This window comes from Kitasatospora azatica KCTC 9699 (assembly GCF_000744785.1).
In the GTDB taxonomy this organism is placed as follows: domain Bacteria; phylum Actinomycetota; class Actinomycetes; order Streptomycetales; family Streptomycetaceae; genus Kitasatospora; species Kitasatospora azatica.
Genome location: NZ_JQMO01000002.1, coordinates 1,140,778 through 1,197,174, shown reverse-complemented (window position 1 = coordinate 1,197,174; position 56,397 = coordinate 1,140,778). Strand labels below are relative to the sequence as shown.

Annotated in this window: 54 protein-coding genes, 1 pseudogene and 1 riboswitch (2 of these 56 cut by a window edge); of the genes and pseudogenes, 35 read left to right on the top strand and 20 right to left on the bottom strand. The window is 71.1% G+C overall.

The genetic code is table 11. The features are described from left to right. Together BR98_RS05610 and BR98_RS05605 are read right to left on the bottom strand one after the other, a co-directional pair. A protein-coding gene (locus BR98_RS05610) for a nucleotide triphosphate diphosphatase NUDT15 (protein ID WP_051969342.1) crosses the window boundary here: on the bottom strand, positions 1 to 178 show its 5' end (the start). It extends 311 nt beyond the left edge of the window; only the first 178 of its 489 coding nucleotides appear in the window; its start codon is at positions 176 to 178; its stop codon lies beyond the left edge, outside the window. Next, positions 172 to 1,647 carry an SDR family oxidoreductase gene (locus tag BR98_RS05605; RefSeq protein ID WP_035840721.1) on the bottom strand — a complete coding sequence of 492 codons (1,476 nt, stop codon included), beginning with the start codon at positions 1,645 to 1,647 and terminating at the stop codon, positions 172 to 174. Before BR98_RS05605 ends, BR98_RS05610 begins: the two co-directional genes overlap by 7 nt. A 103-nt stretch (positions 1,648 to 1,750) precedes the next feature. Between BR98_RS05605 and BR98_RS05600 the strand changes: the two genes are divergently transcribed. Further along, entirely contained in the window at positions 1,751 to 2,707 is a 957-nt protein-coding gene (locus BR98_RS05600; protein WP_035840719.1) for a 2-hydroxyacid dehydrogenase, read from the top strand. Here the strand turns inward: BR98_RS05600 and BR98_RS37505 are convergent. The 3 genes from BR98_RS37505 to BR98_RS36040 all read right to left on the bottom strand — a co-directional run bounded on the left by BR98_RS37505 (position 2,691) and on the right by BR98_RS36040 (position 5,220). Continuing rightward, the gene (locus tag BR98_RS37505; RefSeq protein ID WP_083976014.1) at positions 2,691 to 3,008 is read right to left on the bottom strand and encodes an arylamine N-acetyltransferase; all 318 of its coding nucleotides are present in this window, start codon (positions 3,006 to 3,008) and stop codon (positions 2,691 to 2,693) included. The genes BR98_RS05600 and BR98_RS37505 overlap by 17 nt on opposite strands. 96 nt (positions 3,009 to 3,104) lie before the next feature. After that, entirely contained in the window at positions 3,105 to 3,845 is a 741-nt protein-coding gene (locus BR98_RS05595) for a hypothetical protein (protein ID WP_157537421.1), read from the bottom strand. Positions 3,846 to 3,867: 22 nt separating this feature from the next. Next, positions 3,868 to 5,220, bottom strand: coding sequence for a hypothetical protein (locus BR98_RS36040; protein WP_051969340.1), 1,353 nt, complete (start codon positions 5,218 to 5,220; stop codon positions 3,868 to 3,870). 157 nt (positions 5,221 to 5,377) lie between these two features. Between BR98_RS36040 and BR98_RS05585 the strand changes: the two genes are divergently transcribed. From BR98_RS05585 to BR98_RS05575, 3 genes are all read left to right on the top strand, one after another. Beyond that, entirely contained in the window at positions 5,378 to 7,087 is a 1,710-nt protein-coding gene (locus BR98_RS05585; protein ID WP_035840706.1) for an ABC transporter substrate-binding protein, read from the top strand. Between the two features lie 278 nt (positions 7,088 to 7,365). Continuing rightward, on the top strand, positions 7,366 to 7,860 hold the full coding sequence (locus BR98_RS05580; RefSeq protein ID WP_232247250.1) for a hypothetical protein: 495 nt from the start codon (positions 7,366 to 7,368) through the stop codon (positions 7,858 to 7,860). A gap of 223 nt (positions 7,861 to 8,083) precedes the next feature. Beyond that, positions 8,084 to 8,569 (top strand): class I SAM-dependent methyltransferase, encoded by a 486-nt coding sequence (locus tag BR98_RS05575; protein WP_083976010.1) that lies wholly within the window; start codon positions 8,084 to 8,086, stop codon positions 8,567 to 8,569. On the opposite strand, the gene BR98_RS05570 is transcribed toward BR98_RS05575, so the two are convergent. Then, positions 8,546 to 9,778 carry an IS256 family transposase gene (locus BR98_RS05570; RefSeq protein ID WP_035838848.1) on the bottom strand — a complete coding sequence of 411 codons (1,233 nt, stop codon included), beginning with the start codon at positions 9,776 to 9,778 and terminating at the stop codon, positions 8,546 to 8,548. The two genes, BR98_RS05575 and BR98_RS05570, sit on opposite strands and share 24 nt — an antisense overlap. 204 nt (positions 9,779 to 9,982) lie before the next feature. On the opposite strand from BR98_RS05570, the gene BR98_RS39005 reads away from it, so the two are divergent. Continuing rightward, entirely contained in the window at positions 9,983 to 10,123 is a 141-nt protein-coding gene (locus tag BR98_RS39005; RefSeq protein ID WP_198042131.1) for a hypothetical protein, read from the top strand. A gap of 7 nt (positions 10,124 to 10,130) precedes the next feature. Here the strand turns inward: BR98_RS39005 and BR98_RS39000 are convergent, their stop codons facing one another. After that, complete coding sequence (locus BR98_RS39000) at positions 10,131 to 10,283, bottom strand: hypothetical protein (RefSeq protein WP_157537419.1); 153 nt, start codon at positions 10,281 to 10,283, stop codon at positions 10,131 to 10,133. A 173-nt stretch (positions 10,284 to 10,456) separates the two neighbouring features. Between BR98_RS39000 and BR98_RS36035 the strand changes: the two genes are divergently transcribed. After that, a complete protein-coding gene (locus BR98_RS36035) occupies positions 10,457 to 13,510 on the top strand; it encodes an XRE family transcriptional regulator (protein ID WP_157537417.1) in 3,054 nt (1,017 codons plus the stop codon). Positions 13,511 to 13,532: 22 nt separating this feature from the next. On the opposite strand, the gene BR98_RS05560 is transcribed toward BR98_RS36035, so the two are convergent. Further along, positions 13,533 to 14,843, bottom strand: a complete 1,311-nt coding sequence (locus BR98_RS05560; RefSeq protein ID WP_157537415.1) for a serpin family protein — start codon at positions 14,841 to 14,843, stop codon at positions 13,533 to 13,535. Positions 14,844 to 14,979: 136 nt separating this feature from the next. Between BR98_RS05560 and BR98_RS05550 the strand changes: the two genes are divergently transcribed. Then, positions 14,980 to 15,666, top strand: a complete 687-nt coding sequence (locus tag BR98_RS05550) for a helix-turn-helix domain-containing protein (RefSeq protein ID WP_051969337.1) — start codon at positions 14,980 to 14,982, stop codon at positions 15,664 to 15,666. A 56-nt stretch (positions 15,667 to 15,722) separates the two neighbouring features. On the opposite strand, the gene BR98_RS05545 is transcribed toward BR98_RS05550, so the two are convergent. Next, entirely contained in the window at positions 15,723 to 17,786 is a 2,064-nt protein-coding gene (locus BR98_RS05545) for a SpoIIE family protein phosphatase (RefSeq protein WP_051969336.1), read from the bottom strand. A 284-nt stretch (positions 17,787 to 18,070) separates the two neighbouring features. On the opposite strand from BR98_RS05545, the gene BR98_RS05540 reads away from it, so the two are divergent. Beyond that, positions 18,071 to 19,534 carry a GuaB1 family IMP dehydrogenase-related protein gene (locus BR98_RS05540; RefSeq protein ID WP_035840701.1) on the top strand — a complete coding sequence of 488 codons (1,464 nt, stop codon included), beginning with the start codon at positions 18,071 to 18,073 and terminating at the stop codon, positions 19,532 to 19,534. 64 nt (positions 19,535 to 19,598) lie between these two features. Here the strand turns inward: BR98_RS05540 and BR98_RS05535 are convergent, their stop codons facing one another. Together BR98_RS05535 and BR98_RS05530 are read right to left on the bottom strand one after the other, a co-directional pair. Next, positions 19,599 to 21,239: a cellulose binding domain-containing protein gene (locus BR98_RS05535; protein ID WP_035840699.1), complete on the bottom strand. Its 1,641-nt coding sequence runs from the start codon at positions 21,237 to 21,239 to the stop codon at positions 19,599 to 19,601. 175 nt (positions 21,240 to 21,414) lie between these two features. After that, positions 21,415 to 22,089 (bottom strand): DUF5995 family protein, encoded by a 675-nt coding sequence (locus BR98_RS05530; RefSeq protein ID WP_035840697.1) that lies wholly within the window; start codon positions 22,087 to 22,089, stop codon positions 21,415 to 21,417. 426 nt (positions 22,090 to 22,515) lie between these two features. Here BR98_RS05530 and BR98_RS05525 point away from each other — a divergent pair, with 426 nt between their 5' ends. The 10 genes from BR98_RS05525 to BR98_RS05480 all read left to right on the top strand — a co-directional run bounded on the left by BR98_RS05525 (position 22,516) and on the right by BR98_RS05480 (position 35,004). Then, positions 22,516 to 23,376, top strand: coding sequence for an ABC transporter substrate-binding protein (locus BR98_RS05525; RefSeq protein ID WP_035840695.1), 861 nt, complete (start codon positions 22,516 to 22,518; stop codon positions 23,374 to 23,376). A 43-nt stretch (positions 23,377 to 23,419) separates the two neighbouring features. Continuing rightward, complete coding sequence (locus tag BR98_RS05520) at positions 23,420 to 24,199, top strand: amino acid ABC transporter permease (protein ID WP_063774706.1); 780 nt, start codon at positions 23,420 to 23,422, stop codon at positions 24,197 to 24,199. Beyond that, positions 24,192 to 24,962: an amino acid ABC transporter ATP-binding protein gene (locus BR98_RS05515; RefSeq protein ID WP_051969335.1), complete on the top strand. Its 771-nt coding sequence runs from the start codon at positions 24,192 to 24,194 to the stop codon at positions 24,960 to 24,962. The genes BR98_RS05520 and BR98_RS05515 overlap by 8 nt, the downstream gene beginning before the upstream one ends. 185 nt (positions 24,963 to 25,147) lie before the next feature. Continuing rightward, positions 25,148 to 26,857: an ABC transporter substrate-binding protein gene (locus BR98_RS05510; RefSeq protein ID WP_035840692.1), complete on the top strand. Its 1,710-nt coding sequence runs from the start codon at positions 25,148 to 25,150 to the stop codon at positions 26,855 to 26,857. A gap of 11 nt (positions 26,858 to 26,868) precedes the next feature. Then, positions 26,869 to 27,849: an ABC transporter permease gene (locus BR98_RS05505; RefSeq protein ID WP_035840689.1), complete on the top strand. Its 981-nt coding sequence runs from the start codon at positions 26,869 to 26,871 to the stop codon at positions 27,847 to 27,849. Next, on the top strand, positions 27,846 to 28,835 hold the full coding sequence (locus BR98_RS05500) for an ABC transporter permease (RefSeq protein ID WP_035840688.1): 990 nt from the start codon (positions 27,846 to 27,848) through the stop codon (positions 28,833 to 28,835). Before BR98_RS05505 ends, BR98_RS05500 begins: the two co-directional genes overlap by 4 nt. Beyond that, positions 28,832 to 30,544 carry an ABC transporter ATP-binding protein gene (locus tag BR98_RS05495; RefSeq protein ID WP_035840686.1) on the top strand — a complete coding sequence of 571 codons (1,713 nt, stop codon included), beginning with the start codon at positions 28,832 to 28,834 and terminating at the stop codon, positions 30,542 to 30,544. Before BR98_RS05500 ends, BR98_RS05495 begins: the two co-directional genes overlap by 4 nt. 514 nt (positions 30,545 to 31,058) lie before the next feature. After that, positions 31,059 to 33,515 carry an FHA domain-containing protein gene (locus tag BR98_RS05490; RefSeq protein ID WP_035840684.1) on the top strand — a complete coding sequence of 819 codons (2,457 nt, stop codon included), beginning with the start codon at positions 31,059 to 31,061 and terminating at the stop codon, positions 33,513 to 33,515. Next, entirely contained in the window at positions 33,512 to 34,054 is a 543-nt protein-coding gene (locus tag BR98_RS05485; protein ID WP_035840681.1) for a hypothetical protein, read from the top strand. Before BR98_RS05490 ends, BR98_RS05485 begins: the two co-directional genes overlap by 4 nt. Beyond that, a complete protein-coding gene (locus BR98_RS05480) occupies positions 34,054 to 35,004 on the top strand; it encodes a serine/threonine-protein kinase (RefSeq protein ID WP_035840678.1) in 951 nt (316 codons plus the stop codon). Before BR98_RS05485 ends, BR98_RS05480 begins: the two co-directional genes overlap by 1 nt. A 196-nt stretch (positions 35,005 to 35,200) precedes the next feature. Here the strand turns inward: BR98_RS05480 and BR98_RS05475 are convergent, their stop codons facing one another. After that, positions 35,201 to 36,106 (bottom strand): MBL fold metallo-hydrolase, encoded by a 906-nt coding sequence (locus BR98_RS05475; RefSeq protein WP_035840676.1) that lies wholly within the window; start codon positions 36,104 to 36,106, stop codon positions 35,201 to 35,203. 100 nt (positions 36,107 to 36,206) lie between these two features. Here BR98_RS05475 and BR98_RS05470 point away from each other — a divergent pair, with 100 nt between their 5' ends. Next, positions 36,207 to 37,124 (top strand): AraC family transcriptional regulator, encoded by a 918-nt coding sequence (locus BR98_RS05470; protein ID WP_035840673.1) that lies wholly within the window; start codon positions 36,207 to 36,209, stop codon positions 37,122 to 37,124. 20 nt (positions 37,125 to 37,144) lie between these two features. On the opposite strand, the gene BR98_RS05465 is transcribed toward BR98_RS05470, so the two are convergent. Beyond that, on the bottom strand, positions 37,145 to 37,822 hold the full coding sequence (locus tag BR98_RS05465) for a response regulator (protein WP_035840670.1): 678 nt from the start codon (positions 37,820 to 37,822) through the stop codon (positions 37,145 to 37,147). Further along, positions 37,819 to 39,093, bottom strand: a complete 1,275-nt coding sequence (locus BR98_RS05460; RefSeq protein ID WP_083976006.1) for a sensor histidine kinase — start codon at positions 39,091 to 39,093, stop codon at positions 37,819 to 37,821. The genes BR98_RS05465 and BR98_RS05460 overlap by 4 nt, the downstream gene beginning before the upstream one ends. Positions 39,094 to 39,226: 133 nt before the next feature. On the opposite strand from BR98_RS05460, the gene BR98_RS05455 reads away from it, so the two are divergent. After that, positions 39,227 to 39,994, top strand: a complete 768-nt coding sequence (locus BR98_RS05455) for an ABC transporter ATP-binding protein (RefSeq protein WP_035840656.1) — start codon at positions 39,227 to 39,229, stop codon at positions 39,992 to 39,994. Further along, positions 39,991 to 40,833: an ABC transporter permease gene (locus BR98_RS05450; RefSeq protein ID WP_035840655.1), complete on the top strand. Its 843-nt coding sequence runs from the start codon at positions 39,991 to 39,993 to the stop codon at positions 40,831 to 40,833. The genes BR98_RS05455 and BR98_RS05450 overlap by 4 nt, the downstream gene beginning before the upstream one ends. Positions 40,834 to 40,842: 9 nt before the next feature. Here BR98_RS05450 and BR98_RS05445 read toward each other — a convergent pair whose 3' ends face one another. The 3 genes from BR98_RS05445 to BR98_RS05435 all read right to left on the bottom strand — a co-directional run bounded on the left by BR98_RS05445 (position 40,843) and on the right by BR98_RS05435 (position 42,257). Beyond that, positions 40,843 to 41,307 carry a hypothetical protein gene (locus BR98_RS05445; RefSeq protein ID WP_035840653.1) on the bottom strand — a complete coding sequence of 155 codons (465 nt, stop codon included), beginning with the start codon at positions 41,305 to 41,307 and terminating at the stop codon, positions 40,843 to 40,845. Positions 41,308 to 41,409: 102 nt separating this feature from the next. Continuing rightward, a complete protein-coding gene (locus tag BR98_RS05440; protein ID WP_035840650.1) occupies positions 41,410 to 41,706 on the bottom strand; it encodes a hypothetical protein in 297 nt (98 codons plus the stop codon). 155 nt (positions 41,707 to 41,861) lie between these two features. After that, complete coding sequence (locus BR98_RS05435) at positions 41,862 to 42,257, bottom strand: GNAT family N-acetyltransferase (RefSeq protein WP_035840647.1); 396 nt, start codon at positions 42,255 to 42,257, stop codon at positions 41,862 to 41,864. A 67-nt stretch (positions 42,258 to 42,324) separates the two neighbouring features. Between BR98_RS05435 and BR98_RS05430 the strand changes: the two genes are divergently transcribed. The 5 genes and pseudogenes from BR98_RS05430 to BR98_RS05415 all read left to right on the top strand — a co-directional run bounded on the left by BR98_RS05430 (position 42,325) and on the right by BR98_RS05415 (position 46,110). After that, on the top strand, positions 42,325 to 42,825 hold the full coding sequence (locus tag BR98_RS05430; protein WP_035840644.1) for a GNAT family N-acetyltransferase: 501 nt from the start codon (positions 42,325 to 42,327) through the stop codon (positions 42,823 to 42,825). Between the two features lie 589 nt (positions 42,826 to 43,414). Then, positions 43,415 to 43,834, top strand: a complete 420-nt coding sequence (locus BR98_RS05425) for a ribonuclease domain-containing protein (RefSeq protein WP_198042130.1) — start codon at positions 43,415 to 43,417, stop codon at positions 43,832 to 43,834. Positions 43,835 to 43,995: 161 nt separating this feature from the next. After that, a pseudogene (locus BR98_RS40895) lies at positions 43,996 to 44,100 on the top strand (GNAT family N-acetyltransferase); the annotation flags it as partial. Positions 44,101 to 44,126: 26 nt separating this feature from the next. Beyond that, complete coding sequence (locus BR98_RS05420; RefSeq protein WP_198042129.1) at positions 44,127 to 45,356, top strand: hypothetical protein; 1,230 nt, start codon at positions 44,127 to 44,129, stop codon at positions 45,354 to 45,356. Then, positions 45,340 to 46,110 carry an alpha-ketoglutarate-dependent dioxygenase AlkB family protein gene (locus BR98_RS05415; RefSeq protein WP_035840641.1) on the top strand — a complete coding sequence of 257 codons (771 nt, stop codon included), beginning with the start codon at positions 45,340 to 45,342 and terminating at the stop codon, positions 46,108 to 46,110. The genes BR98_RS05420 and BR98_RS05415 overlap by 17 nt, the downstream gene beginning before the upstream one ends. 238 nt (positions 46,111 to 46,348) lie before the next feature. Here BR98_RS05415 and BR98_RS05410 read toward each other — a convergent pair whose 3' ends face one another. Continuing rightward, a complete protein-coding gene (locus BR98_RS05410) occupies positions 46,349 to 47,830 on the bottom strand; it encodes a hypothetical protein (RefSeq protein ID WP_157537411.1) in 1,482 nt (493 codons plus the stop codon). Positions 47,831 to 48,044: 214 nt separating this feature from the next. On the opposite strand from BR98_RS05410, the gene BR98_RS05405 reads away from it, so the two are divergent. Continuing rightward, complete coding sequence (locus BR98_RS05405) at positions 48,045 to 48,617, top strand: hypothetical protein (RefSeq protein WP_035840637.1); 573 nt, start codon at positions 48,045 to 48,047, stop codon at positions 48,615 to 48,617. A 300-nt stretch (positions 48,618 to 48,917) separates the two neighbouring features. On the opposite strand, the gene BR98_RS05400 is transcribed toward BR98_RS05405, so the two are convergent. Both BR98_RS05400 and BR98_RS05395 read right to left on the bottom strand, forming a co-directional pair. Further along, positions 48,918 to 49,157, bottom strand: a complete 240-nt coding sequence (locus BR98_RS05400; protein ID WP_035840634.1) for a DUF397 domain-containing protein — start codon at positions 49,155 to 49,157, stop codon at positions 48,918 to 48,920. Then, positions 49,154 to 50,023 carry a helix-turn-helix domain-containing protein gene (locus BR98_RS05395; protein ID WP_035840631.1) on the bottom strand — a complete coding sequence of 290 codons (870 nt, stop codon included), beginning with the start codon at positions 50,021 to 50,023 and terminating at the stop codon, positions 49,154 to 49,156. The genes BR98_RS05400 and BR98_RS05395 overlap by 4 nt, the downstream gene beginning before the upstream one ends. Positions 50,024 to 50,151: 128 nt before the next feature. Between BR98_RS05395 and BR98_RS05390 the strand changes: the two genes are divergently transcribed. The 8 genes from BR98_RS05390 to BR98_RS05355 form a co-directional block, all read left to right on the top strand. Further along, on the top strand, positions 50,152 to 50,676 hold the full coding sequence (locus BR98_RS05390) for an ATP-binding protein (protein WP_051969605.1): 525 nt from the start codon (positions 50,152 to 50,154) through the stop codon (positions 50,674 to 50,676). Between the two features lie 326 nt (positions 50,677 to 51,002). Further along, positions 51,003 to 52,106 (top strand): DUF6777 domain-containing protein, encoded by a 1,104-nt coding sequence (locus BR98_RS05380; protein WP_157537409.1) that lies wholly within the window; start codon positions 51,003 to 51,005, stop codon positions 52,104 to 52,106. A gap of 123 nt (positions 52,107 to 52,229) precedes the next feature. Next, the gene (locus BR98_RS05375) at positions 52,230 to 52,637 is read left to right on the top strand and encodes an FAD-dependent oxidoreductase (protein ID WP_051969333.1); all 408 of its coding nucleotides are present in this window, start codon (positions 52,230 to 52,232) and stop codon (positions 52,635 to 52,637) included. A gap of 96 nt (positions 52,638 to 52,733) precedes the next feature. Continuing rightward, positions 52,734 to 53,243 (top strand): hypothetical protein, encoded by a 510-nt coding sequence (locus BR98_RS36030; protein WP_051969332.1) that lies wholly within the window; start codon positions 52,734 to 52,736, stop codon positions 53,241 to 53,243. 252 nt (positions 53,244 to 53,495) lie between these two features. Further along, complete coding sequence (locus BR98_RS05370) at positions 53,496 to 54,233, top strand: cytochrome P450 (RefSeq protein WP_051969331.1); 738 nt, start codon at positions 53,496 to 53,498, stop codon at positions 54,231 to 54,233. 80 nt (positions 54,234 to 54,313) lie between these two features. Continuing rightward, positions 54,314 to 54,441, top strand: a riboswitch (FMN riboswitch). Positions 54,442 to 54,622: 181 nt separating this feature from the next. Next, positions 54,623 to 55,303, top strand: a complete 681-nt coding sequence (locus tag BR98_RS05365; RefSeq protein WP_035840630.1) for a riboflavin synthase — start codon at positions 54,623 to 54,625, stop codon at positions 55,301 to 55,303. Then, positions 55,300 to 55,938 (top strand): nicotinamide mononucleotide transporter family protein, encoded by a 639-nt coding sequence (locus BR98_RS05360; protein WP_035840627.1) that lies wholly within the window; start codon positions 55,300 to 55,302, stop codon positions 55,936 to 55,938. The genes BR98_RS05365 and BR98_RS05360 overlap by 4 nt, the downstream gene beginning before the upstream one ends. Beyond that, positions 55,935 to 56,397 carry the 5' portion of a bifunctional 3,4-dihydroxy-2-butanone-4-phosphate synthase/GTP cyclohydrolase II gene (locus BR98_RS05355; protein WP_035840624.1) on the top strand. 818 nt of this gene lie beyond the right edge of the window, so only the first 463 of its 1,281 coding nucleotides appear in the window; its start codon is at positions 55,935 to 55,937; its stop codon lies beyond the right edge, outside the window. Before BR98_RS05360 ends, BR98_RS05355 begins: the two co-directional genes overlap by 4 nt.

Sequence of the window (56,397 nt, the reverse complement as noted above, 5' to 3'; positions counted from 1 at the left end):
CACGCGCCGCCGCCTGCTCGAAGGACTCGCCGGGATGGTCCACCTTGCCGCCGGGCAGGCTCCAGCTCGGCGGCTCGCCGACGGTGGTCCGGCGGCCGACCAGCACCCCGCTGCCGTCGACGGTCGGGACGATCACGCCCGCCCCGATCAGCGGGGCGGGGCCGGGCGCGGTCACCACGCGGAGGGCTCGAAGTCCTTGAGGAAGCACCCGTACAGGTCCTCCCCGTGCTCGCCGCGCACGATCGGGTCGTACACCCGGGCGGCGCCGTCCACCAGGTCCAGCGGTGCGTGGAAGCCGGCGTCGGCGAGCCGCATCTTGTCCGGGTGCGGCCGCTCGTCGGTGATCCAGCCGGTGTCCACGGCGGTCATCAGGATGCCGTCGGTCTCCAGCATCTCCTGCGCGCTGGTGCGGGTCAGCATGTTCAGCGCGGCCTTGGCCATGTTGGTGTGCGGGTGGCCGGCGCCCTTGTAGGCGCGGCTGAACTGGCCCTCCATCGCGGAGACGTTCACCACGTACTTGCGGCGGGCCGGGGAGGCGGCCATCGCCTTGCGCAGGCGGCTGATCAGGATGAACGGCGCCGTCGAGTTGCACAGCTGCACTTCGAGCAGCTCGATCGGGTCGACCTCGCTGACCGTCTGCACCCAGCTGTTGGTGTCCGCCAGGTCCGGCACCAGGCCGCCCGCGTCGATCGCGGTGCCGGCCTCGATCCGGGCCGGCGAGGCCGAGCCGGTGACCAGGGCCAGCGCGGTGACCTCCTGGGCGCTCAGCGGCTGCCGCGAGCCGGGCAGCGCCGGACGGTCCACGCTGCCGCTGCCGAAGCTGCCGATCACCTCGGAGGCGGGCAGCTCGCCGGCCGGCAGCGGCGCCGACTCGGCCGCGAGCAGCTCGGCGTAGGCGGCGGGGGAGCGGCGCACGGTCTGCGCGGCGTTGTTGATCAGGATGTCCAGCGGGCCCTCGGCGGCCACCGAGTCGGCCAGCGCCACCACCTGGGCGGGGTCGCGCAGGTCGATGCCGACGATCTTCAGCCGGTGCAGCCAGTCCGCGCTGTCCGGCATCTCGGTGAAGCGGCGGATCGCGTCGTTCGGGAACCGGGTGGTCACCGTGGTGTGCGCGCCGTCGCGCAGCAGCCGCAGCGCGATGTACATGCCGATCTTGGCCCGGCCGCCGGTGAGCAGCGCCCGACGGCCCGTCAGGTCCACCTTGGCGTCGCGGCGGGCCCGGCTGTCCTTGGCGCAACTCTGGCAGAGCTGGTGGTAGAAGGCGTCCACCTCGACGAAGCGGTCCTTGCAGATGTAGCAGGAGCGCGGCCGCTGCAGGACGCCGGCGATCTCGGTGGTGGTCGGCGTGGACAGGCCGAAGACACCGGCCGTCTCGTCGTCGATCCGGCCCGGCGCGCCGGTCGCGGTGCGAGCCGTCACGGCCCGGTCGTTCGCGGTCTTGGCGGCCCGGGTCTCCTGCCGGCGGCGCTGCTTCACGGTGCGGAAGATGCCCGCCACCGCCCGGCGCACGGTGATCGCGTCGGGGTGGTCCACCGGCAGCTCGTCGAGTTCGGCGAGTACGTCGAGGCAGAACTGGAGGCGCTCCGGGTCGATGCCCGGCCCGTACTCCTCCTCCGTGGTGTCCTGCTGCTCCGCTGCCGTCGTCATGCTGCCGCTGCTTCCCTGATGATCGCTGTTCCCCACCGAATGACTTGTTGAATCGTACGGAGTGCCCTGCGAGCGGCAAAACGGCGGTGGGTAGATTGCGGGCATGATCACAGTGACCGAGCCCGTGGTGCTGCTGCCGTACCCGTCCGAGCAGATCCCCGGGATGCCCGACGGGCTGGCGCCGTCCGTCTTCGACGGAGCCGAGTACGACGGGCGCCCGGGACCGCCGCCGACCGAGCTGCTGGCCCGGGTCGAGCTGCTGGTCGTCCCGTACATGCAGACCGGCACGGTGCTGCCGCTGCTCGGCGCGATGGAGCGGCTGCGGGTGGTGCAGACCCAGACCGCCGGGGTGGACGACATCCTGCCGCACCTGCCCGCCGGCGTGACGCTCTGCAATGCGCGCGGGGTGCACGACGCCAGCACCGCCGAACTCGCGGTGGCCCTGACGCTGGCCGCGCTGCGCGACATCCCGGGCTTCGTCCGGGGACAGGACGCCGAGCAGTGGCGGGCCGGCTTCTACCCGGCGCTGGCCGACAAGCGGGTGCTGATCGTCGGCTACGGCTCGGTCGGCGCGGCGATCGAGGCGCGGCTGCGGCCCTTCGAGGTCGAGGTGGAGCGGGTGGCCCGCACGGCGCGCGCCACCGAGTACGGCCCGGTGCGCCCGCTGGCCGAGCTGCCCGCGCTGCTGCCGCGCGCGGACGTGGTGATCCTCGCGGTACCGCTCTCCGAGCAGACCCGGGGCCTGGTGGACGCCGCCTTCCTGGCCGCGCTGCCGGACGGCGCGCTGCTGGTCAACGTGGCGCGCGGCCCGGTGGTCCGGACCGAGGCGCTGCTCGCCGAGCTGACGGCGGGCCGGCTGCGGGCGGCGCTGGACGTCACCGACCCCGAGCCGCTGCCGGCCGGCCACCCGCTCTGGCACGCGCCGAACCTGCTCATCTCCCCGCACGTCGGCGGCAGCTCCTCGGCCTTCCTGCCCCGGGCGCGGCGACTGATCGGCGAGCAGCTGAGCCGCTTCGCCAAGGGGGAGCCGCTCGCCAACGTGGTCAGTCCAGCCGGCTGAGCTGCTCGGCGGTGAGCGTGACGCCGAACTGCTCGCGGTAGGCGTCGAGGCGGTGCTGCGCGGTGGGCAGTTCCTGTTCCTGCCGCTCGCCTTCCTGCCGCTCGCCGTGGACGGTACGGATCAACTGGTGGCCGGCCAGCGTGATCCGGCCGTTCCCGACCAGCATCGAGCAGACGTTGCGCCCGGTGAAGGCGGAGTCGGGCGAGGTGGCCTGGAACCAGCAGGTCGGGATGAAGTCGCTGATCTGGTAGGAGCGTTGGTCGAGCCGGTACTGCGGCTCGCCGTCGCAGTGGACGTCCAGGTCCGGGCCGTGCTCGAGGACGGTGAAGCCACCGCACGGGTGCGGGGCCCCCTGTTCAGGTCGGGCCGGGCCGGGTCGGGTCGAGTCGGGTCGAGGTCAGGCCGGGTCGTCCAGGCCCAGCGCTCGGCGGACGGCGAGGCGCGGGCTGGTCAGGACCGGGACCGGCAGGTCGGTGAGCAGTGCGAGAGCCGGGACCATCGAGGCCTGGGCGAGGACCACCACGTCCACCGCACCGGCCGCCGCCCGCACCTGCTCGGCGATGCTCGCGTGGTAGCCGGGCAGGTCACCGGCCTCGAAGCGGGCCCAGGCGGCCGGGCACGGGATCTCGACCAGCTCGCCGGCGTGGCCGTCGACGTCGTCCGCGCCGGCCTTGCCGTCGACCCCGTCCGCGCCGTCCGCGCCGTCCGCGCCGTCCGCGCTGGCCTTGTCGTCGACCCCGTCCGCGCCGTCCGCGCCGTCCGCGCTTCCTGCGCCGGCCTCGGCGAGCAGCTCGCGGGTGGGCGCGAGGGTGGAGTCGACGGTGTAGGCGAGGCCGATCCGCCGGTACCGGGCCGCCGCCTCGGCCATCGGGCGGTCCGCCCGGATCACCGTGGGCAGCAGCTGCTCCGCCGTGCCGCCGATGCTCGAACAGGTGACGACCACCACGTCGTTGCCGGCCAGCTCGGCGAACCGGGCGCGCAGCCCGTCCTGGTAGGGCCGGCCGGCACGGGCGTCGGCGAGCAGGCCGGCGTCCACCAGGTGCTGCTGCTCGACCTCGCCGGTGGCGAGTTCCTCCACCAGCGACCGGAAGGTGGGCACGTGCAGATCGGCGGTGTGCAGGAAGCCAATGCGGATCACGGCGCCCATCATGCCAGCCGGTTCACCCCACCCGGCCGGGCCCGCTGAGCTGCCGAAGGATCGTCAGATAGTCCGGCCCGGGTGGCGGGTCCCCACCGCCGGACACCGTCGGCTCGGTCCACAGGGCCGGGAACCCGTCCGAGCACTCCAGGTGCCCGCTCGCGTTGTGGCAGGAGGTGGAGGTGTTGGGCTGGTACTCCGGGCCCCAGAGCAGAGCCACGGCCGCGCCGGAGCTCGCCATCGCGCTCAGCACGCCCCGGAAGGCCGGCCCGGTGCTGCCGTTGCCGCCGTCCACGGGGGCGTAGAACTCCGACCACCAGATGGGCAGTCGACTGCGGCCGGTGCGGCTGAGGCGGGTGTGCAGCCAGTGGTCCAGGGTGCGGAACTTGGCCGCGCCCTGCGCCGGGGTCGGGAATCGGCGGTACTTCTGGTCGTCCGGGCAGTCGGACACGCCGGGTGGGCAGGCGGGCTCGGTGTCGGTCCCGGCGTCCACGGCCAGGAAGTCGGCGCCGGCGCTGTGCGCCAGCCAGTAGTCCAGCGAGTCCACGGCCCGCTGGTCCACCGTGCCCCAGGGCTGGCCGGCCAGTTCCGGATCGGTCGCGGGGTGGCCGGCGGCGCCGGGATCGTCCCAGCTGGGGAACGGCAGGTAGGGGCCGCCGATCCGCAGGTCCTGGCGCGCGGCGCGACGGTAGCCGTCCAGGGCGCGGTAGACCGTGTTGTAGAAGTCGGTGTAGGCCCGGTGGTTCCACTGGCTGTAGTCCGTGGTGCCGTCCGGGCGCGGCACGCCGTAGAAGCCCTTGAACTCGTTCCACACCTGGTAGTAGCGGACGAACGGGAAGTGCCGGGCGATGGCGACCGCCAGGTCGGCGTAGTCCTGGTAGTGCGTGGGCAGCGGGGCCTCGTACAGGTGGGTGTCGTCGTTGGGCGCGGCCGGGTCGTAGTGGTCGGTGGCCCAGGACGGTGAGCAGCACAGGGTGATCACCGGCGTGCCGCCGGTGGCGCAGATCAGCCGCATCCGCGCGTCCAGGGCGGACCAGTTGAAGGCGCCCTGCGCCGGTGCGCGCGGGGCGGTCCACTCGCCGAAGCCGAAGATGTGCATGTTCTGCAGCGGCCCGACCGAGCTGAGCACCCGTTTGGCCCGGGCCACGGCCGCCGGGGCGGGGGGCGGCGCGGTCGGGTCGACCCCGGTGCCGATGCTGTGCTCCGTGTGGGTGACACCGACCTGGAAGCCGCCCAGCACCTGCGCACTGCCGCACCCGGCGCCGTCGAAGACCGGCAGGGCGCCGGCGGCCCGGTGCGCACCGGCGGTGCAGCCGATCAGGGCGAAGACGACCGCCGCCAGTACGAGCAGGCGGCCGCGGTGAAGGGCGGGCACGGGCGGACTCCAGGATCGGCGGGCGGCCCGACCCATTCTCACTGACTGATCGTCAGTTCCGCCGACTGACGCCGTATGTGTCGTCGTGTTGCGGGCCTGTGGCAGTTCGCCGATCTTGCTTGACCACCCGTTCGGCCCGCCAGCAGAGTTCTTGGACATGTCACGCATGAGTAGGGGCAGGGCCGTCCGCGCGGCCGCCGGATTCGCGCTGCTCGCCGGCCTGAGCACCGGCTGCGGCGGCGCGAGCAGCACCGCGGCGTCCGCCGGCTTCGACCCCGGCGGCTGCCAGGGCGGCACGCTCACCGTGCTGTCGCACGCGGGGCAGGGCGCCCTCGACCCCGCCGAGCTGGACACCACCGACGGCGCCGGGCTGCCCGCGCTGGTCTTCCGGACCCTCACCACCCACGACCACACCGCCGAGGGTCCGCAGAGCACCAAGGTGGTCCCGGACCTGGCCACCAACACCGGTGAGCCCAATGCCGACGCCACCGTCTGGACCTACCACCTCAAGTCGGGGCTGAAGTTCGAGGACGGCACGGCGATCCGCTCGGCCGACATCAAGTACGGCATCGAGCGCTCCTTCGCCGCCGAGCTGCCGGGCGGGCCGCCCTACCTGCGGGAGTGGCTGATCGGCGGCGAGCAGTACCAGGGTCCGTTCAAGGGGGCCGAGTTGGCCTCGATCGAGACGCCGGACGACAGCACCCTGGTGTTCCGGCTCAGCAAGCCGGAGGGCGACTTCCCGTACCTGGCCACCGCCACCCAGTTCGCGCCGGTGCCCAGGGACAAGGACACCGGTACCGAGTACCAGAAGCACCCGATCTCCTCGGGCCCGTACAAGGTGGTCAGCAACGCCGGCGGCAAGTCGCTGCTGCTGGACCGCAATCCGTACTGGTCGCGGGAGCTCGACGAGCAGCGGCTGGCCTGCCCGGACAAGGTCGTCCTCACCTCGGGCCTGGACACCGCCGTGATCAACCAGCGGCTGCTGGCCGGCAGCGGCGACGACGCGCGGGCGGTCAGTGGGGACACCGACGTCGACGCCACCGTGCTGGCCCGGCTCGGAGGCGAGCCCGGACTGCAGAACCGCGTGGCCACCGGCTACTTCGGCGCGACCCGGTACCTGGCCTTCAACCCGAAGGTGAAGCCGTTCGACAACCCGGCCGTGCGGCAGGCGATTTCCTACGCGGTGGACCGCGAGTCGGTGATCGACGCGGTCGGCGGGAGCACTGTCGCCAAGCCGGCCACCACGTTCCTGCCCGACCAGCCGGCCTTCGGCTACCAGCCCTACGACTACTTCCCGGGCGGTCTGGCCGGTGATCCGGTCAAGGCCAAGGAGGTGCTGGCGCAGGCCGGTTACCCGAACGGTCTGACCGTCACGCTGAGCCACTCCAGCACCTCGGGCGACACCGGCCCGGCCGTCGCGGCGGCCGTGCAGCTGGCGCTCGGCAAGGCCGGGATCACCGTCAAGCTGGACCCCGCCGCCGACCAGGACTACGTCGCCGGGACCCAGAAGCCGGACACCGAGCCCGGGTTCTTCATCGCCGGCCGGGGCGCCGACTGGCCGTCCGGCGGGCCGTTCCTGGCGCCGGTCTTCGACGGACGCCACCTCCTCACCGCCGGCGGCAACGTCAACTCCGCACAGCTGAACGACCCGCAGGTCAACGCCGAGATCGACGCCGCCGGCCGGCTCACCGACCCGGCCAAGGCGGCCGCCGCCTGGGGACAGCTGGACAGCGAACTCGGCAAGCAGGCCTGGACGGTGCCGCTCTTCCACCCGGTCCACATGCGGCTGGTCGGCCCGGCGGTGAAGAACGCCCATGCCAGCCAGTGGAACGGCCGCTACGACTACTCCCGGATCTCGGTGAGGTGAAACGGCAGGATCCACAGGAGGGGCCCCGGGTCCGGACCGGCCCTAGCTAGGCAGTGTCGTCAAACGGTCAGGCCCACATGAGGAGTGAGGCGAGGGTAGCTGCGGCTTGGTGGGAGACGGCGGTCTGACAGACGCGGATCTCCTCGCAGTGTCGCCGGATGCGGAAGGTGTACCCAGCACCACCATCAAGTCGGATAGGAGTGCTACTGCCTCGGGCGCGCGCGAACGACATGCTGATGTTGTGCCCGAGGGGCGGGCCCGAGAGGGAGTCAGGTGTCATGGCGAGCACTCAGCTGACCGGCGTTCATTCGCCCCGTCTGGTCCGCGTGCACGCCGGTTCGGCCTCGGGTGTCCCGCGGATCCTTCCGAAGGCCGCGGCCGCTTCGGCGTTCCCCCTGCTGCGTCGCCGGGCGGCCACGGTCCTCACCGTGCTCGGGCTGGCGATGATTCCCTGGCTGGTCTTCCTGCACACCGGGCTGCCGGCCACCGCTCAGGCCTCGCACTGGGCCTGGACGTGGACGGGTCTGGACAGCTTTGAGGCGCTCGGCCTGCTCTCCACCGGACTGCTCCTCAGGCGCGGCGACTGCCGGGCCTGCCTGACCTCTGCCGCGACCTCGGCCCTGCTGCTGGTCGACGCCTGGTTCGACACCATGACGGCTGCCCCGGGTTCGGACTTCAAGCTGGCGGTGCTGCTGGCGGTCTTCGCCGAGTTGCCGCTGGCGGTGGCCTGCGCGGTTCTCGCGACCCGGACCTTCCCTCGGCCGGGCCGCTGAGCGGAAGAGCTCGTGACGTGATCGGCGCTTGCGGTCCGGTCCGTCTCGGGAAGTCCCCGGCCTGCCGCAACGGCGGTCCACGGGCGTTTCGTTCGGCCCGTTCGGCCCGTTCGGGTCGACTGCCGACAAAGTCGGCGCTGGCGCAAGCAGATTGCACACAAATACAACTGATTGACCATCAGAGATGTGCTCGATGGCCCAATTGGACACTTAAGGAGGAATTATGAGGAATTCGCGAGCATTGATCGGCGCGGGCGCTGCCGCCGCCGTCGCCACCTGGTGGTTCACCGACTCCGCGCCGTACCCGTACTCTCAGCGCTGGTTGCTCGACCTGCCGCTGCCGTTCCTGACTCTGAAGCGTCTGGACCACGTGCTGCAGGCCCGGGAGGGCGAGAGGATCCTGGAGATAGGCCCCGGAACCGGCCTGCAGTCGCTGCACGTCGCACCGCAGCTGGGCCCGAACGGCCAGCTGGACATCCTGGACATCCAGCAGGAGATGCTCGACCACGTGGGCCGCCGGGCCAAGGAGCAGGGCGTCGACAACATCGTGCCGAACTGCGCCGACGCACATGAACTTCCTTTTGAGGATAGCTCGTTCGATGCGGCTTACCTGGTGACGGCGCTGGGCGAGATCCCGGATCCGGCGCGTACGCTGGGGTCGTGTCCCGCTTGGTGGTGTAGCCGATCAGTCGGTGGGCGTGTTGGGTAGTGCGGGGGCGCTTTCGGGGAGCTTGGCAGGGTAGAGCTGGTCCATGCTGCCTTCGGGCAGGTAGCGGCGGGGGAAGGCGATCCACTCGTCGTGGAGCTCGAAGAGCACGGCGGTGACCAGTCGCAGGAGCGCGTCGTCGTTCGGAAAGACCTGGACGACGTCGGTGCGGCGTTTGATCTCGCGGTTGATCCGCTCCAGCGGGTTGGTGGACTGGATCTTCTTCCAATGTCGTTCCGGGAAGACGGCGAAGGCGGTCAGGTCGTCCTTCGCTTCCAGCAGCATCGCTTTGACCTTCGGGAACTGGGCGCCGAGCATGTCGGCGACGGTGTCGAGTTGGGTGCGGACCCCCTCGGCGGTGGACTGGGCGAAGACCGTGCGGATCGTCGCGGCGACCATCTCGCCGGCTTCCTTGTTGATCACGCTGAACACATTCCGTAGGAAATGGACCCTGCAGCGTTGGTAGGAGGCCCCGAGCATGACTTTGCGGATGGCCTTGACCAGCCCGAGGTGGTGGTCGCCGATCACGAGCCGGACTCCGGCAAGGCCGCGTTCGCGCAACGAGCGAAGGAACTCGGTCCAGAAAAGTTCGGTCTCGCTGTCGCCGACCATGACCCCGAGCACTTCGCGGCCGCCGTCCTCGGTGATGCCGGTGGCCACGACCACGGCCCGGGAGACGATCTGGTGCTCGACCCTGGCCTTGCAGTAGGTCGCGTCCAGGTAGACGTAGGGGAAGCGGACGTGGTCCAAGGGCCGGCCCCGGAAGGCGGTCAGCTGCCCGTCAAGATCCTGGCAGATCCTGGAGACCTCGCTCTTGGAGATGCCGGTGTCCGCGCCCAGGGCCTTGACCAGGTCGTCGACCGAGCGGGTGGACACGCCGTGGACGTAGGCCTCCATGATGACCGCGTACAGGGCCTGGTCGATCCGGCGGCGTCGCTCCAGCAGGGCGGGGAAGAAGCTGCCGGCCCGCAGCTTGGGGATCGCCAGATCGAGGTCGCCGGCCGCGGTGGTCAGCGTCTTGTCGCGGTGCCCGTTGCGGAACGCGGTGCGGGTATCGGTGTGCTCGTTCCACTGGGCGCCGATCCTCGCGGTGGCCTCGGCCTCGATGAGTTCCTGGAGCATCCGCTCGGCCACCCCGCGGACGAGTTCGAGCCCGTCTGCCGAACGTAGTGACTCCAGCAGGCGTAGTAGGTCAGACTGGGACAGGGCCACCGTGCGTCTCCTTCGTTGAACTGCCCGTTCACATCGGAGAGTTGCACGGTGGCTGACCCATGCTCAGGGAGTGTGAGGCCCCTGCGGGTGTGCGCCCCGGGAGCGAGCCCGCGCACACCTCACCCGTGATCGGCTACACCACACAGCGGGACGCCATCTACGCTGGCCGAGCTGCGCCGGGCGCTGAAGCCGTTCGGGCGGCTGGTGGTCGGCGAGTTCTTCGACCGGCATCAGATCCGGCCGTCCTCGCTGATCGGCCTGGCGGAGGGAGCCGGGCTGCGGGTCGCCCGGCTGTACGGTCCGCCGTTCGCGTACTACGCGGTGCTGCGTCCGATCGACGCCTGACGCGGCACTAGCGGAGCAGGAGGACGACAGCGGTGATCAGAGCGCCCATGGTCAGCAGCAGGCAGAGCCGCAGGGTGTGACCCCAACTGCGCAGCGCCAGCCTGATGATGCCGGCGGCCTCCTTCAGCAGGGTGGCCGTGGTGTGGCCGTTGGTGAACACAGTGCTCCTCCGTGGTGTGCCCGTCGTGGCTCGGCTGCTCACTCGAAGTGGCGAAGTGGCAGCGGGAGGACCATGCGCTCTGCTGTGATTGTTCCCCAAGTCGCGGCGGTGTTCGCGCTGGTGGGCGGCGGACAAGGCGGGGTTGTCCGCGGACGGCGAGGGGTGGGGCGGGCATGGTGGGGAATCGGGCGGGACGACCGTGGGGCCGGCCGGCTGCCGACCTGGCGCGGGAGCAGGTGGAGTTGGTTCGGTTCCTGCGGGCGCTGAAGGACCGGGCCGGGCTGACGGTGGCACAGCTGGAAGGGCCGACGGGGTTCGGGAAGACGGCTGTCAGCCGCCGCCTGGCCGGTACCGGGCTGGACTGGCGGTTCGTTGAACAGGTGGTCCGGGCCTGCACGGAGGGCCACGAGCTGCGTCCGCGCCGGGAGCGCGACCTGGCCAGGGCCCGTGAGCTGTGGCAGGCCTGCGAACGCCCGCCGCAGCGACCGGTGGTGCGGGCTGCGCAGGCCGCTCCCCTCGATGGGCAGCGGCGCACGATCGAGCTGCAGGGCGAGCTGCTCGACACCCAGCGTCGACTGATCCGGACCCAGGCGGAGCTGGTGGACGCCGTCGAGGCGCAGGCGCAGAGCACCAAGGCGCTGATGCAGGCGAACCAGTTGACGCTGGTGCTGAGCGTGATGCTCGGCAGCCTGCGGGAACGGGTCGACCAACTCACCGGCGCGCGGGAGCTGCCACCGCCGGCCTCCGGGCCGCAGGCGCTGGACGGCGGGCAGCTCCGCCTGGACCGCGCCGAGCGGCAACTCACCCGCACCCAGGAGGAGTTGCGCCGGGCCGAGGCCGAGCGGAGCGAGGCCCTGCAGCTGATCGCCGAGGCGACTCGCCGGGTCGGCGCCCTGCGTCGGGAGATCGACGGACTACGAGCGGCGCTCGGCCCGGCGATCGAGGAGGGCTCGGCACCGCTTCCGCCGACCGCTCCGGTCCCGGCACAGCGGGTCGAGGACGATCCGGCGACGCGGGACTACGATGCCGCGCTCGACCGGGCGGCGCAGGTGGCTGCGGAGATCACCACGCAGCTGCAGGCCGCCCGCGCGCGGCTCGGCGCTTCGGTGGAGCTGCCGTTCGAGGCCGAGCATCGGATTGTCCCCGGTGCGGTGTTGTCCGCCGCGGACAACCCGGCGACCAGCGCCGATTCGGCGGGCAATGCCGAGGCATCGGGCAATGTCGAGGAGCTGGCGGACGAGTGGCCCCGGGCCGGCGAGAACGGGGGGCTGGGCGACGGCCTCGTCGTGATACCCGGCTCGGCGGTGCTCCGTGCCATGGCGCAGGCCGCGCACCCGCCGTGGCAGTGCCTCGCGGAGCTGATCGACCTGCTTCGAGCGACCACCGGCGAGCGCAAGACGGAGGAGGACCCGCTCACCATCGAGATCGTCGTGCCCGTGCCTCGGGACGACCCCGCCGAGGCGAAGATCAGTCTGACGGACAACGGCTGTGGAATGGACCCGGCCACGCTCTCCCAGCGGTTGCTGCTGGGACTGCAGCGGGACGGCAGCCCGTTCGGCACCCTCTTCAACCTCGGCTTCTACCAAGCGGTGTTCGGTCTGGGGAGCAGGGTGGAGATCATGACCTCCACGGCCGGCGAGGAGTGGTGGAACACCGCCGTCCTCACAGTGGAGGCACTGCTGCACACGGGATCGGTGACCCAGCAGGTGCACCGGACACCGAAGTGGGACGCCGGCGACCACGGCACCAAGCTGACCATCAGCGGCCTGCACGCTGACCCGAAGCCGACGTCGTCCACGCGCCGACTGGGCGAGGTGGGCAGGATGCTCGGTGACGTCTACAGCCATCCGCTGGTCAACAAGCAACTTCGCCTCTACCTCAACAAGAAGTTGCTGTACCCGCGGCGCCCGTGCGTCTGGTCCGGCCAGCGAACCGTGCAGCGAGCCGGCCGCGAGATCAGCGCGGTGCAGAACATCGATCGGGTCTTGCCGCCGGTCGCCCAGTGCCAGGAGTGCGGCATGACCAATGTCCCCGGCATGGACGCCTGTCCGGTCTGCGGCTCGGCACGCCTGGTGGTTGTCGAGCGCCGCATCTGGGGCTGGCTCGGTGTCCAGCGCTACTTGGACGAGGTCGACTACGGCATCGACTTCCTCAGTCATGGCCGGAAGATCCTGCTCCGTGACAAGCGGGTGTTCGACTGGAGCGACCCCGACGGACTGGCTCCCGCGCTTCGCGAGTACCCGGTCGACAACCCGGCCCAGCTCGGCCGGCTGGTCGGGGAAATCCACTGCGACCACGTCGCGGTCTTCGCTGCGAAGAACGGCTTCGACTTCGGCAGCGAGGACTGGCAGGAGGTGGTCCGGACGATCAGGGGTGACGGCCCGATCAGGCCGAAGCTCGCCCTTGCAAAGGGCTACCAGGAGAACGACAGTCCACTCGCTCTGCTCTTCCGGGGCTTTCGACGCAACGACCCGGGCCTGCACTGCCTGGTGCCGGGCGACGGGCGCCTGTCGCTGACCCGCGTGGCGAAGGAGTGGGCCAGCCGGTTCCACGCGGGTGACCCGGAGTACCTCACCGACGAGCGCTGGTACCTGGCGGCCGTACGACACGACGAGCGCCAGGCGGCGCGAGCTGAGGGGCTGGCTCTCCTTCCCGGAAACCTTCCGCAGCTCGGCCGGCCCGGCCATGGGCTCGATCTGCCCCGACTGGTCGCCTCGGTGGCCGTCGTCGGGTACGGAAGGCCGCCAGAGTCGCCGGCCCGGTTCCGGACGGCTCTCTACCAGGCGGTGGCGGCAGCGCTGTGGGACGCGGGGATCCCGCTCAACCAGGTCAGCCTGAGCGATCAGGATCCCGATCTGCTGCTGGTGTTCGAACCGGTGGTGAGCTTCTCGGCCGTGCTCGACAGCTGGGTCGGATCGCTGACCAGCGCCGTCCGTAGCGCACTGGCCGATTCCCAGGCCCGGCTGCTGGTAGGAGTGGCGCGAGGCGTCACGGACTTCACCGACTCCGAATTCCTCGGCCCGGCCGTGCGCCACGCCGACCAGTTGCGCGACCATCGTGAGGGGCGGCAGCAGCTCGGGGAATCCGGGGGCGACACCCTGCTGACGGTCGACACGGAGCTGTACGAGCAGCTCACCGGCGAGAGCACCCGCCAGTTCCTACCACTGGGCGCACCCTACGTGGGCGAGCCCGTCATCGCCTGGTACCGCGTGCTCTCCGGAGACTGACCACCGCCACTGACCACCGCCACTACCCGTGAGGATCCGTCACCTGGCCCAGGAACAGGGGCTGGCCGCTCTGGGTGTCGCGGATCAGGAAGAGGAACGGGCGGTCGATGTGCAGCTGCACCTCGGAGGACCCGGCCACCTGGGCCGAGGTCCCCACCACCGCGCCGCTGCCGGCGGCCGCGGTGGTGCCCTGCTCGTCCACGATGATCTTGGCCTTCTGCACCACCTTGCTGATCTGCACCCGTCCGGGGGCGTTGGGGCCCGCGATGCCGGAGAAGTCGGCGGTGGGACCGAAGGCGGACTTCATGCCGAGGCTCTGCAGGGTGGCGCTGAGGTCGTTGCCGGTTTCGAAGTTGAACTTGGGGAGGGCCAGGTCGACCTGATGTTCCATCAGCTCCTTCAGGATGCGGTCGAGTTGCGGGGCGTCCAGAGACTTGCGGAAGGCGTCGAAGCCGCCCTGCGCCGGGACCAGCAGGTCCATCGCCAGGTTGCCGCCCGCGTACGGGAGTTCCACGGCCTGCCAGGGCTGGCCGGTGATGCCGCCGCTGCCCTCGGCGTAGCGCAGCCCGGCGTGCTGTTCCATCGTGGGGACCTGGGTGGCGCTGCCGTCCAGCTGGTGGAAGGGCTGCGGGGAGGTGGACTCGTGCTTGAACGGGGTCCGCCAGTCCGCCTTGAGATACAGGGCGTCGGTGAGCGCCAGCAGCGTCGAGGGGTCCATGCTGCCGGGCGCGAAGAGGTCCTTGATCTGCCCGTTGGTCTGCTGCTCCACCAGGGCGTTGACGGCCTTGCGGGCGCCCTCCGGGTCCTTGGCGAAGTCCGTGCTGCGCACGCCCGCGTTGAAGGCCTCGGCCAGCACCCGCAGGTACTCCTGCCGGACGGGGTAGCCCTGCTGGACCCAGACGGTGTCGGACTGCTGCACGGTCAGTCGCGGGTCCTGCCCGCGGGCGGCCCGGTCGAGTGCGCCGGTGCTCACCGCGTACTGCTCGGGCGCCAGCTGGGTGTGCAGCGCGGCTGCCATTTCCTGGGCGGTGCCGCCCTTGGCGCCGGGGAGCAGCATGGCCAGCAGGGTGCTCAGGCCGGAGGGTGAGACCACCAGGTTCTGACCGCCTGCCTGGGCGGTGAGCGCGTGGTAGAGGTCCAGCCCGAAGGCGTCGGTGGCGGCCGCGGTGGCGGACTGCTCCTCGGTGCTGGAGGCCAGCGGCGCCGCCGAGACCTGCTGGACGGACACCGACACCGACGGCGCCGGCGCCGCCGCCGTGTGGCCGCAGCCCGCCAGCACTGCCGCGGCCACTGCTGCCGCCCCTGCCGCCTGCCAACTCCGCTTGATCCGCATGACCCCGCCCTTCCCCGGTTTCCTGACCTCGTTCTGACGCAGCCGGTCCGGCTCGGGTTCCGTCCGGTGCCCTCCCGGCGCTCGCCCGGTGCTCCACCGGTGGCGCGCGCTGCCGACCTGGCCGAGGATCGGGAGGGTGACGAAGCATCAGAAGGCCGCGCCGGACCTGGCCCGGGTACGGCAGCGGATCTCCGAGCGGTGCCAGCAACTCGGCCTCTCCGAGGAGGAGGTGGCGGCCCGGGCCGGGATGGCGCCGACCTACCTGCGGTACCTCACCGAGGTCGGACCGGGCTTCGACGAGGTCGGCGTGCTGCGGGTGGCGGCGGCGCTGGGCCTGACCTACCAGGAGCTGATGGAGGGCCGCCACGACGCCCCGCCGGGCCAGGACGCGGCGGTGGCCCGGCCGGCCCTGGTCAACCTCACCGAGCCGGAGTGCTGGGCGAAGCTCGGCACTCACGGGGTGGGCCGGATCGCGCTGGCGGTGGAGCCCGGGCCCGCCGTGCTGCCGGTCAACTACTTGGTCGACGGCGAGACGGTGGTCTACCGCACCAGCCCGGCCGGGACGGCCGCCGTCGAGTCGGGCACGCACCTGTCCTTCGAGGCGGACCAGGTGGACGACCAGCTGCGCCACGGCTGGAGCGTGCTGCTGGTCGGCACGGGGGAGCAGGTCGGCGATCCGGAGACGGTCCAGGTGCTCGAGCGGCGCTCCGGGGCCGAGCCCTGGGTGGGCGGGGAGGAGCGCCGGCTGTGGATCCGGGTCCGGCCGGACCGGGTGAGCGGCCGGCGGATCGGCAGCGTCACCGCGGAGGGCCACCTGGAGTGAGCGCGGCCCTCAGCGGCTGCCCGCTCAGCCGCATGCCTGCTCAGCGGCATGCCCGCTCAGAGCCGGAACTCGCACCAGATGCCCTTCCCGGTCCCGCGCGGCTCCACGCCCCAGTCCGCTGCCAGCGCGTCGACCAGCAGCAGCCCGCGCCCCGAGGTGGCGGTCTCGCCGGGCTTGCGGCGGCGTGGCCAGGCGCTGGACCGGTCCTGGACGTCCAGGTGGATCCGCCGTGCGGGCGCGGTGAGGAGTTCGACGGTGAGGATCGCGCCGCCGTCGGTGTGCACCAGCGCGTTGGTCAGCAGTTCGTCCGTCACCAGCTCGATGTCCCCGCTCTGGCCGGCGGCTCCCCAGGCGGCGAGTGCCTGCCGGAGCATCATGCGGGTCTCCACCAGGCCCTCCGGGTCGGCCTGGTGGATGTGCTGGATCATGCGGCGCGAGGGGTGGATGCCGGGCACGGCGGCTCGGCGCAGCAGCAGGAAGGCCATGTCGTCCTCGGCGCCGGTGCCGAGCAGGCCGGTGCAGAGGTGGTCGGCCAGTTCCTCGGTGTCGGTCGGTCCTGAGCGGACGGCCTCGGTGAGCGCGTCGAGGCCGTCGGAGATGTCCTGACCACGGTGTTCCACCAGCCCGTCGGTGCAGAGCAGCAGGGTGTCGCCGGGGTTCAGGTCGAGCCGGGTCTCCGGGTACTCGTCCTGGCCGAACACGGTGGCGACCCCGAGCGGCAGACCGCCGCGCACCGAGGGCCAGCTGACCCTCCGGCGGCCGTGCCGCAGCAGCGGCTCGAGGTGGCCGGCCCGGACCAGTCGCAGGGTGCCGGTCTCCAGGTCCGCCTCGGCGTAGATGCAGGTGGCGGACCGGTCGGTGTCCAGCTCGGCGAGGAAGCGGGAGGCGCGGGCCATCACCGTGGCGGGGGTGTGGCCCTCGGCCGAGTAGGCGCGCAGGGCGATCCGCAGCTGGCCCATGATGGCGGCGGCGTGACTGTCGTGGCCTTCGACGTCGCCGACGACCAGCGCCACCCGCCGGCGCGGCAGGGCGATAACGTCGTACCAGTCGCCGCCGATCTCGCGCCCGCTGCGCCCGGCCCGGTACCGGACGGTGACCGAGCCGCCGCTGATCTCCGGGAGTCGGCGGGGCAGCATGGTGGTCTGCAGGGTGGTGGCGAACTCGCGCTCCTGGTCGAAGAGCATGGCCCGCTGCAGGGACTGGGCGACGGCGCTGGCGAGGGCGATGCAGATGTTGCGGTCCTCGGTGCTGAACCGGCGGCGGTCCCGGTAGTACAGGCCGAGCGCGCCGATCGGGCGGGCCTGGGCGGCCAGCGGCAGGAAGGCCGCGGCCCGGATCCCCATGTGTTCGGCGTAGGGCAGCAGCCGGGGGTACCGCTCGGTCAGTTCCTCCTCGCTGCTGATGAACCGCGGGCGCTGGGTCTGCACGGCTTCGGCCAGCGGGAGCTGGTCGTCCAGGCTGGTCAGTGACAGGTCGTCCAGGGCCTTGAGGGCCGGCGAGGGCTCCTGGGTCACGGCGACCAGGCGCAGCATGCCACCGTCGGTCAGGCCGAGGGCGAGTCCGTCCGCGCCGAACCGCCGCAGCCCTTCGCTGTCGGTCAGGACGTCGGTCACGTTCCGGACGGTCATGGCGCGGGCCAGCGCGTCGGTGGTGATCCGCACCGAGTCGGTCTGGCGGCGCCGGTCCGCGGCGAGGGCGCGCATCCCGGCGGCGTGGGCCAGCTCCTCCTCGGCGTTGCGGACGATCCCGACGATCCGGTACGGGTGCGCCTGCGCGTCGCGCAGGATGCGTCCCTGGGTATGGGCCCAGCGCTGGGTGCCGTCACGGCAGATCAGGCGGAAGTACGCGGCGAAGGTCAGCTCGCCGTCGCGCAGGGCCCGGGAGACGGCCGCGTCCAGCTGTTCGCTCTCCTGCGGTGGCACCCGGACTGCGAGCGAGGTGGCCCGGCCGTCGAACTCGTCCGCGTGGAGGTCGAACACTTGCAGGCCCACCTCGTCGAGGTGGTACGTGCCGGTGTCGAGGTCCCAGTCGAAGCTGCCCAGGCCGTTGAGCGCGAGTCGGTCGTCCGCGGCCGTGGGCGGACCCTCGCCGGCGGTGGAAGACGCGTAGTGGTCCGCCATGGCCGCTCTCCAGGGGTGGATGGCCGGTGGCTCGTTCGGCTCAGTCTATCGACGGCGCCTGGAGCCCGCACGGGCGACTCCTGTAGGTTCCTACAGCTGATGCCTGCTGCGAGTGGTCGGTGTTTGTGTGGATCTTCAGCTTTTGCCCGTGAACTGGCTTTCGGGCTGGGTATCGGCGAGCATTGACGGTTGGGTGCGGGGCGGCCCATTCAAGCGGTCCCTCGGCCTGGACCCGCCCTACCGCACCCGAGGTCTACCCTCCCAAAGCCAGAGAGCCTTAGTTCATGCGCTTCTTGAACCCCCAGACCGGCAGCTACGACGACCGTAACGCGGTTCCGTACGACCTCACGTACGACGACGTCTTCATGGTCCCCAGCCGTTCGGCCGTGGGCTCCCGGCAGGGTGTCGACCTCTCCTCCAACGACGGCACCGGCACCACGATCCCGCTGGTGGTGGCCAACATGACCGCCATCGCCGGGCGCCGGATGGCCGAGACGGTGGCCCGCCGCGGCGGCCTGGTGGCCATCCCGCAGGACATCCCGACCGAGGTCATCGCCGAGGTGATCGGCTGGGTGAAGCAGCGTCACCTGATCTTCGACACCCCCGTCACGCTGGCCCCCGGCGCCACCGTCGCCGACGCGCTGTCGCTGCTGCACAAGCGCGCGCACGGCGTGGTGGTCGTGGTCGAGGACGGCAAGCCGGTCGGTGTGGTCGCCGAGTCCGACTGCCAGGGCGTGGACCGCTTCACCAGCGTTTCCGAGGTGATGTCGCGCGACCTGCTGCTGCTCGAGGAGTCGATCGACCCGCGCGCCGCCTTCGAGAAGCTCAACGAGGGCCACCGCAAGGTCGCCCCCGTGGTCGACGCCGCCGGCCAGCTGGTCGGCATCCTGACCCGCAAGGGCGCGCTGCGCGCCACCCTCTACACCCCCGCCGTGGACGCCAGCGGCAAGCTGCGGATCGCCGCCACCGTCGGCATCAACGGCGACGTCGCGGGCAAGGCCAAGGCGCTGATCGAGGCCGGCGCCGACGTGCTGGTGGTGGACACCGCGCACGGCCACCAGGAGTCGATGATCAGCGCGCTGCGCGCGGTGCGCGGGCTGGACCCGCAGATCCCGATCGTGGCGGGCAACGTGGTCTCCGCGGCCGGTGTGCGCGACCTGGTCGAGGCCGGCGCGGACATCCTCAAGGTCGGGGTCGGCCCCGGCGCCATGTGCACCACCCGGATGATGACCGGCGTCGGTCGCCCGCAGTTCTCCGCCGTGCTGGAGTGCGCCGCCGAGGCCCGCCGCCTGGGCAAGCACGTCTGGGCCGACGGCGGTGTCCGCCACCCGCGCGACGTCGCGATGGCGCTGGCCGCGGGCGCGTCCAACGTGATGATCGGCTCCTGGTTCGCGGGCACCTACGAGTCGCCCGGCGACCTGCAGACCGCGCCCGACGGCCGGCAGTACAAGGAGAGCTTCGGCATGGCCTCGGCCCGCGCGGTGCGCAACCGCACCGCCGAGGAGTCGGCCTACGACCGGGCCCGCAAGGCGCTCTTCGAGGAGGGCATCTCCACCTCGCGGATGTACCTGGACCCGGCCCGCCCGGGTGTCGAGGACCTGATCGACTCGGTGATCGCCGGCGTGCGCAGCTCCTGCACCTACGCGGGAGCCAACAGCCTGGAGGAGTTCCACGAGAAGGCGGTCGTGGGCATCCAGAGCGCGGCCGGCTACGCCGAGGGCAAGCCGCTGCACTCCAGCTGGGCCTGATCCGGCCGCTGCTCCTGCGTGAACGGGCCCCTCGCTTCGGCGAGGGGCCCGTTCACGTGTGGGCTCAGCCGTTGTAGCCGGCCCACATCCGGGAGAACTGGTACGGCGTCTGCTGGATGTTGGTGCACTTGAAGAGGCTGCCGGTGCAGGCGTTGCCGTCCCGGGTGACCTCCCAGAAGGAGAGCTCGCCCAGGTGGTTCTGCTGGGCGAAGGTGAGCAGCTGCTGGGCGTCGGCGAGGCCGAAGACCTCGCTCTGGTTGTCGTTCTGGCCCAGCATCGGGGTGACGCCGACCATGGCCCAGGTCTGAGCGGTGGTCAGGTTCGGCCAGACCTGGGCGATCTGGGACCGGGTGGACTGCGCCGACTGGATCGCGTAAGTACCCATCTTGCCGGCCGGGTTGGGCGCCTCGACGTCGCCGAAGTCCATCGCCATCACATTGACCGTGTCCACCGCGACCCCGGCCGCCTTGGCCGACTGCAGGATGTAGACGCCGTCGGCGGTCAGACCGCTGGGCAGCACCGGCAGGGTCAGGGTGACCTTGAGATCGCGACCCTTGGCCCGCTGGGCCGCCTGGACGGCGGCGATCGCGGCCGAGCGGCGGTCCACCGAGGCATGGTCGGAGACCGCCGAGCCCTCGATGTCGAAGTCGATCCGGTCCAGCCCGTATGCGTCGACCACCTTCTGGTACTGGGCGGTCAGGCTCGGCACGGTGGTGCAGGACTGGGCCAGCTCGGTGCCGTTGGCGCCGCCGAAGGACGGGCGGACGTCGCCGCCGGCCGCCTGCACCGCGTCGAAGTCGGCCTTGTCCCAGCCGGTGCCGGGGTCGAAGGCGTTGAACCAGCTGGCCGTGCAGCTGGTGGTGCCGTTGACGATGAAGCCCAGCGAGAGCTGCTTGAGGCCGGTGGTGGCGATGATCTGCGGCAGGTCGGGGGTCGGCCAGGCGCCCAGGTCGACGAAGGGCGCGGCCGCCCCGGGCGAGCTGCCGCTGCCGGCCATCCCGGTCACGGTGGCGGAGTGCGCCGACTCGTTGCCGGCCGCGTCGTAGGCGGTGACGGTGAAGGTGTGGCCGCTGCCCGCGAGCAGGCCGGTGACGGTGGCCGAGGTGCCGGTGGTGGTGGCGGCGACCACGGTGCTGCCCTCGTAGAGGCGGTAGCCGGCCACGGCGACGTTGTCGGTCGAAGCGCCCCAGGCCAGGGTGACGGCGTTCGGGCCGGTGCCGGAGACCCGCAGCCCGCTGGGGACGGTCGGCGGCGTGGTGTCGGACGGGACCCCGGTGCACGGCTGGTTGTTGATCAGGCAGTTGCCGGGCAGCACCTGGGTGCCGGTGCTGCTGACGTCCATCCCGACCACGGCGGCGCCGGCTCCCGGCGCGAGCGGCGAGGCCCAGCTCGGGGAGGTGATGGTGTAGTGGGTGCCGCTGCTGGTCAGGGTGCCGTTCCAGGCGCTGCTGACGCTCTCGCCGGCGGGCAGGTCGAAGGTCAGCGTCCAGGAGTTGACGGTGCTGTTGGTGTGGTTGGTGATGGTGTAGTCGGCCTCGAAGCCGCTCGACCAGCTCTGCGGTTCGGTCAGGGTGGCGACCAGGCCGGAGACACCCGCATCGGCCTGCGCGGTGGCGGCGATCGCGGTGCTGGAGAGGGAGAGCGGCAGCGCGGCGCCGGCCAGCAGCGCGGTGGCCATGACGGTGGGCAGGGTGACACGCCTCATGGGCGGGTCCTCCTTGACGTGGGGGACGGTGTGGGGGCGTGCCGCGGCATCCCCACATTGGTAGAGACCAATGCGGTGCGTCAATACACCGGCCCTCAAGCGGAGCTGATTTCCGCTCAGTGCAAGGGTTGCGCAAGGGTCGGCGGCGCCCGGCGCCGTCGTGCCCGTCGGTGCGTCAGTCGTCCACCGGCGTGAGCAGGGCGCGGCTGACCATGCCCACCGACCCGTCCAGCGCCGCGCTCAGCGCGTTGTACGCCACCCGCACCTCGCGCAGCCCGCGCAGCGCCAGCACCGAGGCCCAGGCGGCATCGCGGGCGCGGTCGATGCTCCAGACGCCGAGCACGTGCAGCAGCGGCTCGGCGGCCTGCCCGGGATCGGGCAGCAGCTCCTGCCTGACCTGGGCCTCCACCTGGGCGAGCAGCTTGTTGACCCGGTGGAAGTCCTCGTCGAAGGACTCCGGATCCCGCCCGAGCGTGCGCGCGGCGTCGAGCACGGCGAGCGGCAGATCGTGCTCGATGTGGGTGTTCATGCCCGCAAGGGCGAATTGCAGGGGGTGGATACCGGGATGCCCGCGCAGTTCGAACAGTGGCCGCCAGCACTCCATCGGCTTCCCACCCGCCGCAGCGGCGTCCACCGCCGCGAGGTACCGCCCCGCGAACAGTCCGTCCAACACCGCCATCGCGGCCGGGGCCTCGAAATACGCCTGGGTCAGCCGATCGCGGATCAGCTCGGTGACGATCAGGTACATCCGGTTGAAGACCGCGACGCCGTCCGATGTCGGCAGACCCGCCCCGATCTCCCGCATCCGCTCTATCACCTGGTCGACGGTCGGTACTTGACTGATGGTCATCTCATCCTCTCGGTCGGGACGGGAGCACCAACACTGGCACCCACCGGGCTCGGCCGGAAGCCGCCGCGCCCGTCGGCCGGGGGTCCGCTTCACCCGTACAGCAGCACGAGTGTCGAACACGGATTTGACTATGTCGCTGGTCAGCACGCATAGTGCCCGCATGGCTGGATTTCTGGTGACTCGCAGGCACATCGACCTGCGCCGCGTGACGGCGATGAGCTGTCGCGCCGGTCGCTGATCCCATTCGCGGGCGTCCACTGACGCCGTCTGCGCCGCTTCCGCCTTTTGGCCGCCCACGCGGCCGGTTCTTCTCCCATCACTTTGCTGTGGACGGCTGTTCGCCGTTGCCGCCGACCCGTCGTCGATCGACCCCGGGCGGTCCCGGCACGCGCCCGTCCACGCGTCACCCTGTCCTCAGGAGCTCCCGTGCGCCCCCGCATCGTCCTCGGCACCCTCACCGCCCTCGCCACCCTGCTGTCGGTCACGGCCTGCGGCAGCGGCTCGGCCGCGAACTCGGCCGGCGGCAACCCGTACCAGCTCGTCGAGGCCGGCACCATCCATGTCGGCACGCTCTCCGACGCGCCGCCGAACGTCTACCTCAAGGACGGCAAGTTCACCGGCTTCGACAACGACCTGTTCACCGCCGTCGCCGCCAAGATCGGGCTCAAGGTGCAGTTCGCCTCGACCGACTTCTCCGCGCTGCTCTCCCAGGTCGCCAACCACAAGTTCGACGTGGGGAGTTCGTCCATCACCATCACCGAGGCCCGGAAGAAGACGGTGGACTTCAGCAACGGCTACGACTTCGGCTACTTCGGCCTGGACGTCCCCGCCGGCTCGCCGGTCAGCACCTTCGACCAGCTCTCGGGCAAGCGGGTCGTGGTGGTCCAGGGCACCGTCCAGGACGACTACGCGACCAAGAACAACCTGAACCCGGTCCGGGTGCCCGACTACAACAGCGCGCTCAACCAGCTGAAGGCCGGCACCGTGGAGGCCTGGATCTCGCCCGCCGAGATCGGCGAGAAGAGCGCCGCGGACAGTGGCGGCAAGGTGGTGCTCGCGCAGAAGCGGCTCAGCCCGGCGCCGACCGCCTTCGCGGTGGCGCACGACCACGCGAAGCTGCTCGAAGCGCTCAACAAGGCCCTCGACCAGGTGATCGCCGACGGCACCTGGACCAAGCTGCAGGAACAGTACTACCCGGGCCGTCCGGTGCCGGCCGACTTCAAGCCCGGCAGCGGGTCGGTCGCCTTCGCGCCGGTCACCGGGGCCGCCGCCTCGCCGACCTCCTGACCGGTCTTAGCCCGTTCCCGCGACCGACCGACAGGAGACCGACGTGGACCAGCTCGGCGTGCTGGTGGAGACCTTCTTCAACTGGGGATCGATGCGTGCCGCGATCTCCGACCTGCTCACGACCGGCGTGCCCAACACGCTGATCCTCTCGGTGTCGGCCGCGGCCGCCGGCACCCTGCTCGGCCTGCCGCTGGCGGTCGCGGGGACGGCCAGGGCGCGCTGGCTGCGCTGGCCGGCCCGGCTGTACACCGATGTGTTCCGCGGCCTCCCGGCCGCGGTCACCATCCTGCTGATCGGGGTCGGGCTGGCACCGCAGGGGCTGGCCATCTGGGGGCCGGACCCGTACCCGCTGGGCATCCTGGCGCTGTCGCTGATCGCCGCCGCCTACTTCGGCGAGATCTTCCGCTCCGGCATCCAGAGCGTGGAGCCGGGCCAGCTGGAGGCGGCGCGCGCCCTCGGGTTCTCCTACCCCGCGGCGATGCGGCTGGTGATCATCCCGTTGGGCGTCAGGCGGGTGCTGCCGGCCTGGGTCAACCAGCTCATCGCGCTGATCAAGGACTCCAGCCTGATCTACTTCCTCGGACTGACGGCCGGTCAGCGGGACCTGTTCCGGATCGGCCAGGACTCGGCGGCCAACACCGGCAACGAGTCCGCGCTGGTCCTGGCCGGGCTGTTCTACCTGCTGCTCACGGTGCCGCTGACCCATCTGGTCAATGTCGTCGACCGGCGGCTGCGGCTCGGGCGGCGGGTCGTCGAGGAGCCCGCCGACCTGCGGGAAGCCGTGACGCCCGACACTGTTGACGAGGGAGCCTCCCGTGCCTGACGACCAGCGACCCACCGCCCGGGTCGGTGGGCTCTCCTCCCCGGTGAGCCTGGCCACCCGGGACCTGCACCTGTCGCTCGGCGGCAACCCGGTCCTGCGCGGCGTGGACCTCGACGTGCCGCGCGGCCACACGCTCTGCGTCATCGGCCCTTCCGGCTCCGGCAAGTCCACGCTGCTGCGGACCGTCAACCGGCTGCTGGAGCCCGATCGGGGCGACGTGCTGCTGGACGGCGAGAGCGTGCTGCGGCGCGATCCGAATCTGCTGCGCCAACAGGTCGGCATGGTGTTCCAGCAGTTCAACCTGTTCCCGCACTTGAGCGTCCTGCGCAACCTCACCCTTCCGCTGCGCAAGCTGTGCGGTCTCTCCGGGGAGGAGGCGGAGGAGGCCGCGCTGCGCCAACTCGACCTGGTGGGCCTGCGGCACAAGGCCCAGGTCCGCCCCGGACAGCTCTCCGGTGGCCAGCAGCAGCGGGTGGCCATCGCCCGGGCCCTGGTGATGGAGCCTCAGGTGATGCTCTTCGACGAGGCCACCTCCGCGCTCGACCCCGAGCTGGTGAAGGGCGTGCTCGGTCTGATGGCCGAGCTGGGGCGCGAGGGCATGACCATGGTGGTGGTCACCCATGAGATGGGGTTCGCCCGCGAGGCCGCGGACCGGGTGGCCTTCATGGACCACGGGGTGGTGGTGGAAGCCGGCTCACCGGAGGCGCTGTTCGACGCCCCGCGCAGCCCGCGCCTGCGGCAGTTCCTGGCGGATGTGCTGTGACCGGCGCCGGGGTCTCCTTGACTGTTTTCGGCGTCACCTGTCGATGTCGGTGACGTCGGGGCGCTGACGACGCGGCCTGCGGGCCTGCGTTGCGTCGGCTTTCCGCTGTCCGTTGCGGCCTTCTGCCGCCATGCCTTTTCCCGCCTTCGGTTTGTCTACGATCCAATTCCTTGAAGAGGTAAATCATGACCAAGAGCAGGGCCGCCGTAGCGGCTGCCGCCGTCGCACTGCTGGCCGGATTCACCGCGGCCTGCGGCGCGGGTGCGAGTACGAGTTCCTCGGCGTCGGCCGCGTTCGACCCCAACGCCTGCCAGGGCGGCACCCTGACGGTGCTCAACCACCGCGGGCAGGGGAACTTCGACCCGGCCGAGCTCTACACCTCCGGCGGCGGAAAGGTGCCCACCCTGGTCTTCCGGACGCTGACCACCCGCAACCACACCACCGACGGCCCGGACAGCGCCAAGGTCGTGCCGGACCTCGCCACCGACACCGGCGAGCCCAACCAGGACGCCACGGTGTGGACCTACCACCTCAAGCCGGGGATCAAGTTCGAGGACGGCACCCCGATCAAGTCCGCCGACATCAAGTACGGCCTGGAGCGCTCCTTCGCGCCCGAGCTCCCGGGCGGCCCGCCCTACCTGCGCGACTGGCTGGTCGGCGGCGAGGCGTACCAGGGCCCTTACAAGGGCGGGGACTTGGCCTCGATCGAGACTCCCGACGACACCACGATCGTGTTCAAGCTGCGCAAGCCCGAGGGCGACTTCCCGTTCCTGGCGACCGCCACCCAGTTCGCGCCGGTACCCAAGGACAAGGACACCGGGACCGCCTACCAGAAGCATCCGGTCTCCTCAGGTCCCTACAAGGTCGTCAGCAACGACGGCGGCAAGAGCATCCAGTTGGACCGCAACCCCAACTGGTCGCGTGCCGTCGACGACCAGCGCCTCGCCTGCCCCGACAAGATCGTGGTCAGCTCGGGCCTCGACCAGTCCGTGATCAACCAGCGGCTGGCCGCCGGCACCGGCGACGACGCCCACGCCGTGACCACCGACACCAACGTCGACGCCTCGGTGCTGGCGAAGCTGAACGGCGATGCCGCCCTCAAGAAGCGGGTGGTCACCGGCTACTTCGGCGAGACCCAGTACCTGGCGTTCAACCCGACGGTGAAGCCCTTCGACGATGCGCGGGTGCGCCAGGCGGTCTCGTACGCGATCGACCGCGAGTCGGTGATCAACGCGGTCGGCGGCACCGCCGTCGCCAAGCCCGCCACCACCTTCCTGCCCGACCAGCCCGCGTTCGGCTACACGCCGTACGACTACTTCCCGGCCGGGCAGAGCGGCGACCCGGCCAAGGCCAAGGAACTGCTGGCCCAGGCCGGTTACTCGAACGGCCTGACCATCACCCTCAGTCACTCGACGGTGACCGGCGACGGCAGCGGCCCGGAGGTCGCGGCCGCCGTCCAGCAGGCGCTCGGCAAGGCCGGGATCACCGTCAAGCTCGAGGGCACCGCCGACGACGACTACCAGACCAAGTACCAGAAGCCGGCCACCGAACCGGGTCTCTTCGTGGCCAGTTGGGGCGCCGACTGGCCGTCCGGCGGCCCCTTCCTGGCGCCGATATTCGACGGGCGGCAGATCCTGGCCGACGGCGGCAACTACAACTCCGCGCAGCTGAACGACCCTCAGGTCAACGCCGAGATCGACGAGGCGAACAAGCTCACCGACCCGGCCAAGGCCGCCCAGGCCTGGGGCAGGCTCGACGCCGAACTCGGCAAGCAGGCGTACACCGTGCCGCTGTTCCACCCGATCTACAAGCGGCTCTACGGCACGGGCGTGAAGAACGCCTACGTCAGCCAGTGGAACGGCCTGTACGACCTCTCCCGCATCTCGGTGAAGTGAGGCCCGGCACCATGAGCAAGGCCCCGACGGCCACTCAGCCACCCGGCCGCAACCAGGTATGGCGGCGGCTGCGCGCCGACCGTGCCGCGACCGCCGCACTGGCGGTGGTCGTCCTGCTGCTCCTGACGGCGGCCGCGGCCCCGCTGATCGCCGCGCTCGAGGGACAGGACCCGACGACCTACCACAACGCCCTGATCGACTCCGCCACCGGCGGCGTGCCGATCGGCCCGTTCGGCGGCGCGAGCGCGGTGCACTGGCTGGGCGTCGAGCCCGGCACCGGCCGTGACGTGCTCGCCCGCCTGGTGTACGGCGCACAGATCTCACTGTCCGTCTCGCTCGGCGCGACGGTGGTCCAGATCGTGCTCGGCGTGCTGATCGGCCTGACCGCCGGGCTCGGCAACCGGCTGGCGGACAGCACGATCAGCCGCTCGATGGACCTGGTGATCGCGTTCCCGTCGCTGGTCTTCGCGGTCGCGCTGATGGCCGTGGTGCCGAGCGGCTTCCCCCGCCCGCTGCTGCTGATGCTGGTCATCGGCGTCCTCGGCTGGGGGCAGACCGCCCGGATCGTCCGAGGCCAGGTACTCACCCTGCGCGGCCTCGACTACGTCTCCGCGGCCCGGCTCGCCGGCTCCCGCCGCAGGCGGGTGGCCCGCCGCGAGATCCTGCCCGCCCTCGCCGCACCCGTGATCACCTACGGCGTGCTGCAACTCCCGGCGAACGTGGCCCAGGAGGCGGGACTGTCGTTCCTCGGCGTCGGAGTGCGCCCGCCGACCCCCTCCTGGGGGCAGATGCTGTCCAGCGCCACCAACTGGTTCCAGGCCGACCCCGCCTACGTCCTGCTGCCGGCGGCGCTGCTCTTCGTCACCGTGCTCGCCTTCACCGTCCTCGGCGAGGGCGTGCGCACGGCTCTCGACCCGCGGGCCAAGTCGCGGTTGCGGGCCGGGACCGAGCGGCGGCGCAAGAAGACCGACGCCCGGGAGGTGCCGGCGTGATCCGCTTCCTGCTCCGACGGACCGTCAGTACCGCGGCGGTGCTGCTGGTGATGTCGGCCGTCGTCTACCTCGTCTTCTACGCCGCCCCGCACGACCCCGCCGTCCTGGTCTGCGGCAAGGGCTGCGACGGCACCCGCCTCGCGGTGGTCCGGCACAAGCTCGGCACCGACCTCCCGGTCTGGGAGCAGTACGGCGACTTCCTGCGGGGCCTGGTCGCCGGACGCAGCTTCGACTCCGGCACCGACGTCACCCAGTGCGCCGCGCCCTGCCTCGGCTACTCCTTCCAGACCGACCAGCCGGTCCTGCAGATGATCATCCAGCGGATCCCGGTCGACTTCTCGCTCACCCTCGGGGCGATGGTCATCTGGCTGCTGCTTGGCGTCGGCACCGGACTGCTGTCCGCGCTGCGCCGCGGCCGCCTCGCGGAGCGAGCGCTCACCACGCTCACCCTGGCGGGGATGGCCACGCCGGTCTTCCTGGTCGGCCTGCTGATGCTCATGCTGTTCTGCGCCTCGCTGCAGTGGATGCCGTTCCCCACCTACACCGCCTTCACCGACGACCCGGCGCAGTGGGCGGCGAACCTGGTGCTGCCCTGGTTCTCGCTCGCGCTGGTCATCTCGGCGGCGTACGCGCGGATGACCCGCAGCAGCCTGCTGGAGACCCTCGCCGAGGACCACATCAGGACCAACCGGGCCTACGGGCTCTCCGAGCGCCGGATCGTCCTCGGCCATGCGCTGCGCGGGGCGCTGGTACCGGTGCTGACCATGCTCGCCATCGACGTGGGCCAGATCCTCGGCGGCGCGATGCTCACCGAGTCGGTCTTCGGCTTCGACGGCCTCGGCCGGCTGCTGGTGAACTCGGTCAACCAGATCGACCTGCCCGTGGTGGTCGGAGCCACCCTCTTCGCGGGTTTCTTCGTCGTGATCGCCAACGCCGTCGCGGACCTGCTGTACGCGCTGGCCGACCCGAGAGTGAGCCTGGCATGACGAATCGTCAAAAGCTCGTGGAGGTAACGGATCTGACGGTCCGTTTCGAGGGCGGGAGCGGACCGGTCACGGCCGTCGACGGTCTCTCCTTCGGTCTGGGGGCGGGCGAGTCGCTGGGGTTGGTGGGGGAGTCCGGCTCCGGGAAGAGCACCGTCGCCTTCACCCTGCTGGGCCTGCACCGGGGAAGCGGAGCCGAGGTCACCGGCACCGTCCGGGTCGACGGGACGGACGTCCTGGCCGCCGACCAGACCGAACTGCGCGCCCTGCGCGGCGCACGGGCGGCCATGGTCTTCCAGGACCCGCTCTCCGCACTCGACCCCTACTGGGCGATCGGCGAGCAGATCGCCGAGGTCCACCGGGTCCACACCGGCTCCTCCCGGGCGGCCTCGCGCAGGCGCGCCGTCGAGGTGCTCGACCGGGTCGGCATCCCGGACGCCGCCCGGCGTGCCGGGGCCCACCCGCACGAGTTCTCCGGCGGCATGCGCCAACGGGCCCTGATCGCCATGGCCCTGGTCTGCTCGCCCAAGCTGCTGATCGCGGACGAGCCCACCACCGCGCTGGACGTCACCGTCCAGGCGCAGATCCTCGACCTGCTGCACGACCTGCGCACCGAGCACGGCATGGCACTGCTGCTGGTCACCCACGACCTCGGTGTGGTCGCCGGCAACACCGACCGGGTGCTCGTGATGCGGGACGGCCGGGCCGTGGAACGCGGCCCGGTCGCCGAGATCCTGGGCACCCCGCGCGAGCTGTACACCCGGGAGCTGCTCGCGGCCGTGCCCCGCCTGGACGGTCCGCGCGAGCGGCCGACCGGCCCCACCGAGGACACCCTGCTGAGCGTCCACGACCTGCACCGCCACTACCCGGTACCCGCCCGGCAGCGCGCGGCTCCGGGCCGGCGGGCCCTGCTCGGCGGCCGCGAGAAGCTGCGCGCCGTCGACGGGGTCAGCCTGGACATCCGTCGCGGCGAGACCCTCGGCGTCGTCGGGGAGAGCGGCAGCGGCAAGACCACCCTCGGCCGGCTGCTGGTCCGGCTGACCCGACCCACCTCCGGCCGGATCCGGTTCGAAGGGACCGACCTCGCGCAGGCCTCCGAGCGCCGACTGCGGCCGGTGCGCCGCGACTTGCAGATGGTCTTCCAGGACCCGGTGGCCTCGCTCAACCCGCGACGCACCATCGGCGACTCGATCGCCGACCCCTTGCGGGTGCAGGGCGGTTCGTCCGGCCCGCAGATCCGGCGCGAGGTCGGCGAACTGCTGGAACGGGTCGGTCTGCGACCGGACTGGTACCACCGCTATCCGCACGAGCTCTCCGGCGGGCAGCGCCAGCGGGTCGGCATCGCCCGGGCGCTCGCCCCACGGCCGAAGCTGCTGGTCTGCGACGAACCGGTGTCCGCCCTCGACGTCTCCACCCAGGCCCAGGTGATCCGCCTGTTGTCCGATCTGCAGCACGAGTTCGGGCTGACCCTGGTCTTCATCGCGCACGACCTCGCGGTGGTCCGCCAGGTCAGCGACCGGGTCGCGGTGATGCGGCACGGCCGGATCGTCGAACTCGGCACGGCGGACGAGGTCTACGCGGCACCGGAGCACCCCTACACACGGCGGCTGCTGGCCGCCGTTCCGCTCCTGGACCCGACCGAGGCGGACCGCCGGCGTGCGGCCCGAGCCGAACTCCGGCTACGGGAAGGGGAAGCCGCCCTCGCCTCCTGAACCGCCCCGGCGGGCAGGGTGGTCAGGAAGGCGGGCCGCGACTGGGTGGTGCAGGCCGGCAGACCGGCGGTGAAGCGGCGCCCAGAACGCGGTCTTGCGTGCCTACCGGTACGCGGGGGGGCAGGGGTGTCACCGTAGACGGCACGGCGCCGGCCCCATCGGCCTCGCTCGTCGGCGCCGCCGTCACGATGCAGCCCAGCGCCGCCAGTTGGCGCCCGGCCAGGGTGGCCGCCGCACTGTCCCCGGCCAGGGTCAGTGGCACCCCGGCCAGCGGCGGCGCCGCGACGGTCGGTGCTGCCGCCCCAGCCGGGCGCAGTAGCGTAGTCATCGGCCCTCGTCCTGCCCTCGTCACCGAGCGAATCCCGAGTGAATCCCCTGTGGCGCACGGGACTCCGGCTTCACGTGCGAGCTTTCACCTGCGAGCTTCACGTGCGCTCTGCGTGACGACGCTATCACGGCAAGTGACCATAGTTCACCGATCGCTGAGCCCACGGCGCCGGACTATGGTCGAACCATGGGAGAGCGACAGACCGCGCCCACCGCGCCGCAGCTGGTCCTGCAGACCGACGGCGACTCGCAGCTCCTGAGCCCGAGCCGCTCGTACCACCTGGGCCGTGACCCGGTCAGCGAGATTCCGCTCAGCGACCCCCGGGTCTCCTGGCACCACGCGTTGCTGCATGTCGGCGACGGCCACTGGATGCTGGAGGATCTCGACAGCACCAACGGCACCTACCTCGACGGCCACCGGGTCAGCCACCTCGACCTCGGTCCCGACTGCGTGGTCCGCTTCGGCAGTCCGGGCGACGGACCCGAGGTGGCCCTGCGACCGGCCGCGCCGCCCGCGCCTGCCCGCACCCCGCCCGGGCCCACCCGTGCGGCGCCGAGGCCCACCGCGCTGACCGCGATCACCGGCTCCTTCCGTCCGCCGACCAGCGTCCACCCGCTCGCCGCCGCCCGCACCCTGCGGATCGGACGCTCGCACGACAACGACCTGGTGGTCGAGGACCTCGAAGTCTCCCGCCACCACGCCGAACTGCGCGCCGGGCCCGGCGGCCGGTACGAGATCGTCGACCTCGGCAGCCACAACGGCACCTACCTCAACGGCCAGCCGGTGATCCAGGCCCCGGTCGGCCCCACCGATCTGGTCGGCATCGGCCACTCGGTGTTCTGCCTGGTCGACGGCGAGCTGCAGGAGTTCGCCGACACCGGCGAGGTCACCCTGGACGTCGAGAACCTGGTGGTCACCGTCGGCGACGGGCGGCACCTGCTGGACGGGATCAGCTTCCCGGTCGGCCAGAAGTGCCTGCTCGCGGTCGCCGGGCCGAGCGGATCGGGCAAGTCCACCCTGCTCAATGCGCTGACCGGCCTGCGTCCCGCCGATCAGGGTACGGTCCGCTACGACGGCCGCGACCTCTACCGCGACTACGCCGAACTGCGCCGCCGGATCGGCCTGGTGCCGCAGGACGACATCCTGCACACCCAGCTCACGGTTCGCCGGGCCCTCGGCTACGCCGCCGAGCTGCGCTTCCCCGGTGACACCGCGCCGGCCGAACGGGAGGCCAGGATCGCCGAGGTGATCGGCGAACTCGGCCTGGACAAGCGGGCCGACCTGGTCATCTCCAGCCTCTCCGGCGGTCAGCGCAAGCGGGTCAGTGTGGCCCTGGAACTGCTCACCAAGCCCTCGCTGCTCTTCCTGGACGAGCCCACCTCGGGCCTGGACCCGGGCATGGACCGCTCGGTGATGCAGATGTTGCGTGCTCTCGCCGACGAGGGCCGCACCGTCATCGTGGTCACCCACAGCGTGCTCAGCCTCGACCTCTGCGACCGTCTGCTGTTGCTGGCGCCCGGCGGCCGCACCGCCTACTACGGCCCGCCCGGCGAGAGCCTGCCGTACTTCGGCTTCGAGCAGTGGCCCGACGCTTTCGAGGCATTCGAGTCGCAGGAGGACCGCGACTGGGCCGGCCAGTACCGCGCCTCACCCGCCTACCAGCGCTACATCGCACCGATGGCGGCCGCCGAGAAGGCCCCGGAGAGACTCGCGCGGCCCGCGAGACCGGTCGGGCCGGCAGCCGAACGCCCAGCAGCCGAGCGCCCGGCAGCCGAGCGCCCGGCGGCCGAACGGCCGGCGGCCGAACGTCCCGCGCTCAAGGCCCCGACCCCGCAGCGCTGGCACCACCAACTCGGCACCCTGGTCCGCCGCTACGCCACCGCGCTGACCGCCGACCGGACCTTCCTCGCCATCATGATCGCGCTGCCCTTCGTGATGGGTGCGATGGCCCACGCGCTGGCCGGCTCCAAGCTCACCCAGAGCACCGCGCTCAACGCGCTGCTGCTGCTCTGCGTCGGCGGTGTGCTCACCGGCGCGGCCAACGCGGTTCGCGAGCTGGTCAAGGAACGGGTCATCTACCAGCGCGAACGAGCGGTCGGGCTGTCCAGATCGGCCTACATCTGCTCGAAGGTGGTGGTGCTCGGCACCGTGACGGTGGTTCAGGCGGTGGTGCTGACCATGGTCGGGCTGGCCGGGGTGAAGCTCGAACCACCGGGCGGCAGCGGGGTGTTCATGCCGCCGCTGATCGAGATCACGCTGGCCGTCGCGCTGCTCTCGTTCACCGCGATGATGCTCGGCCTGGTGATCTCGGCGGTGGTCGCCAAGGAGGAGGTCACCATGCCGCTGCTGGTGCTGCTGGCCATCGTCCAGGTGGTCTTCTGCGGCGCGCTGCTGCGGCTGAACGTGCCGGTGCTCAACCAGATCTCCTGGCTGGTGCCCTCCCGTTGGGCGTTGGGCGCGATGGCCGCCACCGTGAACCTGCACGTCATCGTCCCCGGCACGCTGACCGGCGACCCGCTGTTCCGGCACACGGCGAAGGTGTGGCTGCTCGACATGGGGATGCTGGTGGTGCTCAGCTCCGTCTTCGGCCTGCTGGTCGCGCGGCTACTGCGCCGCCACGAGCCGGCGGTGATGCGGAAGTGACCGAGCCCTACTTCGAGCCCACCCATGTGGTGCCGCCCGGCGGGCTGCCCACCTGGTCGGCCCCGGAGCCCGGCAAGTTCGCGGCCCGGCTCGACCCGCTGCTCCCGGTCCAGCTGACCGAGATCCGCGGCGACTGGGCTCAGGTGGTCTGCGCCAACGGCTGGACCACCTGGTTGGACGGCCGGTTGCTGATCGCACTGCCGCGCTCGCCGGTCGGCGCCGGCGAGCTGCTGCCGGGCGAGGACCCGCGCCCGCTGCTGGCCCGTCTGGAGGCCGCACTGGCCGCCTACCGCGAGCACTTGGACGACCTGGCCGAAGGCCGCAGCACCGCGCAGGAGTTCGGTGCCCGGGTGAAGGGGCTGCGGATCGGGGCGGTGGTGGACGGCGCCGAGTCCTGGCTGCTGGACCTGGCCGAGAAGCGCTGGTACTACTGCGACGGGCAGCGGCTGCGCCCGTACGCGGTGGTCACCCCCGTGGACGGTGCGGTGGTCACCCCGGTGGACGGCGCGGCGACCGGGTCCACTGACGGGGAGCCCTAGTGTCCACCGTCCCGTCCGATCTGATCGGCCGTCGGATCGCCGGCTACCGCCTGGAGCGGGAGATCGGGCGCGGCGGGATGGCCCGGGTCTACCGGGCCGAGGACCTGCGGCTGGGGCGGACCGTGGCGGTCAAGATCCTGGCGCCCGAGCTGGCCCGCAACGACTTGTTCCGCAAGCGCTTCGAGCACGAGTCGCGGATCGCGGCCTCGATCGACCATCCGCACATCGTGCCGGTCTTCGAAGCGGGGGAGGCCGAGGGGGTGCTGTTCATCGCGATGCGCTTCGTGCACGGGCGCGACCTGCGCGCGCTGCTGGACCGGGAGGGGCCGCTGCCGCTGGACCGGACGGCCCGGATCGTCACCCAGGTCGCTTCGGCGCTGGACGCCGCGCACGCCCACAACCTGGTGCACCGGGACGTGAAGCCGGGCAACATCCTGGTCGCCGAGGGCACCGACAGCGAGCACCCGGAGCACATCTACCTCACCGACTTCGGGCTCACCAAGAAGTCGCTCTCGCTGACCGGGTTCACCACGGTCGGCCAGTTCGTCGGGACCCTCGACTACGTGGCGCCGGAGCAGATCGCCGGCCGGCCGGTGGACGGGCGGTGCGACGTCTACGGACTGGCCTGCGTGGTGCACGAGATGCTGACCGGACGCCCGCCGTTCGAGCGGGACGACGACATGGCGCTGCTCTGGGCGCACCTGAACGACCCGCCGGAGCCGGCGGTCGGCCACGGCGCCGCGGTCGACGAGGTGCTGGTGCGGGCCCTGGCCAAGGATCCGCAGGCGCGGTACCCGAGTTGCGCCGGTTTCGTGGCCGCCCTGCGGACTGCGGGCCTGGCGGCGCGGGTGGCTGCTCCGGCACCCACGCAGGTGGTGACCGAACCGCCGCCCCCGCCACCGCCGCCCGCCTGGGCCGCCCCCGTGTACGGCCCCGGTCCGCGCGTCTAGGGCCTGTCCGGCAGGATCGGCCGGGCAGGCTCTAGTGCCGCGTCAGGCAACCTTCGCCCCGTCGCGACGCCCGGTACGCACTCTCGCCGCACCGGCCGAAAGCCCAAGTACGTCCAGTACGAGGACTTCCGGCCGGCACGCCGAGAGCACGCACCGGACGCCGCTCCTTGACGGGCAAAGGTTGCCTGACGCGGCACTAGTAGGCCGCCCACCGCTCCAGCGCGAACCCCTCGCCCGCTCGCCGGACCTCCACCGCCCCGGCCCCGCCGAAGTGCGCCGGGATGACCAACTCGCGCAGATCGGCGGCCCGTTCGAGGACCCGGCGGCGACTGGACGCCGCCTGGGCCGGGTCCAGGCAGAAGCAACTGTTGCAGGAGGGGGCGAGGATCTGCACCGGGCTGTGCAGCAGGTCGCCGACGAAGACCGCCCGGTCGCCCCCGGACTCCAGGCGCAGCACCGAGGAGCCGGGTGTGTGGCCGGGCGCGGACTCCAGCGTGAGGTGTGCGTCGATCCGGTGGGCGCCGTCCCACAGCACGGCCTGACCGGTCCGGTGGACGGGCTCGATGCTGTCCTGGTAGATCAGCCGGTCGTCCTCCCGCGCTCCGTTCCCGTAGGCGTTCTTCGGGCCGTAGTGGAAGTCGTCGGCGGCCGGCAGCAGGTACTGGGCGTTGGGGAAGGTCGGGACCCACTGCCCGGCCTCGTCGGTGGTGTTCCAGCCGACATGGTCGCTGTGGATATGGGTGTTGACGACGACGTCCACATCCTGCGGGCGGACGCCGGCGAGGGCCAGTCGGCCGAGGAAGTCGCCCTGCCAGTGGTGGAAGGCCGGCGAGTCGGGCCGTTCGCGCCCGTTGCCCACCGCGGTGTCGACCAGGACGGTCCGTCCGCCGCTGCGCAGCACCCAGGTCTGCAGCGCGGCCACCGCCCGGTCGCTCTCCGGTTCCCAGTGGCCTGGCGCGAGCCAGTCCTCGTTCTCCCGCCACAGCTCGGCCGGGGAGTCCGGCACCAGTGCGCGGGCGGGCAGGAACGCCCCCTGCCACTCCACGACGCGGATGACCTCGACGTCTCCCAGGGTGATGCTCTGCATGCTCTGTTCGCTCATGACCTCGACTCTAGGGAGGGCGAGTGAGGCTCTCAATGCTCCTTCGGCTCAAGCGAATACGCCTCCGTCTCACTCTTGAGCTCACCGGTACGCTGGTCCGATGGACGTGGTGAGTGACGCGATCTCGGCCGTACGCATCGGACAGCCATCCTCCAACCGGATACGGGTCAGCGGGAGTTGGTGCGCCCGGCTGGCGCCGTACGACGGCGCGGGGTTCCACGTGGTGCTGGAGGGCGGCTGCCGGCTGCTGCGCGAGGACGGCGGCGACCCGCTGGTACTCGGCGCCGGTGACGCGGTGCTGCTGCCGCACGGCACCGGGCACCTGCTCGCCGACGCCGATGCCGACGGGGCCGCGGCTGAGCGAGCCGTGCCGTTCGAGCGCTGGCTCGACGGGAGTACCCCTCGCCCGCCCAGGACGGGCCTCGGCGAGGTGGAGCTGCTGTGCGGCAAGTACCGGCTCGACCGCAACCGGGTGCATCCGCTGATGGCGGAGCTGCCCGAAGTGGTCCACCTGCCGAACCGGGTCGGCAGCCACCCCGAACTACGCTCCGCCATCGACCTGTTGGGCCGGGAACTGGGCGAGCAGCGGCCCGGCGCGTGCATCGCGGTGCCCAGCCTGCTCGACCTGCTGCTGGTCTACATGATCCGCTCCTGGATGGCCGAGGGCGCCACCGGAGCCTGGCCCGCCGTGCTGGGCGACCCGGTGACGGCGGCCGCCCTGCGCGCCCTGCACTCGGATCCGGCCGCGCCCTGGACCAACGACCGCCTGGCCGGCGAGGTGGGAGTGTCCCGCCCCACCCTGGCCCGCCGCTTCTCCGCCCTGGTCGGCCGCCCGCCGATGGCCTACCTGACCTGGTGGCGCCTCACCTTCGCCGCCACCCTGCTGCGGGACACCCAGGACCCCCTGGCCACCATCGCCCGCCGCGTCGGCTACGGCACCCCGTACGCCCTCTCACACGCCTTCAACCGGGAGTTCGGGACCACCCCCGGGCGGTACCGGGCGGAGGCGGCGGCCTGAACGAGCGGGACGACCGGCGCTCAGCCGGGCAGTGACACCAGGCCCGTCTCGTAGGCGATGATGACCAGCTGCACACGGTCACGGGCGTCGAGTTTGGCCAGCAGCCGCGTGACGTAGGTCTTCACGGTGGCGATGCTGATGACCAGTTCGGTGGCGATCTCGGTGTTGGACAGGCCGCGGCCGACCAGCGTGAGGATCTCGCGCTCCCGGTCGGTGATGCCGCCGATCCGTCGCACGGCGGGGGCGGAGGCGGGGACCGGAGCGGTCTCGGGCTCGCGGCCGGCGAACTCGGCGATCAGCCGGCGGGTGACGCTCGGTGCGATCAGCGCGTCCCCGGCGGCGACCACCCGGATCGCGGCGAGGATGTCGTCCAGGGCCATGTCCTTGACGAGGAAGCCGGAGGCACCCGCCCGCAACGCCGCGTAGACGCAATCGTCGTCGTCGAAGGTGGTGAGCACCACGACCCGAGCCTGTCCCGGGCCTGCGGTGACCAGGCGGGTGGCCTCGATGCCGTCCATACCGGGCATCCGAATGTCCATCACCACCACGTCGGGGTGCAGTTCCTCGGCCAGCCGGACCGCCTCGGTGCCGGTGCCGGCCTCCCCGACGACCTCGACGTCGGGCGTGTCGGAGATGATCATCTCCAGGGCGGCCCGAACCAGCGGCTGGTCGTCGGCCAGCAGGACGCGGACGGTCATCGGACGCCTCCCGCCACGGGCAGCCGGGCCGAGACCCGGAAGCCGCCGCCGGCCCTGGGCGCGGCGAGGAACTCGCCGTGCAGCAGCGCGACCCGCTCGCGCAGTCCCGCGAGGCCGTAGCCGCTGCCCGGGGTGGTGCCGTGGCCGCGGCCCCGGTCGGTGATCTCGATCGCCACCTCGTCCGCCTTCCGGCAGTCTATGGACACTCGGCAGGAGTGGGTGTCGGCGTGCCGCACCACATTGGTGACCGACTCCTGGATGATCCGAAAGGCCGCCAGGTCGATCTCCGGCAGCAGCGGGCGCCGCTCGCCCTGCCACTGGACCTCGACCCGCAGGCCCGCGGACGCCGTCGTGGCGGCCAGCCGGTCGAGGTCGGCCAGGCCTGGCAGTTGGTGCAGGCCCGGCGGGTGGTGCAGGCCCGGAGGTTGGTGCGGGCCCGGCGGGTGGTGCAGCGCGGGCACCGGAACGCTTGCGTCCTGATCGGCCTGGCGCAGCGCGCCGAGCATGCGGCGCAGCCCTGCCAGCGTCTCCCGCCCGGCGGTCTCGATCTCGGCCAGCGCGTCACGCGCCCGGTCCGGCCGGCTGTCGATGACCCGCCGCGCCGCACCGGCCTGCAGGGCGATGATGCCGATGCTGTGCGCCACCGTGTCGTGCATCTCCCGGGCGATCCGCAGCCGCTCGGCGGTGACCGCCTGCGACGCCGCCTGGGCGCCCAAGGTCCTGGCGTGCTCGCGGGACTGACGGATCGACCGACCGACCAGCCAGGCGATCACGGCCACCAGGAGGCCGCTGTCCGAGGCGCCGATGCTGGTGCCGGTGAGGAACAGGCCGCCGCCCAGCTCGGGAAGCAGGGCCAGATGCCCGAGGAGTACGCCGAGCACCATGGCCGCCGCGGCACGCGAGGTCCGGCGCGGGCAGTCGGCCGTGATCAGGCAGAGCGCGGCATCGACCGCCAGCAGCGCGGTCGGCGGGAGCTGCACTCCGGATCGCCAAGCGTCCGTCACGGCGATCGTGGCGGTGATCAGCAGGACGAGGGCCGACAGCGGGCGACGGCGCAGCAGGGCGCAGGCGGCGAGGGCCAGGACGGTCGTCAGGGCGATGAACGCCCAGTCCCGGTGGCCGGTCGCGCCCCGCGCGCCGTGCAGTGCCGAGGTGTACGCCGCGGAGGTGTTCGCCAGCGAGGGGTACACCACCGACACGCACCAGGCGAGGGCCGTCCACCCGCCTGGTGACACGCGCTTGAGCAGGGGCAGAGGCGGCGTCAGGGACATGTGGTGATCGTAACCAGACGCTCTCGTCCCGGGCATCGGACCAGGGGTGTACAACCTGGGTCCATGGGCCGGGCGACCAGGTGTCAGCGCTGGTCCGATGCCCGCCCGGGCGTGCTGCGGGACTGTGGAGCACATGATCGAAGTCCACCGACTGACGAAGCGTTACGGCCGTACCACCGCCGTAGACAACCTCACCTTCACCGTGCGCCCCGGCCGGGTCACCGGGTTCCTCGGCCCGAACGGCGCCGGCAAGAGCACCACCCTGCGCATGATCCTCGGCCTCAACGACCCCACCAGCGGCACCGCCACCGTCGACGGCCGCCCGATCCGGCACCGCCCGCGCGGCCTGCACCAGGTCGGCGCCTTGCTCGACGCGAGCGACGTCCACGGCGGCCGCACCGGCCGGGCCCACCTGCGCGCCCTGGCCCGCAGCAACGCCATCGGGCGCAGTCGGGTGGAGGAGGTGCTGCGCGAGGTCGGGCTGGCGGGTGCGCCGGGCTCGGCCGGAGCGGCGGGCCGCCGGATCGCCGGCTACTCGCTCGGCATGAGACAGCGGCTCGGCATCGCGGCGGCGCTGCTCGGCGATCCGCCGGTGCTGCTGTTCGACGAGCCGCTCAACGGGCTCGATCCAGCAGGGGTGTTGTGGGTGCGCGGACTCTTCCGCCGGCTCGCGGCCGAGGGGCGCACGGTGTTCGTCTCCAGTCACCTGATGAGCGAGATGGCGAACACCGCCGACCAGTTGGTCGTCATCGGTCGTGGCGAGCTGATCGCCGCCGAGAGCGTGGCGGAGTTCGCCGCCCGCGGCACCCGACCGGGCGCCACCCGCACCGCCTCCCTGGAGGAGGCGTTCATGGAACTCACCGCCGACAGCGTCGAATACCCCGCAGGAGAGCACCGATGACCACCCCGACCGTCGCCCCGCACGCGCCCCGGACCGCCACCGAACACCGCGCCCGGTTCGGTGACCTGCTGGCAGCCGAGTGGATCAAGCTCTGGTCGCTCCGCTCGACACCCTGGGTGCTCGGCCTCAGCGCCCTGGTCATCATCTGCGCCAACCTCAGGTCCGCGCAGTACACCTACGACAACTTCGATCCGCAGCCGGGGTCCAGGTACCTGCAGACCGCGCTCGACGACTCGTTCAACATCATCGCCGCCGACGTCCTGATGCTCGTCGCCGGGACGGTCGGGGCACTGACGGTCGTCAGCGAGTACGCCACCGGGATGATCCGCACCACGCTGGCGGCCGTCCCCGACCGGCGCGCGGTGCTGACAGCCAAGGCGTCCGTGCTGGCTGCGGTCATGCTCGGTTACGGCATCCTCGTCGCGGGGGCGTCATTCGGGCTCTGCCAGGCGGTCCTGTCCGGACGGCACATCGGATTGTCCATCACCCACCCCGGCGCCCTGCGGTTCGTCGCCGCGGCAGCGCTGTTCGCCCCCGTCTGCGCCCTCGTCGGCATGGGCCTGGGCGTCCTGATCCGGCACAGCGCGGCCACCGTGGTCGCCGCGGTCATGGTGCTCTTCTGCCTGCCGTCGTTCTTCACCGACACCTACCGCTGGACGGCCGACCTCTCGCACGCCATGCCGCTCACCGCCTGGCGCCGGCTGGCCCAGGTCGACCTGACGGACCAGTTCGTCTCGCACTACCCGGCGACGGTCGGCGGAGCCTGGATCACCTTCGCGGCCTGGCCGTTGCTCGCGGTGGCGATCGCCGTGGTCGTCATCCACCGCCGGGACCTGTGACTCCGCTGCTCAGACGTGGACGCGGGCGGTGGCGACGAAGGTGTCGATCAGCTCTCGGGTCGCGTCCCGCCGGGCGATGAGGTCGGGGAGCTCCTTCGCGCGGTCGATCTTGCCCACCGCCCTGAAGGCCTCCGTCGCGGCATCGAGGAGGGTGGGCTCCTCGGTGACCAGCTGCACCTGGAAGAGCGCGTGCTGCGTGCTGGAGCGCAGTTCGAACGAGAGCTTGCGCAACTCGACCTCGTCACCCGCGTCCTGGCCGTCGTGCAGGCAGAACCAGTGGTGCAACATGGCCTGCCGGAACTCGACCAGCAGCCCGGCGTACACCCCGTAGGCGTCCAGCCGCCGCTGACGGACCCGCTCCTCCCGCGCGGCCCGCTCGGTGCGCCGGGCGGTGCGCTGCTGGAAGAGATGGGTCAGGGTCGAGCCCAGGAGCGTTCCCGCGACCGCGATGATGCTGGTGAGGATGGCATTCACGGGAAGCCATGCAAGCAGACGACGGTGGGCGAGTCGGGGGCGGGTGCCGGCCACCGGGCTGCCCGCCGCGGGGGGAGGGGGATGGGACTGCTGTGGGAGCGGTCAGCTCGATTCGAGCTTCTGCAGCCCCGCCTGGAGATCGTCGAGGTTCATCGCCGGCGAGAAGGTCACCTTCGCCTCGAGCTCCTGGAAGAACGGCTCGGCGATGGACGGCATGTCGGACGGCTCCTTCAGGTCGAAGACGAGGAAGTGGGTGCGCATCCCGTCCACCGCCGTGAAGAACGCCGCCTCCGGCTTGATCCGGTCGTGGACCGACTTCATGACCTTGGGCAGCGTCTTGTCCGTGATCGCCTTGTTCGCCTTCGCGGTGTCCAGCTGGACGGTCAACAACATCCTCATGGTCGTTCCACCTCTCGTTGGTGTGGCGGCACACCCGTGCCCACCTGCCGATCGTCGTCGCGACTCAGGCCCACCGCATCCGGAGTGGGCCACTGGAGTGCCGCCTATCCGGGGGCGCAGATGGGACGGGTCCGGGCGGAGTACGAACGGGCGGCTCAGAGCGCGATGAGACCTGCCGCTGTCGGCTTGAACCCGCAGGCGTCGAAGTAGAACGGCCGCAGGTCGTCCTCGAAGTCGACGTGCAGCCAGTCGCATCCGGCTTCGCGGGCCTGCCGGGCGGCCTCGGCGACGAGTTCTGCTCCGATCCCGGACCGGCGGTGGCTCCCCGCGACCACGGTGTCCAGGACGAACGCGTGAGCGCCGCCGTCCCACACGACGTTGACGAAGCCGACGAGGTCGTCGTTATCACGTGCACAGACCCAGCCGAGGCTGTGGCGTTGTACCCGGGTCAGCCAATCGACCTCCAGGGCACGGTGATTGAAGCCCTCCGCATGCAGCGCATTGACCTCGGCGTTGTCGAAGCCGCCCCGCCACTCATACGTGATCATCATGGGACGAGCGTAGACGGGTGACGGAAACTCAGGTGGCCGCAGAGCACCGACTGGCTAGAGTCGGGCCGTGCCCGAGCTGAAGCGGCTGCATGCCGGCCATGCCCCGACGGTCCTGGCCTTCGAGCTCGCGAACCGCGCCTACTTCGCTGCCTCGATCTCAGACCGGGGCGACGAGTACTTCGCTCAGTTCGCCGACCGGTACAGCGCCTTGCTGGCTGAGCAGGAGGCCGGCATATGTGCCTTCTACGTGCTGGTCGCCGAGGACGGCTCGGTCCTGGGCCGATTCAACCTCTACGACTTCGACGACGGTACTGCCGACCTCGGCTACCGGGTCGCGCAGCGCGTCGCCGGCCGGGGCGTGGCGACCGCGACCGTCCGGGAGTTGTGCCGACTGGCGGCGACTCAGTACGGGGTGCGCACCCTACGGGCGGCCGCCTCCCGCGCCAATGTCGCGTCCCGGAAGGTGCTGACCAAGGCCGGGTTCGTCGAGGTCGGCCCGGCCGACCCGACTGACCTCGGCGGTAAGCCGGGAAGCTGGTACCAGCGCGACCTCGCACGCGAGTTCTGACCGTGGCTCAGGCCGGATGCCCGTAGCCGGTGATCGGATCAACCCTCAGCCGATCCTGGTCAGCCCGAAGCCCGGCCGTCGATAGCCAGCACCTCCCGCACCTGCTCCACGTCGCCCGCCGAATGGTCCCAGCCTGACGACGAGTGAGGGTCAAGCGTAGCCACTGCCGTGCCGGCGGGTGCTTGCACGGCTCGGCACCGCGGCTTTGCGCGATGTCCCCTGTCCGTTCGCTTGGTGCACGCGGTTTCAGGGTGGACGGCGGTAGTTGACTGGCCATCTTGGGGGTACCGGTTGCGCCCTCGCACCGTAGGACAGGGTGGGCGCCGGCGCTGGACAGGCCGGAGGGACGCGAAAGAAGTGACGCGCGTAGCATGCCGGTTGACGCGCGTAGCTAATTGGTCGAACGGGGCGCGCCCGGTGCACCGTCAGGTGGTCCGGCGGGCCGCGGAATGACGGTTCGCCAGCCCTGGAGCGGGTGGGTCCCGGTCTGCGGGAATGGACCAGGACTGGTAACCGCCGATACACCGTGATGTCACAGGCCGCCAGCAAAGTGTCATGTGCCAGACACACTCGCTCCCTGGAGGCCCCCGTGCTCACTCAGCGTCGTACCAAGCTGTCCTGGACCAAGCGCACCGCCGTCATGATCGCCGCGATGACGTCCGTGCTCGGCGCGTCCGTGATCGCCAGCCCCGCCGCCAACGCGGCCGTGTACAGCTCCTGCTCCGTGGCGGGCTGTGACAACGCCGCCTCGGCCAACTCGACCTGGTCCTCGATGGGTTACCCGACCGACCGCGGCTGGTACGACTGGCCGACCGGCCGGTGCAGTTTCGCCGGTGGCCAGTTCACCAACAGCGAGGGCGAGCTGCCCTTCGGCGACACCTACTACGAGTACGACGTCTACCCGCGCACCTGCGGTGCCCACCGGGACGCCGTCCGGATCGTCGTGGACTTCACCACCGGCGTCGTCTACTACTCGCCCGACCACTACGCGAACTTCTACCAGCTGTAAATTCTACGCGCGGTGACCGGGCCCCGGGATCGGGCTCGACCGTCCCTGACTGCCCGTCGGCCCGGCCGGCGGGCAGTCGTGTTGCGTGCGGGCGGGGCCGACCGGCCTTGCCGGCGAGCCGTTCCCGTTCAGTTGGTTTGACCACCTGTTAGCCTGCGCGGATGGAAGATCTGGGACCCATAACGTGGCGGCCTGAGCCGGTCAGGACCGAGCGGCTGGTGCTCCGTGAGCCCGAGACCCGGGACCGTGCGGCGTTCATCGACTTGCCGCTGCGAATGGCAGGTACCGTTTGATGCACACGGCAGAGCTGACAGAAGCCTGCATCGAGGATGCGAACAACATCCTGGTTGCGCCTTCGACGCTGAAAGACAGTGATCTGGTCAGGGACTTCTTCGGGTCCACCATCACGCCGGAGCCCCTTGCTTCCGGGTCGCTCGATCTCGCACAGAAGACCGTCTACCTGTGTGGCGACATATCCGGGGTCAGGAGCCACCACCTGCATGCGGCTGCTCGGGTATTCGTTGTCCGGGAGCTGTCACACGGTTACCGCGAGGACGTCGACAAACCGTGGACCCTCGTCGACCTCGGCCGAGTTCCCATCCGCGTTCACGGTGTCGGCGTGTACTACCGCCGCTTTTTCGGGCTCGACGCCGATCACTTCGGACGGATCCGTGCGGAGCACGAGTTCCAGTCCCTGACGGAGTCCACCAAGCCTGGAACAGCCCATCGCAGCGGAATCTATCTGACGCCCGTCACGCGAAACGGTGAAGAACTACATTTCCGCCTGCTCCGGTGCTCCACGAATCTCTCGGGGTCGACCGAGAGCTTTCGCCCGACCGACACGCGCATCGTCGAGGCTCTGAACCGCGAGGCCGCCGCCGTCTTCCGCAACCAGGCACCGCTGAATCACGTCCTCGCCCAGATCTACCACAACACCCTTGCCACGGCGGAGCGCAAGCAGTCCAAGGCCAGGATCTCGGCCCATGCCGACAAGACCAAGGACATGCCCGTCAATGGCATCATGGCCTTCTGCACTTTCTATGACCGGCTCGACAAGCTGCAGCCCCTGGCCGAAGACGCCTTCGACTACGGCCTGAAGGGTGCCAGCGGCCTGACCAAACTCCAGTTTCGCCTCAAGGAGCCGACCGAAGAACGCAACGGGGACACGCTCCCCCCGCAGTTCACCGTGACCCTCTACCCTGGCTCCGTGTTCTTCATGCCGCTGTCCACCAACCGCCTGTATACGCACGAAGTCCGGCCCTCAGCATTGGACGCCGACTTGCTCCCGACCCGCCTGGGATACGTGGTGCGCTGTTCGAGCGCCGAAGCCGTTCACAAGAACGGCCACACGTTCCTCAAGGCAGCTGGAGAGCTGGTGGAGCTGGAGCCACCCACACAGGCCGGTATGAACGAGCTGCGCAGGCTGTACGCCGAGGAGAACAGGACCTCGTCCTTCATCGATTACGGCGACAAATTCCGCTTCAGTATGAACACGGGAGACTACATTGCCCCCCGGGTTTAGCATCTCGGACGAGATCCTCTCGTACACTCTGTCAGCCGAGGAGAATCCCTTCGCGGAGCTGTCCGCGTCGGCCCGTCTGGAAGATGTAGGAAAAGTCCGGCGAGGCGCCGTGCTTACCAGGATCGACGAGGCAGGTGGTGTGCCTCTCGTGCGTACTACCACTCGATACAGTGGCCCGCCACAGCGTTTCCAAGCCGTACACGAAAAGCTGGCGCAACGGATTCAAGAACGTGCGGCGCTTTCGGTCGGCTTCAACAACGCTCTCATCGAGAGCTACACGAACGCCTACACAACCATGGGCAGCCATTCCGACCAAGCCCTGGATCTGGCCGACGCGTCGTTCATCGCCGTCTTCTCCTGCTACCAGCATCCCGAAGCGAGTCCGCCGAGGAAGCTGATCTTCGAATCAAAGGGGTCCGATGGCGAGAGGTTCGAGATCCCCCTCGCCCACAACAGTGTTGTGACGTTCTCTGTCGACTCGAACCGGCGACTCAGGCACAAAATCGTCTTGGACACGCCCGTCCAGGCGGTGGGCAACCAATGGCTGGGCGTAACCTTTCGAACGTCAAAAACATTCGTTCGGTTTCGCGACGGACATGCGTACCTCCCGCAGGGTGCGCGGCTCACGGCGGCCGACGAAGAGCAGAGGCGCGAGTTCTACCAACTGCGGCGCCGTGAGAACAAGGAAACGGACTTCAGCTACCCCCTGCTGACGTACACCATCAGCGAGAGCGATCTGATGCCGCCCGTCTGACCTTGAGGGCTTCTGAATGACCCTCCTGGATTGACGGTTTCAGGTAGCTGAAGATCCGTTGGGGAGCGAGTCGGTGGTGCGGGTGCCCCGGCCAGGGGTGGGCGCGGGGCAGGGGTGTTGCAAAGTCCGGTGATCTTGTAGTTGCGCTGGTCAGGCGATGCCCAGGAGCGTGCGAGGCGCTCTCCTGCCGCGGCCCAGGGTCACCGGTCCCGGGGGCCCACCGTTACGCCGTCACGGGTCACGCGGTCAAGGCATCGGTGACCGCCGTTATCCCCTGGGGTGCCAACTGTTCCAGGAGACCGGTGATCCCGTACCAGCCGCCGAGCGCGGCGAGTCGTGCGGCGAGCCTGCGGGCGTCGGACGGCGCGGCCAGCCCCGCGACGACGAACAGCGCGCGGTCCCGTGTCTCGCGGAAGGCGATCGTGTCGGCGAGCGCCTCGGCCCGCTCCGTCTCCCCGCGCCGGGCCAACTCCTCGACCACGGGGACCAGTGCGTGCCCGCGCGCCCACAGGTCGGTGATCGCCCGGGTGAGCGTCTGGGCTCGGTCCGTCTCCCCGCGCCGGGCCAACTCCTCGACCACGGCGATCAGTGCTCTGGCTCGTGCCCGTCGGTCAGTGATCGCGTGGGCGAGCGTCTCGGCCCGGCCCGTGTCCCCGCCGCGGGCCAGCTCCCCGACGATCTCCGCCTGCCAACCCGCACGGCGGTGGGGGGCGTTCATCGCGTCGGCGAGGGCCATGGCCCACTCGACGTGACCGTGCCGGGCCAGCATCAGCGCCGCCGCCGCCCGCAGGTCGTCGGCGTGCCAGGAGGTGGGGCTGCAGGCGTCGAGCAGTGTCTGCGTCCGCTCCACCAGCGCGAGTACCACGTCCGCTTCGGCGGTCTCGGCAGCCGCCTCCAGCACGTCGACCATGACCGCGGGGTAGAGGGGCGATGTGCCCGGACGGCGCAGGAGGGCGTCGAGCCGATCCAGGTCTCCGCGGCCGACCTCGGGTACCAGGATCGCCGTCAGCGGCCGCGGCCCGCCCCGGTCGTATCCCCGCCCCTGGAGCCGGGCGAGGTCCTCCAGACGGTCGACGAGGTCACCGGCCCGGACGTGGTCGCCGGCCGCGGTGGCCACGTCGAGAAGGAGGGTGAGCACCCGTGAGGACGCACTGCCCGCGGCGCGGTCGGCGAAGTCGAGCGCGCCGCGGAAGTCCCCGGTGTCCGCCAGCGCTTTCGCCAGGAGGGCCCAGGTGATGCTCCAGTTGTGCGGATAGCGTACCCGCTCCGCCAGCGCGAGGGCCCGGTCGAGTTCACCGGCCCTGGCCCACGCCGGCACCAGCGCGACCAGGGCACGATCGTGGCAGTCCCTCACACGGATCGAGTCGACCAGCGCCTGGGCCCCGAGCAGGTCTCCCGCGCCGGCCGCCTCCTCCACCAGCGCCAGCAGCGCTTCGCCCTGCTTGGGCTCGTCGCTGATCGCGAACGCCAGCTCGGCCGCACGCGCGAGGTGACCGGTCCGGGCGAGTGCCCTCAGATGCCACAGCGGAACGGGCTCGCGGGCACCATCCGCGTCCCGTGACGCCAGCAACCGGAACAAGGTCACCAAACACGGTTCGAACCCGCCCGGAACGACGCCCTTTCCGGCATCACCCTCCCGAGCGAGGCCGTAGCGCCGCTCACGGTACCGCTCCATGAACAGCTCATAGCCCCACTCGGCCATGCCCTTCTGCGTACTCACGTCGCCCCCGGTCGCGTCCTGCCGCTGTCCCGTAGCGTAGAGCCTGCTGCGCGCCACCGGGCCGGTGCCTGGACGCATGGCGGTGGAGGCATCCACCTCCGCGGCGGGGCGCGCCACGTCGGTCGCGGAACCCCCCACGCGTTCCCCATCGTCTCCCTAGGAAAGGGCGGGACCCCGCACGACGGGGGCGGGCCGTGGAGGCGGGGAGGGGCGCGTGAGCGAACACGAGGCGGCGCTGGCGGTGGGAGCCGCCGGCGGCCTGGGCCGTTACCGGGGCTTCGCGGTCCCGGGGTCCACGGTCGGCGACGGGTTCTTCATGACGATGGGCCTGTTGTTCCTCGGGGCCTCCAGCTACGAGCCGGTCCTCGGTGCCCCGCTCTGGCCCGACGGGGTACTCGTCACCTGTGGGCTGTTCATGGGATTGGGCATGGCCGGCCTCGCCTTCTGGCCCCGCTTCGAGCGACGCCGAGGAGGCCGCCTGGAGCGCCTATACTGCTTCGAAGACGGCTTCGTGATCGGCAGTGGCCACACCATGCGCCCGATCCGCTGGTCGGACGTCAGCATCACCAGCGAGGGCTGGGAGCCGGGGAGCGAGTACCGCCAATCGGGCACGAGCCGAACCCTCACCACACCCGACGGCACCGTGGTCGCCCGGTTCACCGGTCAGGAACCCGAGCGGGTCGGCGGCTACCAGGTGATGCTCCTCCACCAGGCCGCCACCGAGCGTGAAGCCGTCCACCCCTCGCCGGGCCCGACGCCGAGTGACGCGCGACCCACCGAAGCCTGACCGAGCGGTCACGGACTGACCGCGGAGCCGATAGCTCGGATGCAAAGGTGGGCCGCGGGCGTCTGGCCGCGTCGGGAGCCGCGGGCGGTCTTGCCGTCGATCGCCACCGAGTGGCGACTAGCGAGGTGGTCGGCGCGCTCGGGAGCTGGTGCAGTCGTTGGTGTTCCCCCGGTGTCGATCGCGTCGCGTGAGGGGCATACCTGCTGTTCGGATGATGCCCGGCGAGTGGCTGTAGATGAGACGGGGCGTCAGCTGGTGGTGCGGGCGCCCCGACCGCTCGGCGCGGGGCGCCCGGTGGGGTCAGAGCCGGGTGGCGAGGGCGAGGAAGGCGGTCCAGTCGGCGGGGGAGAAGGTGAGGTGGGGGCCGCTCTGGTCCTTGGAGTCGCGGACGTGGACGCAGGTGGGGCTGCCGGCGACCTCGATGCAGTTGCCGCCCTCGTTGTTGCTGTGGCTGCTCTTGGTCCAGGCAACCTCTACGCAGTTTCCGCCCTCGTCGCCGCTGTAGCTGCTCTTGAACCAGGTCAGATCTGCGGTGCTCATAGCTCTCCCAGCATCTTCTCGATCAGAGCCAGGGACTCCGGCGGTGTGAGCGCTTGAGCCCTGAGGCTGCTGTACTTTGCAGCCAGGATACGGACCTCCTCTGGGTCCGTGATCAGTTGGCTGAAGCTCTGTACTTCGATGTACCCGAGCTGGGATTTGCCTCTGGGCGTGAGGAGGACGAACGGACCGCTCAGACCCGCGTGTTCAGGGCGGTCCTGTGGCATCACTTGAAGTTCCACGCTCCGCTTCCGGCCGACCTGGAGAAGCTTCTCCAGCTGTCCACGATGGACACGCAGGCCGCCGATGGGGCGACGCAGGACCGCCTCCTCGATGATCCAGCTCGCTTCGGGGGTTGGCCATCCTTCGAGGATCTCCTGGCGAGCAAGACGGGCCACCACCCGGTCCTCGATGGTCTGTTCGGCCAGGAGGGGCTTGCGCATGGAGAACACTGCCCGGGCGTGGTCTTCGGTCTGCAGCAGTCCAGAGATGTCGTGGGTGCTGTACTCATGCCGTTCGACGGCAGCTGTCTCGTGCCGAGCGAAGACCCGGAACCATGCTGGATGCTTCACCTGCGCCTTGGCCTTGGCCTTCTTGATCTCCTCCTGAGTGACGATCAGCAGGCCGCCGGCCTTCAGGAACGTGTCCGCCGCCTCCAGGAACTCCGGTTGCGGGATGCGCCGGCCCCGCTCCACGGATGACACCAAGTCCTCGCTGTACCCCAAGCGATCGGCGAGCTGCTTCTGCGTCAACCCCGCGCGCTCGCGCAGCAATTTGAGCTGCTTGCCGATCGCCCGGAAGAACTCCGTGCTGTCGTCCGGGTCTTCCGGAGCCTCCGGCCGTTGCTCCGGAATCTCAGCAGTCGTCACCTGCACCCACCACCCCGCACCCGGTTACTGCCGTAGACCGGTACGGACGGGAATCGCGGTGGTACGCGAACTCTGTGTACCGGCTCAGTTACTGGCAAGCGTACGCCGCACGCAGCACTCTCGGTGACATGAAGTCCGAAATTTCCCTTGCCTCCAGGCTCGAAGTCGCGCTCTCCGCCGCCTGGCAGTTCCCGTCCTCGCGGCGTGGGGCTCGGCAGGCCCGGGTCGCCTGCGCTCGTCAGTTGACTTCCTGGGGGTGGCGGCCAAGAACGGAACTGTTCGAGAACGCCACGCTGATCGTCTCCGAGCTCGCTTCGAACGCGGTGACGCACGGTCACGTACGCGGTCGTGACTTCCAACTGCACCTGTTGCTCGGGCCGTGCCCGGGGCTGCTGGTCAATCAGCTGCGGATCGAGGTCTCGGACTCGCGTGGTGATCGGCTGCCGGCGCTGCCGATCGCCCGGGAGGCCAGGGCGGAGGCTGACGCAGCGGAGTCCGGGCGCGGGCTGATCCTGGTGGACGCGCTGGCCGATCGGTGGGGGACGGTGCCCCGGCCGCCGTCGGGAAAGACGCTCTGGTGCGAGCTGACCGGACCCGTTCACCGCAGCAGCGGTTGCGGGGGTGGTGGTTCGCGTTCGGAGAATGGGGGGTGAGCCCCGAAACGCCGTCAGATCGCCCGTCAGAGCCCCCGGCCGACCGCCCGCCCGAGCGCCCCTCGGAGCCGCCCGCCGGTCCGCCGTCGGGTCCGCTGGCGGGTGGTTCGGGGGCGTCGGGTGGGGCGGGCCCGGCCGGTCCGCCGTCGGGGCCGACCTCCGAGCCTTCGCCGAAGCAGCCGGAGCCCGAGCTAGAGCCGGAGCCGGAGCCGGAGCCAGAGGCCGCTTCAGAGCCAGAGGCAGAGCCAGAGCCGGGACCAGAGCCCAAGCCCGCACCGACCAAGGCGAGCGGCTCACCCACCGAGGCAGGCGGCCCGCCCACCGAGGTGGTCACCCCGGCTACCCCCGCCGCCCCGGCCGCCGCAGCAGCCGCAGCAGCAGCCGCCGCGGCAGCAGGCGCTTCCGGCACCCCCACCACCCCCACCACACCCCCGCCCCCCGGCGGCCCGCCCCCGCGCACCCTGGTCAGCGCCTCCGGCGGCCCCCGCCGTCCCTGGTACCGCCGTCCCCGCACGCTCGCCGTGATCGGCGGTGCAGTGGTTCTCGCAGTCGGGCTGACCGTGCTCCTGGTGGAGCGCCAGCCCAAGAGCAGCCCCTCCGCCGCCGCCTCCGGCGCGCCGAAGGTCACCCTGCAGGCGGCCGCCGCTCCCGGCCAGGATCCGTACACCGGCTCGGTCGCCGGTTCCGCCTCGGCCACCCCGAGTGGCAGTGCCGCGCCCAGCGCCCCCGCCACCGGGGGCACGGTGGACGGCACGGCGATCGGCCTCTACGGCGGCACCCAGCACAACGCCAGCTGCGACGTGGCCCAGCTCAGCGAGTTCCTGACCACACATCAGGACAAGGGCAAGGCCTGGGCCGGGGTGGAGGGCATCGACCCGAGCCAGATCCCGGACTACCTGCACTCGCTCAGCTCCGCCGTCCTGCGGGTGGACACCCGGGTGACCAACCACGGCTTCGCCAACGGCGTGGCGACCAGCTTCCAGTCGGTGCTCCAGGCGGGCAGCGCGGTGCTGGTGGACAGTCACGGCCTGCCCCGGGTGCGCTGCGCCTGTGGCAATCCGCTGCTGCCGCCGGTGGCCGACCCGGTGGAGCCCGAGTTCAGCGGGTCGGCGTGGCCGGGCTTCAAGGCGGAGCACGTGGTCACCGTCCGTCCGGCCGCCACGCCGACGGCCTCGCTGGTGATGGTGGATCAGACAACCGGTGGTCTGTTCACCCGCCCGGTGGGTGGCAGCGCCGGCGTGGACCGGCCGACGAGCAGCGCCTCCGGCTCCAGCAAGAGCGCGAACCCGAGCGGCGGGACTTCCGGCAGCAGTGCGAGTACCTCGACCTCGCCCGGCGCGTCCAGCAGCCCACCGAGCTCCGGGCACTCCAGTGGAGCGAGCAGCCCTGCAACCGAGCACGGCTCAACGGCGGTATCCTCGTCGCCGTAATAGCGGGTTCGTGTTCGTACTGGTTTTGTCTGCATCACTTCCTGACATACTGTCAATAATTCCACCGTACCCGAAGCCGGGGTTTCCGGTGGCCCCTGTGTCAGTGCGACCGGAGGTTTCGTGATGCGCCACGCCCGCCAGGTGACCGTCATCGGTGCGGGAGTGGCGGGGCTGGTAGTGGCCTACGAGCTGGAACGACTCGGCTATCAGACCTCCATCCTCGAAGCGGACAATCGCATTGGCGGACGAATTCTGACGCACCGTTTCGGCAGCGGTCCGGGCACGGCCGCTGTCGAACTCGGGGCGATGAGAATTCCGGGCCACCGCCACCGGACCCTGGAATACATCGAACATCTGCGCCTCGACGACAAACTCGGCGAATTCTCGACGCTGCTCTCGGAGCAGAACGCTTTCCTCGCCACCGACAGCGGCTTCGTCCGGGTCGCGGAGGCCACCGAGCCGCTCTGCGCCGACTTCCGCCGCCGGCTGACCACCCCCGACTGCCTGCCCGAGTGCGGCACCGACGGGTGATCGAGGAGCTGTCGGCGGTCCACCCGGAGCTGCGCCGACCCGGCATGGTGCTGGGCTCGGCCAGTGCGGCGTGGGGGCAGTCGCCGTGGGCAGGGGGTGCGCGACCCGCTGGGGACAGGACCCGGCGGCCTGCGTCCGCGAGCTGCACCGGGCGGCCCGACCGGTGCACCGGGCAGCGAGCGCGCCAAGGGCCCGCACGGCCTGCTGCTGCCCTGGAATCCCGCCTACCCGGTGCTGCGCAACCCCACCCTGGGCGCGGCGGACGGCTCGAAGGACCAGGTCACCGCGCCGGCCGCCCGCACCGTGCTGCAACTCTTCAACCGTTGCTACCTGTTGATGATCCAGCTGATGGTGCAGCACTTCGGGGAGAGCCCGGACGCCAGTCTGCGCCGCTCGAAGCTGATGAACGCCGCCATCGACGTGATGACCGGACTGATGCGCCCGCTGGCCGAGTTGCTGGTGACCATGGAGTCCGGCCGGGCCGGGCGCACCGCAGGACCGTCCTTCGAGCTGGAGGTGATGCCCGGGTACGTGCCCCGGCCGGACGTCGCGCGCCGCTCGCTCGCGCTGCGCTTCGACCACTTGTCGGCCGCCGCCCGTCGGTGATGGTCTTCATGGACCCGCCCGAGCACACCCGGGTCCGGGCCCTGGTGGCGTGCAGCTTCACCCCGCGCGTGGTGCAGCAGCTCCGCCCCAGGATCCGGCGGCTGGCCACCGAGCTGGTCGAGGCGCTGGCCGCCGAGCTGGCCGACCGCGGCGAGGCCGACCTGGTCGAGAGCTTCGCGGCGCCGCTGCCGGTCCTGGTGATCAGCGAGCTGCTCGGCGTGCCCCGCGCGGACCGCGACTGGTTCCGGGCCCGTGCGCTGGACCTGCAGCAGTCCACCAGCGCGCACCGCCCGCAGCGCCGACGGCTTTGTCCGGGCCGAGGCGGCCGCCGCGCAGCTCGACGCCTACTTCCGCGCCGAACTCCGGTCGGACGCCCGGCGCGAGCGCGGAGACCTGATCGGCGCGATGCTGCGGCACGGCGGCGGACTCCCCGAGGACACCCTGGTCGGCACCTGCATCCACCTGCTGACGGCAGGGCACGAGACCACCACCAACCTGCTCGCCAAGGGCCTGCTGGCGCTGCTCGCCCATCCCAAGGAGCTGGCGCTGCTGCGGGCCAGGCCACAGCTGGCGGACGACGCGGTGGCGGAGCTGGTCCGCTATGACGCGCCGGTGCAGATGATCACCCGGTACGCCCGCCGGGCCGACCGGATCGGCGGACGCGACCTGCCCGCCGGGAGCAAGGTCACCCTGGTGCTCGGCTCGGCCAACCGTGACCCCGCACAGTTCCGTGACCCGGACCGGCTGGACCTGCGCCGCGACACCCGGCGCCACTACGGCTTCGGTGCCGGCATCCACTACTGCGTGGGCGCCCCGCTGGCCCGCGCCGAGGCGGAGATCGGCCTCAGCTCACTGCTGGCCCGGCTGCCACGCCCGGTGCTGTCCACCCGGAGCGCCGAGCCCGTGCGGTATGCCGAGGACCTGGTCTTCCACGGTCCGTCCCGGCTGCTGATCGGCGCCGGCCCGTCCGCATTCCCGCCCGCTGGGTGAGACAGAGCACAGCGAGGCCCTCTCCCGCTGGGGTTGCGGATCATGGCACAATGACGGCAATGCAGTAAGCAGTGACGTTCAGCGCACTCCGGGGTCGGTGAAAATCCGAACCGGCGGTTACAGTCCGCGACCCGTCCGCAGCCAGCGGCCGGTTGACCAGGTGAAATTCCTGGACCGACGGTTAAAGTCCGGATGGGAGGCGTGCGCGACGGGTTCGACAGGCAGTGCCGTGACGTCCCTCCCGAGGGGTGTCGCGTTCACCAGTACGACGGCAGAACTCTCTTCCGCGTGAAGGGCGTTGTGGCCGTTGGCCGACGTACCCGTGGTCAGCTTCCCATGCTTCGTGCCGCCCCGGAGTCCGCGCCCCTAGTAGCGCGAGGAGAACCCGGGTGTTCACCGGCATCATCGAAGAGCTCGGCGAGGTCGTCTCCATCGAGGAGTTCGGCGACTCCTCGCGCATTCGTCTGCGCGGCCCGGTGGCCTGTACCGGAGCCCGGCACGGCGACTCCATCGCGGTCAACGGCGTCTGCCTGACCGTGCTCGACAGCCCCGAGGAACTGGCGGCCGACACCGGCGAGTTCAGCGCCGACGTGATGGCCGAGACGCTCCACCGGTCCAGCCTCGGAGTGCTCAAGCCCGGTTCGCGGGTCAACCTGGAGCGCGCCATGGCGCTCGGCGCCCGGCTCGGCGGCCACCTGGTCCAGGGCCATGTGGACGCCACCGGCAACCTGCTCAGCCGCGAGCCCGGCGAGCTGGACGCGGACGGCAACCCGCGCTGGGAGGTGCTGCGCTTCTCGCTCCCGTCGAGCATCACGCGCTACCTGGTGGACAAGGGCTCGATCACTGTCGACGGCATCAGCCTGACCGTGGTGGAGGCCGCCGCCGACAGCTTCACCGTCAGCCTGATCCCGGCCACTCTCGCGCTCACCACCCTCGGCACCAAGGCGATCGGCGAGCCGGTCAACCTCGAGGTGGACGTGCTCGCGAAGTACGTCGAGCGGCTGCTCGACTCCCGTGCCATCCCGGCGATCGTGCAGGGCCTCCCGGCGGTCGGGAAGGACGCCTCGTGAACTGGCTGAACGACTACGCCTTCTCGCTGTTCGGCGAACACTTCAAGTGGAACGACACGATCGGCAACCTGCTCGGGCTGACCGCGCTGGCGCTCGGCTGGCGGCGCTCGATCATCAGCTGGCCGGTCCAGCTCCTCTCCGGCCTGGTGCTGGTGAGCGCCTACCTGTCGGCCCACCTGGCCGGCGGGGTCGGCAAGCAGCTGGTCGTGATCGTCACCGCCGTCTGGGGCTGGACCCAGTGGCAGCGCGGCCGTCGTGAGCACGGCGACATCAAGATACGTTTCGCCACCTGGACCGAGCGGGCGCTGCTGGTCGCCGGCACCGCGGTGGTCACGATCGCGGTGGCGCTGGTCTTCCAGCACTGGAACCTCTCCTGGTCCCCGTGGGCCGACGCCTACATCTTCACCGGCACGCTGGCCGCGATGATCGCCCAGGCCCGCGGCTGGGTGGAGTTCTGGATCGCCTGGATCGCGGTCGACCTGGTCGGCGTCCCGCTGGCCTTCAACAGCGGACTGCCCTTCTCCGGCCTGGTCTACAGCGTCTACTTCGTCCTGGTGCTGCTGGGCCTGCGCGCCTGGTGGCTGCGCACCCGTCTTGCGAACACCACCTCGACCCTGCAGGGAGTCACGGCATGAGCAGCAACGCGCATCACCTCGACCTCTCCCTCGACCTCTCCCTCGACCTCTCGCTCGACCCCGTCGAGCGGGCCATCGCCGACATCGCGGCCGGCCGCGCCGTGGTCGTGGTGGACGACGAGAACCGCGAGAACGAGGGCGACCTGATCTTCGCCGCCACCGCGGCCACCCCCGAACTGCTCGCCTTCACCATCCGCTACACCTCCGGCGTGATCTGCGTCCCGGTCACCCAGGCGGACGCCGACCGGCTCAACCTGCCCCCGATGACCCGGGTCAACGAGGACCGCAAGGGCACCGCCTACACCGTCTCGGTGGACGCCCGGGACGTCGAGTCCACCGGCATCTCGGCCGCCGACCGCGCGCTGACCGTCCGCCTGCTCGGCGAGCCGACCAGCACCGCCCACGAGTTCACCCGCCCCGGACACGTCTTCCCGCTGCGCGCGGCGGACGGCGGGGTGC

Bases quoted from the DNA above. Each gene is read 5' to 3' on its own strand.
- BR98_RS05605 (WP_035840721.1), bottom strand. From the start codon at position 1,647: ATGACGACGGCAGCGGAGCAGCAGGACACCACGGAGGAGGAGTACGGG.
- BR98_RS05600 (WP_035840719.1), top strand. From the start codon at position 1,751: ATGATCACAGTGACCGAGCCCGTGGTGCTGCTGCCGTACCCGTCCGAG.
- BR98_RS05585 (WP_035840706.1), top strand. From the start codon at position 5,378: ATGTCACGCATGAGTAGGGGCAGGGCCGTCCGCGCGGCCGCCGGATTC.
- BR98_RS05580 (WP_232247250.1), top strand. From the start codon at position 7,366: ATGGCGAGCACTCAGCTGACCGGCGTTCATTCGCCCCGTCTGGTCCGC.
- BR98_RS05575 (WP_083976010.1), top strand. From the start codon at position 8,084: ATGAGGAATTCGCGAGCATTGATCGGCGCGGGCGCTGCCGCCGCCGTC.
- BR98_RS36035 (WP_157537417.1), top strand. From the start codon at position 10,457: ATGGTGGGGAATCGGGCGGGACGACCGTGGGGCCGGCCGGCTGCCGAC.
- BR98_RS05560 (WP_157537415.1), bottom strand. From the start codon at position 14,843: ATGCGGATCAAGCGGAGTTGGCAGGCGGCAGGGGCGGCAGCAGTGGCC.
- BR98_RS05545 (WP_051969336.1), bottom strand. From the start codon at position 17,786: ATGGCGGACCACTACGCGTCTTCCACCGCCGGCGAGGGTCCGCCCACG.
- BR98_RS05540 (WP_035840701.1), top strand. From the start codon at position 18,071: ATGCGCTTCTTGAACCCCCAGACCGGCAGCTACGACGACCGTAACGCG.
- BR98_RS05535 (WP_035840699.1), bottom strand. From the start codon at position 21,239: ATGAGGCGTGTCACCCTGCCCACCGTCATGGCCACCGCGCTGCTGGCC.
- BR98_RS05530 (WP_035840697.1), bottom strand. From the start codon at position 22,089: ATGACCATCAGTCAAGTACCGACCGTCGACCAGGTGATAGAGCGGATG.
- BR98_RS05510 (WP_035840692.1), top strand. From the start codon at position 25,148: ATGACCAAGAGCAGGGCCGCCGTAGCGGCTGCCGCCGTCGCACTGCTG.
- BR98_RS05505 (WP_035840689.1), top strand. From the start codon at position 26,869: ATGAGCAAGGCCCCGACGGCCACTCAGCCACCCGGCCGCAACCAGGTA.
- BR98_RS05495 (WP_035840686.1), top strand. From the start codon at position 28,832: ATGACGAATCGTCAAAAGCTCGTGGAGGTAACGGATCTGACGGTCCGT.
- BR98_RS05490 (WP_035840684.1), top strand. From the start codon at position 31,059: ATGGGAGAGCGACAGACCGCGCCCACCGCGCCGCAGCTGGTCCTGCAG.
- BR98_RS05475 (WP_035840676.1), bottom strand. From the start codon at position 36,106: ATGAGCGAACAGAGCATGCAGAGCATCACCCTGGGAGACGTCGAGGTC.
- BR98_RS05470 (WP_035840673.1), top strand. From the start codon at position 36,207: ATGGACGTGGTGAGTGACGCGATCTCGGCCGTACGCATCGGACAGCCA.
- BR98_RS05465 (WP_035840670.1), bottom strand. From the start codon at position 37,822: ATGACCGTCCGCGTCCTGCTGGCCGACGACCAGCCGCTGGTTCGGGCC.
- BR98_RS05460 (WP_083976006.1), bottom strand. From the start codon at position 39,093: ATGTCCCTGACGCCGCCTCTGCCCCTGCTCAAGCGCGTGTCACCAGGC.
- BR98_RS05455 (WP_035840656.1), top strand. From the start codon at position 39,227: ATGATCGAAGTCCACCGACTGACGAAGCGTTACGGCCGTACCACCGCC.
- BR98_RS05450 (WP_035840655.1), top strand. From the start codon at position 39,991: ATGACCACCCCGACCGTCGCCCCGCACGCGCCCCGGACCGCCACCGAA.
- BR98_RS05440 (WP_035840650.1), bottom strand. From the start codon at position 41,706: ATGAGGATGTTGTTGACCGTCCAGCTGGACACCGCGAAGGCGAACAAG.
- BR98_RS05435 (WP_035840647.1), bottom strand. From the start codon at position 42,257: ATGATGATCACGTATGAGTGGCGGGGCGGCTTCGACAACGCCGAGGTC.
- BR98_RS05420 (WP_198042129.1), top strand. From the start codon at position 44,127: ATGCACACGGCAGAGCTGACAGAAGCCTGCATCGAGGATGCGAACAAC.
- BR98_RS05400 (WP_035840634.1), bottom strand. From the start codon at position 49,157: ATGAGCACCGCAGATCTGACCTGGTTCAAGAGCAGCTACAGCGGCGAC.
- BR98_RS05390 (WP_051969605.1), top strand. From the start codon at position 50,152: ATGAAGTCCGAAATTTCCCTTGCCTCCAGGCTCGAAGTCGCGCTCTCC.
- BR98_RS05375 (WP_051969333.1), top strand. From the start codon at position 52,230: ATGCGCCACGCCCGCCAGGTGACCGTCATCGGTGCGGGAGTGGCGGGG.